Source organism: Streptomyces sp. T39 (assembly GCF_008042045.1).
Taxonomy (GTDB): Bacteria; Actinomycetota; Actinomycetes; order Streptomycetales; family Streptomycetaceae; genus Streptomyces.
In genome coordinates, this window is the sequence record NZ_RDBP01000037.1 from 881,063 (window position 1) to 932,596 (window position 51,534).

General features: G+C 73.6%; 43 protein-coding genes, 4 pseudogenes and 1 riboswitch (1 of these 48 running past the window's edge). Of the genes and pseudogenes, 30 read left to right on the top strand and 17 right to left on the bottom strand.

Features of this window, described 5'->3' with window-relative positions; all coding sequences use genetic code 11:
- From coaBC to EAO77_RS26560, 3 genes and pseudogenes are all read left to right on the top strand, one after another.
- Positions 1 to 956, top strand: partial view of a bifunctional phosphopantothenoylcysteine decarboxylase/phosphopantothenate--cysteine ligase CoaBC gene (gene coaBC, locus EAO77_RS26545; RefSeq protein ID WP_147990783.1) — the 3' portion only. It extends 295 nt beyond the left edge of the window; 956 of the gene's 1,251 nt are visible here — the last part of the coding sequence; its start codon lies beyond the left edge, outside the window; it ends in the stop codon at positions 954 to 956.
- 361 nt (positions 957 to 1,317) lie between these two features.
- Entirely contained in the window at positions 1,318 to 2,526 is a 1,209-nt protein-coding gene (gene metK / locus EAO77_RS26550; RefSeq protein WP_147990784.1) for a methionine adenosyltransferase, read from the top strand.
- Positions 2,527 to 2,646: 120 nt separating this feature from the next.
- Positions 2,647 to 4,927: pseudogene (locus EAO77_RS26560) on the top strand (primosomal protein N').
- Positions 4,928 to 5,063: 136 nt separating this feature from the next.
- On the opposite strand, the gene EAO77_RS26565 reads toward EAO77_RS26560, so the two are convergent.
- Complete coding sequence (locus EAO77_RS26565) at positions 5,064 to 5,576, bottom strand: hypothetical protein (RefSeq protein WP_147990785.1); 513 nt, start codon at positions 5,574 to 5,576, stop codon at positions 5,064 to 5,066.
- Between the two features lie 235 nt (positions 5,577 to 5,811).
- On the opposite strand from EAO77_RS26565, the gene fmt reads away from it, so the two are divergent.
- Positions 5,812 to 6,744 (top strand): methionyl-tRNA formyltransferase, encoded by a 933-nt coding sequence (gene fmt / locus EAO77_RS26570; protein ID WP_147990786.1) that lies wholly within the window; start codon positions 5,812 to 5,814, stop codon positions 6,742 to 6,744.
- Positions 6,745 to 6,886: 142 nt separating this feature from the next.
- Positions 6,887 to 8,320 (top strand): RsmB/NOP family class I SAM-dependent RNA methyltransferase, encoded by a 1,434-nt coding sequence (locus EAO77_RS26575; protein ID WP_147990787.1) that lies wholly within the window; start codon positions 6,887 to 6,889, stop codon positions 8,318 to 8,320.
- Between the two features lie 333 nt (positions 8,321 to 8,653).
- On the opposite strand, the gene EAO77_RS26580 is transcribed toward EAO77_RS26575, so the two are convergent.
- The 6 genes and pseudogenes from EAO77_RS26580 to EAO77_RS26605 all read right to left on the bottom strand — a co-directional run bounded on the left by EAO77_RS26580 (position 8,654) and on the right by EAO77_RS26605 (position 14,239).
- Positions 8,654 to 9,622 (bottom strand): SUKH-3 domain-containing protein, encoded by a 969-nt coding sequence (locus EAO77_RS26580; protein WP_147990788.1) that lies wholly within the window; start codon positions 9,620 to 9,622, stop codon positions 8,654 to 8,656.
- Entirely contained in the window at positions 9,619 to 10,008 is a 390-nt protein-coding gene (locus EAO77_RS26585) for a YwqJ-related putative deaminase (RefSeq protein ID WP_147990789.1), read from the bottom strand. The genes EAO77_RS26580 and EAO77_RS26585 overlap by 4 nt, the downstream gene beginning before the upstream one ends.
- Positions 10,001 to 10,489 (bottom strand): SUKH-3 domain-containing protein, encoded by a 489-nt coding sequence (locus EAO77_RS26590; RefSeq protein ID WP_147990790.1) that lies wholly within the window; start codon positions 10,487 to 10,489, stop codon positions 10,001 to 10,003. Before EAO77_RS26590 ends, EAO77_RS26585 begins: the two co-directional genes overlap by 8 nt.
- A 36-nt stretch (positions 10,490 to 10,525) precedes the next feature.
- Positions 10,526 to 11,269 (bottom strand): YwqJ-related putative deaminase, encoded by a 744-nt coding sequence (locus tag EAO77_RS26595; RefSeq protein ID WP_187283408.1) that lies wholly within the window; start codon positions 11,267 to 11,269, stop codon positions 10,526 to 10,528.
- A 17-nt stretch (positions 11,270 to 11,286) separates the two neighbouring features.
- Positions 11,287 to 11,814, bottom strand: a pseudogene (locus EAO77_RS40410) (type IV secretion protein Rhs); the annotation flags it as partial.
- A 220-nt stretch (positions 11,815 to 12,034) separates the two neighbouring features.
- Positions 12,035 to 14,239 carry an MMPL family transporter gene (locus tag EAO77_RS26605; protein ID WP_147990792.1) on the bottom strand — a complete coding sequence of 735 codons (2,205 nt, stop codon included), beginning with the start codon at positions 14,237 to 14,239 and terminating at the stop codon, positions 12,035 to 12,037.
- Between the two features lie 194 nt (positions 14,240 to 14,433).
- On the opposite strand from EAO77_RS26605, the gene rpe reads away from it, so the two are divergent.
- The 4 genes and pseudogenes from rpe to EAO77_RS26625 all read left to right on the top strand — a co-directional run.
- Positions 14,434 to 15,120, top strand: coding sequence for a ribulose-phosphate 3-epimerase (gene rpe / locus EAO77_RS26610; protein WP_147990793.1), 687 nt, complete (start codon positions 14,434 to 14,436; stop codon positions 15,118 to 15,120).
- A gap of 105 nt (positions 15,121 to 15,225) precedes the next feature.
- Positions 15,226 to 16,266, top strand: a complete 1,041-nt coding sequence (locus tag EAO77_RS26615; protein ID WP_147990794.1) for a sugar-binding transcriptional regulator — start codon at positions 15,226 to 15,228, stop codon at positions 16,264 to 16,266.
- Positions 16,267 to 16,525: 259 nt separating this feature from the next.
- Complete coding sequence (locus EAO77_RS26620) at positions 16,526 to 17,968, top strand: GuaB1 family IMP dehydrogenase-related protein (RefSeq protein ID WP_187283410.1); 1,443 nt, start codon at positions 16,526 to 16,528, stop codon at positions 17,966 to 17,968.
- 201 nt (positions 17,969 to 18,169) lie between these two features.
- Positions 18,170 to 19,036 (top strand): annotated as a pseudogene (locus EAO77_RS26625) (RNA polymerase sigma factor SigF); the annotation flags it as partial.
- A 30-nt stretch (positions 19,037 to 19,066) separates the two neighbouring features.
- Here EAO77_RS26625 and EAO77_RS26630 read toward each other — a convergent pair.
- Together EAO77_RS26630 and EAO77_RS26635 are read right to left on the bottom strand one after the other, a co-directional pair.
- Positions 19,067 to 19,219: pseudogene (locus EAO77_RS26630) on the bottom strand (RNA polymerase sigma factor SigF); the annotation flags it as partial.
- Positions 19,220 to 19,349: 130 nt separating this feature from the next.
- The gene (locus EAO77_RS26635) at positions 19,350 to 19,751 is read right to left on the bottom strand and encodes an ATP-binding protein (protein ID WP_147990795.1); all 402 of its coding nucleotides are present in this window, start codon (positions 19,749 to 19,751) and stop codon (positions 19,350 to 19,352) included.
- A gap of 334 nt (positions 19,752 to 20,085) precedes the next feature.
- Here EAO77_RS26635 and EAO77_RS26640 point away from each other — a divergent pair, with 334 nt between their 5' ends.
- On the top strand, positions 20,086 to 21,558 hold the full coding sequence (locus EAO77_RS26640) for an amino acid transporter (protein ID WP_147990796.1): 1,473 nt from the start codon (positions 20,086 to 20,088) through the stop codon (positions 21,556 to 21,558).
- A 10-nt stretch (positions 21,559 to 21,568) separates the two neighbouring features.
- Positions 21,569 to 22,024: an Lrp/AsnC family transcriptional regulator gene (locus EAO77_RS26645; RefSeq protein WP_147990797.1), complete on the top strand. Its 456-nt coding sequence runs from the start codon at positions 21,569 to 21,571 to the stop codon at positions 22,022 to 22,024.
- A 196-nt stretch (positions 22,025 to 22,220) separates the two neighbouring features.
- Here EAO77_RS26645 and EAO77_RS26650 read toward each other — a convergent pair whose 3' ends face one another.
- Positions 22,221 to 22,784, bottom strand: coding sequence for a Repetin (locus EAO77_RS26650; RefSeq protein ID WP_147990798.1), 564 nt, complete (start codon positions 22,782 to 22,784; stop codon positions 22,221 to 22,223).
- Positions 22,785 to 23,095: 311 nt separating this feature from the next.
- Here EAO77_RS26650 and EAO77_RS26655 point away from each other — a divergent pair, with 311 nt between their 5' ends.
- Both EAO77_RS26655 and EAO77_RS26660 read left to right on the top strand, forming a co-directional pair.
- Complete coding sequence (locus EAO77_RS26655; protein WP_147990799.1) at positions 23,096 to 23,893, top strand: carbon-nitrogen hydrolase family protein; 798 nt, start codon at positions 23,096 to 23,098, stop codon at positions 23,891 to 23,893.
- A gap of 50 nt (positions 23,894 to 23,943) precedes the next feature.
- The gene (locus EAO77_RS26660; RefSeq protein WP_147990800.1) at positions 23,944 to 25,635 is read left to right on the top strand and encodes a flavin monoamine oxidase family protein; all 1,692 of its coding nucleotides are present in this window, start codon (positions 23,944 to 23,946) and stop codon (positions 25,633 to 25,635) included.
- 34 nt (positions 25,636 to 25,669) lie between these two features.
- Here the strand turns inward: EAO77_RS26660 and EAO77_RS26665 are convergent, their stop codons facing one another.
- Together EAO77_RS26665 and EAO77_RS26670 are read right to left on the bottom strand one after the other, a co-directional pair.
- Complete coding sequence (locus tag EAO77_RS26665) at positions 25,670 to 26,437, bottom strand: DUF5995 family protein (RefSeq protein ID WP_222723693.1); 768 nt, start codon at positions 26,435 to 26,437, stop codon at positions 25,670 to 25,672.
- A 232-nt stretch (positions 26,438 to 26,669) separates the two neighbouring features.
- On the bottom strand, positions 26,670 to 28,064 hold the full coding sequence (locus EAO77_RS26670; RefSeq protein WP_147990801.1) for a uracil-xanthine permease family protein: 1,395 nt from the start codon (positions 28,062 to 28,064) through the stop codon (positions 26,670 to 26,672).
- Positions 28,065 to 28,236: 172 nt separating this feature from the next.
- On the opposite strand from EAO77_RS26670, the gene EAO77_RS26675 reads away from it, so the two are divergent.
- A complete protein-coding gene (locus tag EAO77_RS26675) occupies positions 28,237 to 28,698 on the top strand; it encodes an acyl-CoA thioesterase (protein WP_147990802.1) in 462 nt (153 codons plus the stop codon).
- Here EAO77_RS26675 and EAO77_RS26680 read toward each other — a convergent pair.
- Positions 28,658 to 29,878, bottom strand: a complete 1,221-nt coding sequence (locus EAO77_RS26680; RefSeq protein ID WP_147990803.1) for an MFS transporter — start codon at positions 29,876 to 29,878, stop codon at positions 28,658 to 28,660. The two genes, EAO77_RS26675 and EAO77_RS26680, sit on opposite strands and share 41 nt — an antisense overlap.
- Positions 29,879 to 29,999: 121 nt before the next feature.
- Here EAO77_RS26680 and EAO77_RS26685 point away from each other — a divergent pair, with 121 nt between their 5' ends.
- Complete coding sequence (locus EAO77_RS26685) at positions 30,000 to 31,199, top strand: ROK family transcriptional regulator (protein WP_147990804.1); 1,200 nt, start codon at positions 30,000 to 30,002, stop codon at positions 31,197 to 31,199.
- Positions 31,200 to 31,266: 67 nt separating this feature from the next.
- Here EAO77_RS26685 and EAO77_RS26690 read toward each other — a convergent pair whose 3' ends face one another.
- Positions 31,267 to 33,609, bottom strand: a complete 2,343-nt coding sequence (locus EAO77_RS26690) for a chitinase C-terminal domain-containing protein (protein WP_147990805.1) — start codon at positions 33,607 to 33,609, stop codon at positions 31,267 to 31,269.
- A 341-nt stretch (positions 33,610 to 33,950) separates the two neighbouring features.
- Positions 33,951 to 34,081, top strand: a riboswitch (FMN riboswitch).
- Positions 34,082 to 34,237: 156 nt separating this feature from the next.
- Here EAO77_RS26690 and ribD point away from each other — a divergent pair.
- From ribD to EAO77_RS26740, 10 genes are all read left to right on the top strand, one after another.
- The gene (ribD, locus tag EAO77_RS26695; RefSeq protein ID WP_147990806.1) at positions 34,238 to 35,320 is read left to right on the top strand and encodes a bifunctional diaminohydroxyphosphoribosylaminopyrimidine deaminase/5-amino-6-(5-phosphoribosylamino)uracil reductase RibD; all 1,083 of its coding nucleotides are present in this window, start codon (positions 34,238 to 34,240) and stop codon (positions 35,318 to 35,320) included.
- The gene (locus EAO77_RS26700; RefSeq protein WP_147990807.1) at positions 35,321 to 35,929 is read left to right on the top strand and encodes a riboflavin synthase; all 609 of its coding nucleotides are present in this window, start codon (positions 35,321 to 35,323) and stop codon (positions 35,927 to 35,929) included.
- Complete coding sequence (locus EAO77_RS26705) at positions 35,926 to 36,576, top strand: nicotinamide riboside transporter PnuC (protein ID WP_147990808.1); 651 nt, start codon at positions 35,926 to 35,928, stop codon at positions 36,574 to 36,576. The genes EAO77_RS26700 and EAO77_RS26705 overlap by 4 nt, the downstream gene beginning before the upstream one ends.
- Positions 36,573 to 37,862, top strand: a complete 1,290-nt coding sequence (locus tag EAO77_RS26710) for a bifunctional 3,4-dihydroxy-2-butanone-4-phosphate synthase/GTP cyclohydrolase II (RefSeq protein WP_147990809.1) — start codon at positions 36,573 to 36,575, stop codon at positions 37,860 to 37,862. Before EAO77_RS26705 ends, EAO77_RS26710 begins: the two co-directional genes overlap by 4 nt.
- Positions 37,863 to 37,958: 96 nt before the next feature.
- A complete protein-coding gene (gene ribH, locus EAO77_RS26715; RefSeq protein WP_147990810.1) occupies positions 37,959 to 38,444 on the top strand; it encodes a 6,7-dimethyl-8-ribityllumazine synthase in 486 nt (161 codons plus the stop codon).
- A 33-nt stretch (positions 38,445 to 38,477) separates the two neighbouring features.
- Positions 38,478 to 38,750 (top strand): phosphoribosyl-ATP diphosphatase, encoded by a 273-nt coding sequence (locus tag EAO77_RS26720; RefSeq protein ID WP_147990811.1) that lies wholly within the window; start codon positions 38,478 to 38,480, stop codon positions 38,748 to 38,750.
- 71 nt (positions 38,751 to 38,821) lie between these two features.
- A complete protein-coding gene (hisG, locus tag EAO77_RS26725) occupies positions 38,822 to 39,670 on the top strand; it encodes an ATP phosphoribosyltransferase (RefSeq protein WP_147990812.1) in 849 nt (282 codons plus the stop codon).
- Positions 39,671 to 39,690: 20 nt separating this feature from the next.
- A complete protein-coding gene (locus EAO77_RS26730; protein ID WP_147990813.1) occupies positions 39,691 to 40,149 on the top strand; it encodes a PH domain-containing protein in 459 nt (152 codons plus the stop codon).
- Between the two features lie 304 nt (positions 40,150 to 40,453).
- The gene (locus EAO77_RS26735) at positions 40,454 to 41,791 is read left to right on the top strand and encodes a hemolysin family protein (RefSeq protein ID WP_147990814.1); all 1,338 of its coding nucleotides are present in this window, start codon (positions 40,454 to 40,456) and stop codon (positions 41,789 to 41,791) included.
- The gene (locus EAO77_RS26740) at positions 41,788 to 42,882 is read left to right on the top strand and encodes a hemolysin family protein (protein WP_147990815.1); all 1,095 of its coding nucleotides are present in this window, start codon (positions 41,788 to 41,790) and stop codon (positions 42,880 to 42,882) included. Before EAO77_RS26735 ends, EAO77_RS26740 begins: the two co-directional genes overlap by 4 nt.
- A gap of 59 nt (positions 42,883 to 42,941) precedes the next feature.
- Here EAO77_RS26740 and EAO77_RS26745 read toward each other — a convergent pair whose 3' ends face one another.
- Positions 42,942 to 44,873 (bottom strand): AAA family ATPase, encoded by a 1,932-nt coding sequence (locus EAO77_RS26745; protein WP_187283411.1) that lies wholly within the window; start codon positions 44,871 to 44,873, stop codon positions 42,942 to 42,944.
- Between the two features lie 401 nt (positions 44,874 to 45,274).
- Positions 45,275 to 45,859 carry a uridine kinase gene (locus tag EAO77_RS26750; RefSeq protein ID WP_147990817.1) on the bottom strand — a complete coding sequence of 195 codons (585 nt, stop codon included), beginning with the start codon at positions 45,857 to 45,859 and terminating at the stop codon, positions 45,275 to 45,277.
- 181 nt (positions 45,860 to 46,040) lie between these two features.
- Here EAO77_RS26750 and EAO77_RS26755 point away from each other — a divergent pair, with 181 nt between their 5' ends.
- The 3 genes from EAO77_RS26755 (at position 46,041) to EAO77_RS26765 (ending at position 49,098) form a co-directional block, all read left to right on the top strand.
- Positions 46,041 to 47,405 carry a peptidase C39 family protein gene (locus tag EAO77_RS26755; RefSeq protein WP_147990818.1) on the top strand — a complete coding sequence of 455 codons (1,365 nt, stop codon included), beginning with the start codon at positions 46,041 to 46,043 and terminating at the stop codon, positions 47,403 to 47,405.
- Positions 47,406 to 47,522: 117 nt separating this feature from the next.
- A complete protein-coding gene (locus EAO77_RS26760; protein ID WP_147990819.1) occupies positions 47,523 to 47,675 on the top strand; it encodes an SCO1431 family membrane protein in 153 nt (50 codons plus the stop codon).
- 250 nt (positions 47,676 to 47,925) lie between these two features.
- Positions 47,926 to 49,098 carry an acyl-CoA dehydrogenase family protein gene (locus EAO77_RS26765; protein WP_147990820.1) on the top strand — a complete coding sequence of 391 codons (1,173 nt, stop codon included), beginning with the start codon at positions 47,926 to 47,928 and terminating at the stop codon, positions 49,096 to 49,098.
- Positions 49,099 to 49,560: 462 nt separating this feature from the next.
- Here the strand turns inward: EAO77_RS26765 and EAO77_RS26775 are convergent, their stop codons facing one another.
- Positions 49,561 to 49,965: a hypothetical protein gene (locus EAO77_RS26775; RefSeq protein WP_147990822.1), complete on the bottom strand. Its 405-nt coding sequence runs from the start codon at positions 49,963 to 49,965 to the stop codon at positions 49,561 to 49,563.
- 239 nt (positions 49,966 to 50,204) lie between these two features.
- Here EAO77_RS26775 and EAO77_RS26780 point away from each other — a divergent pair, with 239 nt between their 5' ends.
- Complete coding sequence (locus EAO77_RS26780) at positions 50,205 to 50,645, top strand: Lrp/AsnC family transcriptional regulator (RefSeq protein ID WP_147990823.1); 441 nt, start codon at positions 50,205 to 50,207, stop codon at positions 50,643 to 50,645.
- Positions 50,646 to 50,717: 72 nt separating this feature from the next.
- Positions 50,718 to 51,534 (top strand): amidohydrolase family protein (locus tag EAO77_RS26785; RefSeq protein ID WP_147991046.1); only part of this gene is annotated, 817 nt, incomplete at its 3' end.

Sequence of the window (51,534 nt, forward strand, 5' to 3'; positions counted from 1 at the left end):
CGGCCGACATGCTCGCCAAGGCGGCGCACGGGCTCGCCGACGACCTGCTGACCAACACGCTGCTCACCGCACGCTGTCCCGTCGTCTTCGCCCCCGCCATGCACACCGAGATGTGGGAGCACCCCGCCACCCAGGAGAACGTCGCCACCCTGCGCCGGCGGGGCGCCCTGGTGATCGAACCCGCCGTGGGCCGGCTCACCGGGGTCGACACCGGCAAGGGGCGGCTGCCCGAACCGGGCGAGATCTTCGAGGTCTGCCGCCGGGTCCTCGCCCGCGGCGCCGCCGCCCCCGACCTCGGCGGGCTCCATGTGGTGGTCAGCGCCGGCGGCACCCGCGAACCGCTGGACCCGGTGCGCTTCCTCGGCAACCGCTCCTCCGGCAAACAGGGCTACGCCCTGGCCCGCACGGCCGCCGCGCGCGGCGCCCGGGTCACGCTGATCGAGGCCAACACCGGGCTGCCGGACCCCGCCGGGGTGGACGTGGTGCACGTCGGGACCGCGGTGCAGCTGCGCGAGGCCGTGCTGAAGGCGGCCGCCGACGCCGACGCGGTGGTCATGGCGGCCGCGGTGGCCGACTTCCGGCCGGCCGAGTACGCCACCGGCAAGATCAAGAAGAAGGACGGCGTCGAGGCGCCCTCGGTCGTGCTCGTCCGCAACCCCGACATCCTGGCCGAGATCTCCGCCGACCGCGCCCGCCCCGGACAGGTGGTCGTCGGTTTCGCCGCCGAGACCGACGACGTTCTGGCCAACGGCCGCGACAAGCTCCGCCGCAAGGGCTGCGATCTGCTGGTCGTGAACGAGGTGGGGGAGCGCAGGACCTTCGGCTCGGAGGAGAACGAGGCCGTCGTCCTCGCCGCCGACGGCGCCGAGACACCGGTGCCGCACGGCCCGAAGGAAGCCCTCGCCGACACCGTCTGGGACCTCGTGGAATCCCGGGTGGACCGGGGCGGCCGCTGATCCCCCCGTCGCCCGCGGGCCCCGTCCGTGCCGTCCGCGGTCCCGCAGTGTGAGACAGCTCATGGCCGGGGGCGGCCGCCGGGCCGGGCGCCGCGCCGGCCGGGGCGAACACTCGGCGACCATGCGGTGAAGAGCAGCACCCCGGTAAAACCCGCCAAATGTGGCGAATCACTCCGCCCGCAGGCGCTATGGTCGTAGCGTCTCGGCCATGGACCACAGGTCAGGGAGCTCCCACGCTGCGAGACGGGTTGTCCGGCTGCGGAACGCGACCGATAAACTGGTCCGCGGAACGTCGCGGGGCGCAGCCCCCTGCCGGTCCGTCAATGATCAGCCAGCAGCCGCTGCAACCCCAGGGAGCGATGTGTCCCGCCGTCTCTTCACCTCGGAGTCCGTGACCGAGGGCCACCCCGACAAGATCGCCGACCAGATCAGCGACACGATCCTCGACGCCCTGCTCAAGGAGGACCCCACCTCGCGGGTCGCCGTCGAGACCCTGATCACGACGGGCCTCGTGCACGTCGCCGGTGAGGTGACCACCAAGGCCTGGGCGGACATCCCGACCCTCGTGCGCAACAAGATCCTCGAGATCGGCTACGACTCGTCGAAGAAGGGCTTCGACGGCGCCTCCTGCGGCGTCTCGGTGTCCATCGGCTCCCAGTCCCCGGACATCGCGCAGGGCGTCGACACGGCGTACGAGAAGCGCGTCGAGGGCGACGAGGACGAGCTCGACAAGCAGGGCGCCGGCGACCAGGGCCTGATGTTCGGGTACGCGTGCGACGAGACGCCCGAGCTGATGCCGCTGCCGATCCACCTCGCCCACCGGCTCTCCCGCCGGCTGTCCGAGGTCCGCAAGAACGGCACCATCCCCTACCTGCGCCCCGACGGCAAGACGCAGGTCACCATCGAGTACGACGGTGACAAGGCGGTCCGCCTGGACACGGTCGTGGTGTCCTCGCAGCACGCGTCCGACATCGACCTGGACTCGCTGCTCGCGCCGGACATCCGCGAATTCGTCGTCGAGCACGTGCTCAAGCAGCTGGTCGAGGACGGCATCAAGCTCGACACCGACGGCTACCGCCTGCTGGTCAACCCGACCGGACGCTTCGAGATCGGCGGCCCGATGGGCGACGCCGGTCTGACCGGCCGCAAGATCATCATCGACACCTACGGCGGCATGGCCCGGCACGGCGGCGGCGCCTTCTCCGGCAAGGACCCGTCGAAGGTCGACCGCTCGGCCGCGTACGCCATGCGCTGGGTCGCCAAGAACGTCGTGGCGGCCGGTCTCGCGGCCCGCTGCGAGGTCCAGGTCGCCTACGCCATCGGCAAGGCCGAGCCCGTCGGTCTCTTCGTCGAGACCTTCGGCACCGCCACCACGGACGTCGAGAAGATCGAGCAGGCCATCGCCGAGGTCTTCGACCTCCGCCCGGCCGCGATCATCCGCGACCTCGACCTGCTCCGCCCGATCTACGCCCGCACCGCGGCCTACGGACACTTCGGCCGTGAGCTCCCCGACTTCACCTGGGAGCGGACCGACCGCGTCGACGCCCTCCGGGCTGCGGCCGGCGTGTAGCCGCACCCGCATCCCGCACCGGGCCCCCGACCGCAGCAGCGGCCGGGGGCCCGCTGCCGTCACCGGGGCGGGGAACCGGCCGGGCCGGACTGTCGGCGGGCTCTGGTAGGAATGTTGGCTGTGAGCAGCGACGACGAGCAGCCGAAGGACCCCGCGGCCGGCGGGCCGGAGCAGCTTGCGCTCATCCGGGAGACCGTCCGCCGGGCACACGTGCCCAAGGCCAAGCCGCGCACCTGGCGCGGCGCCCCGCTGGCGAAGGACCTGCCCGTCGCCCGGGTCATGGTCGACAAGGGCGCGCTCCACCTCGACCGGCTCTGGGACTACGCCGTGCCCGAGGAGCTCGACGCCGCTGCCCAGCCGGGGGTACGGGTCCGCGTCCGCTTCGGCGCCGGCGCGCACCAGGTCCGCGGCGGACGCCGGGAGGGCGGCGGCCTGATCGACGGCTTCCTCGTCGAGCGGCTGGCCGAGTCGGACTACAGCGGACCGCTCGCCGCGCTCGCCCATGTCGTCTCGCCCGAACCGGTCCTCAGCCCCGGCATGCTCGACCTCGCCCGGGCGGTCGCCGACCGCTACGCGGGCAGCCTCGCCGACATCCTCCAGCTCGCCGTCCCGCCCCGGAACGGCAAGGCCGAGGCCCGGCCGGTTCCCCGCCCCGGTGACGGCAGCGGGCCCCCGGCCGCTGCTGCGGTCGGGGGCCCGGTGCGGGATGCGGGTGCGGCTACACGCCGGCCGCAGCCCGGAGGGCGTCGACGCGGTCCCCCCGCACCCGAACCGGGCCCCTGGGAGCGCTACGGGCCCCCCCGCACCCGAACCGGGCCCCTGGGAGCGCTACGGGCACGGCCCCGCGTTCCTGCGGTCCCTCGCGGCCGGCCGTACGCCCCGCGCGGTGTGGACCGCGCTCCCCGGCCCGCACTGGCCGGACGAACTGGCGCGCGCCGTCGCCGCCACCCTCGCCTCCGGGCGCGGCGCCCTGGTCGTCGTCCCCGACGGGCGCCGGGCCGCCCGGGTCGACGAGGCGCTCACCGCCGTGCTCGGCCCGGGGCGGCACGCCCTGCTCACCGCCGACTCGGGGCCGCAGAAGCGCTACGGCGAATGGCTCGCCGTGCGCAGGGGCTCGGTGCGCGCCGTGGTGGGCACCCGCGCCGCCATGTTCGCCCCCGTCCGGGATCTCGGCCTCGTCGCCGTCTGGGACGACGGCGACGCCAGCCACAGCGACGACCACGCGCCCTTCCCCCACGTACGCGAAGTGCTGGAACTGCGCTCCGCCCACGACGACTGCGCCTTCCTGCTGGGCAGCACCGGCTGCACCGTGGAGGCCGCGCAGCTCGTCGAGAGCGGCTGGGCCCGTCCGCTGGTCGCCGACCGGGCACGGGTGAGGGCGGCGGCGCCCCTGGTGAGGACCGTCGGCGACCACGACCTCGCACGGGACGAGGCGGCCCGTGCCGCGCGTCTGCCGAGCCTGGCCTGGCAGACGGTGCGCGAGGGTCTGCGCGACGGTCCCGTGCTCGTCCAGGTGCCCCGGCGCGGCTACGCCCCCCGGCTCGCCTGCGAGCGCTGCCGCGCCCCCGCCCGCTGCCGCCACTGCGCCGGCCCGCTGGCCGCGCAGGACGAGCGCGAGCTGCACTGCGTGTGGTGCGGCACGGCCGAGACCGACTGGCACTGCGCGGAATGCGGTGCGTTCCGGCTGCGCGCGCAGATCGTGGGGGCGCGGCGCACGGCGGAGGAGCTGGGGCGCGCCTTCCCGGCCGTGCCGGTGCGCACCTCCGGCCGCGACCATGTGCTCGACACCGTCCCGGGGCGGCCCGCGCTGGTGGTCTCCACCCCCGGGGCGGAGCCCGTCGCCGAGGGCGGGTACACGGCCGCGCTGCTGCTGGACGGCTGGGCGATGCTCACCCGGCCCGACCTGCGCGCGGGCGAGGAGGCCCTGCGCCGGTGGCTTGCCGCCGCGTCCCTCGTAAGGGGGCAGGAGGAGGGCGGCACGGTCGTGGTGGTGGCGGAGCCGACGCTGCGGCCGGTGCAGGCGCTGGTCCGCTGGGACCCGGTGGGCCATGCCCTGCGCGAGCTGGCGGAACGGGCGGAGCTGCGCTTCCCCCCGGTGTCGCGGATGGCCGAGGTGACCGGGCGGCCGGAGGCGGTCGCCGAGTTCCTCGTCGCGGCCGGGCTCCCGCCGGAGACGGAGGTGCTCGGGCCCGTGCCGCTGCCGGTCACCGAGGCCGGCCGGGGCCCGCGCCGCCCCGGCGACCCTCCGGCGGGGGAGCGCTGGGAGCGGGCGTTGCTGCGCGTGCCCCCGGGCAGCGGGTCGGCGCTCGCCGCCGCGCTGAAGACGGCCCAGGTGGCCCGGCTCGCCCGCGGCGGCACGGATCCGGTCCGCATCCGGGTGGACCCGCCGGACATCGGCTGACGGCGCGGCGGTGGGTGCGCCGGACACGGACGCCGGCCGACGGCGCCGCGGCGGCGGGCCGCCCGCCCGGCCGGGGCGGTCACCGCCCGCGCGGGACCGGGGACGCCCCCGGCGAGGGGGCGAGGGTGCCGGAGGGTCAGCCGCTGCGCGGGCCGGGGAACGCGCCGGGGCGCGGGTCCGTCGGCTGCGGGGGCATCGAGCGGGCGGCCGGCACGGCCGGCAGCGGGCCGGGGATCGTGCGCGTCGCCGTGGTCTCGGGCACCCGCTCCGCCTCGTCGGCCGGCCCCGGCTGCGGGGGCGTCGCGCGGCGCGAGCCGTAACGGCGGTGCACGGCCTGCTTGGTCACCCCGAGCGCCGAGCCGACGGCGTCCCAGGAGAAGCCGAGGGAACGGTCGAAGTCCACCGCCGCGGTCACCAGCGTCTCCACGCTGTCCCGCAGTTCCTGCGCGAGACGGACGGTGGGGGCGGGCGCTCTGCCGTAGACGACGAAGCCCGTGGACGGGCCGGAGCGGCGCGGGCGGTAGACATTGCCCAACTGGGCGGTGAGCGTGCGCAAGGCGTCCACCTGCCGGCGGACCCGCTCGATGTCCCGCACCAACAGGTGCAGGCTTGCCCGGGCTTGGGCGTCGTGGGTTGCGTGGTCGGCCATCGACAAGCCTCTCGAACCGGCGTTGAAAGGGTCGGGCCGCGTCCGGGCGGCCCGCTTGGGTCAATCTCTCTTGACCAACGCTCCTGCCGCCGATCTGGTCACGCTTCGGGGCGTATGCGCATATGCGCGGGGCGCGCGGGCTTCCGTACGCCCCCTGCGGCACCGCCCCATAGACTGGTGAGCTGCTCGTCACCGTACGCGTAACAGCTCAAGCCCGAGAGGCAGTCAGTCACCGATGAGGCTCGTCTTCGCAGGTACCCCCGAGGTCGCCGTCCCCGCCCTGGACGCCCTGATCGCCTCCGGGCGGCACGAGGTCGTCGCCGTCGTCACCCGGCCCGACGCACCGGCCGGGCGCGGCAGGCGCCTCGTGGCGAGCCCCGTGGCCCAGCGTGCGGAGGAGGCCGGGATCGAGGTGCTCAAGCCGGCCAGGCCGAAGGACGAGGCGTTCCTCGCGCGGCTGCGCGAGATCGCGCCGGACTGCTGCCCGGTCGTCGCCTACGGCGCCCTGCTGCCCCGCGTCGCCCTCGACATCCCGGCCCGCGGCTGGGTGAACCTCCACTTCTCCCTGCTGCCGGCCTGGCGCGGGGCCGCGCCCGTGCAGCACGCGATCCTCGCCGGTGACGAGATGACGGGCGCCGCGACCTTCCAGATCGAGGAGGGGCTGGACTCCGGTCCCGTCTACGGCGTGATCACCGAACCGGTCCGGCACACCGACACCAGCGGCGACCTGCTCACCCGCCTGGCGTTCGCCGGCGCCGGCCTGCTCGCCGCGACCATGGACGGCATCGAGGACGGCACTCTGCACGCCGTGGCGCAGCCCGCCGACGGCGTCTCGCTCGCCCCGAAGATCACGGTCGAGGACGCCCACGTCGACTTCACCACCCCCGCGCTGCGCGTCGACCGCGTGGTGCGCGGCTGCACCCCGGCCCCCGGCGCCTGGACGGTGTTCCGGGGGGAGCGCCTCAAGCTGCTCCATGTCGCGCCGCTGCCCGACCGCACCGACCTGGCCCCCGGCGAGCTGGACGCCGGGAAGAACCACGTCCACGCCGGCACCGGCTCGCACGCCGTCGAGCTGCTGTGGGTCCAGCCCCAGGGCAAGAAGCCGATGCGCGCGGCGGACTGGGCGCGCGGCGTGCGCATCGGTGCCGGGGAGAAGCTCGGCGCCTGAGCGGCGCGCGGCGTGCGCATCGGCGCCGCGGAGAAGCTCGCCGCCGGACGCCCGGCCCGTCCGGCGGCCGGTCCCGTCGCGGGCGGGCGGCGCGCCGGACGTAGGGTGGGAGTGATCAGCCCTCACGAACGCGGAGCACCTTTTGAGCGAGCAGTCCCGTCGCCGTTCCCCCAAGCCGTACCGCAAGCCCCGGAAGGACCCCGTGCGGATCCTCGCCTTCGAGGCGCTGCGGGCCGTCGACGAACGGGGCGCGTACGCGAACCTCGTCCTGCCGCCGCTGCTCAAGAAGGCCCGGGAGAACGGCGACTTCGACGGCCGGGACGCGGCGCTCGCCACCGAACTCGTCTACGGCACCCTGCGCCGCCAGGGCACCTACGACGCGATCATCGCCGCCTGCATCGACCGCCCGCTGCGCGAGGTGGACCCGCCGGTCCTCGACGTCCTCGCCCTCGGCGCGCACCAGCTGCTCGGCACCCGCATCCCCACCCACGCGGCGGTCTCCGCCAGCGTCGAGCTCGCCCGGGTGGTCCTCGGCGACGGCCGGGCCAAGTTCGTCAACGCCGTGCTGCGCAAGATCTCCCAGGACGAACTCGACACCTGGGTGCAGCGCGTCGCGCCCCCGTACGAGGACGACGCCGAGGACCACCTCGCCGTCGTCCACTCCCACCCGCGGTGGATCGTCTCGGCGCTCTGGGACGCGCTCGGCGGCGGCCGCGCGGGGATCGAGGACCTGCTGGAGGCGGACAACGAGCGCCCCGAGGTCACCCTCGTCGCCCGCCCGGGCCGTGCCACGCCCGGCGAGCTGGTGGACCTGCTCGGCGAGGAGTCCGTGCTGCCGGGCCGCTGGTCGCCGTACGCGGTGCGCCTCGCCGAGGGCGGTGAGCCCGGTGCGATCGAGGCCGTCCGGGAAGGCCGTGCGGGCGTGCAGGACGAGGGCAGCCAGCTGGTGGCGCTGGCCCTGGCGGCGGCGCCCCTCGAAGGTCCCGACCGGCGCTGGCTGGACGGCTGCGCCGGCCCCGGCGGCAAGGCGGCGCTGCTCGCCGCACTGGCCGCGGAGCGGGGCGCCGCACTGCTCGCCTCGGAGAAGCAGCCGCACCGCGCCCGGCTGGTGGGACGGGCACTGGCGGGCAACCCCGGCCCCTACCAGGTCGTCGCAGCCGACGGCACCCGCCCGCCGTGGCGGGAGGGCGTCTTCGACCGGGTGCTCGTCGACGTTCCCTGCTCCGGCCTGGGCGCGCTCCGCCGCCGCCCCGAGGCCCGCTGGCGGCGCCGGCCCGAGGACCTCGACGGCTTCGCCCCGCTCCAGCGCGGGCTGCTGCGCGAGGCGATGCGGGCGGTGCGCGTCGGCGGCGTCGTGGGGTACGCGACGTGCTCCCCGCATCTCGCGGAGACCCGGGTCGTCGTGGACGACGTGCTGCGCGGGCGCGGCGGACCGGCGGTGTCCGCCGAGTGGATCGACGCCCGGCCGCTGATGCCCGGGGTCCCGGCGCTCGGCGACGGCCCCGATGTGCAGCTGTGGCCGCATCTGCACGGCACCGACGCGATGTACCTCGCGCTGCTCCGCCGCACCGCCTGAGCGCGCGGGCCCGCCCGTCGGCGGCCTTCCGCGGGGATGCGCTGTGGGGCCGCGCCGGGGCGTCACGCGCCGGGGTCCTCGGGGCGCGCCGCCGAGGCGCGGGACCGCCCGCGGATGCTTCGCGGGGTGGAGTCCGGGCGTCACGCGCCGGGGTCCTCGGGGTGCGTGGCCGAGGACCGGGACCGCCTGCGGATGCTTCGCGGGGGCCGCGCCGGGGCGTCACGTGCCGGGGCGCGGCACGGTCGTGGGGGCGGGCTGCGGCGCCCGCGGCGGCCGGCTCCGGGCGGAGGAGGCGCTCCGCCCTGCCGGTGAGGCGTCCGGCGGCGGTGGCGTTCAGGCCGGGGCGTGGGCCGCGCCGGCGGCCGTCTGCGCGCCCGTGTAGCGGGTCAGGTCGCGGACGCAGGCGCGGACGAGGCCGTCGGCCCGTCCGTGGACCGTGCCGGGGCCCGCCAGCAGGGAGAGCTCCGCCGCCGCGGGCGCCACCGCCGAGTGGCCGACGCGCACGGAACAGCGCACCGAGGAGTACGGGGCCCCGGTACCCCGGGGCGCGCTCGCGGTCAGGGTCAGCGCGCAGCCCTGCACGGGCACGCCCCCGGCGTCGAGCAGCTCCCGCATCCCGGCCGTCAGCGGGGTGGCGATCTCCTGAAGGGAGCCGGCCGGCAGGGGCACCGAGCCGGACAGGACCTCGGCGCCGATCCCGCGCAGGGACGTGGCCGTCAGGCCCAGCTTCCGCGCGCCGTAGAGCTGCCGGTGGTGCAGGACGTAGACACCGGCCAGCGCCGTGCGCACCGCGTTCTCCAGCGCGTCCTCGTGGGTGGCGGGTGCCTCCCACACCCATCGGCGGGGCACGACACGGCGCGGCGCCCGTCCCGTGGTCAGCGCACGGAGCCCGTCCGCCACCGAGTCGCCGAGCACCCACCGGCCGCCGTGGTCGACGCAGAGCAGGCCGCCCGACTCCGAGACCCCGAGCGCCCCGTCCGCGTCCGTGCGGCCGAGCGGGAAGACGTCCTCCCCGAGTTCCTCGCCGAGCGCGGCGAGGGCGCGCACCGCGTGCAGCGCCTCCGAGGGGTCGACGACGCAGCCCGTCGCCGCGACCTCGGTGCCCGCCGTGCCGGGGACGAGCGTGAGCCCGTGGAACTCCCGCAGCGCCTGACGGGCGGCGGGGAAGAGCGTCCAGCCGCGTGCGCCGGTGACGGACGGGAGGACCGCCGCCGCCGTGAGCGCCGCGGACAGGGCGCTGGCACCGGCATCCCGTCCCTCGTACCAGCCGGCGGCCGTGAGCGCGTCGGTGTGCGTGGTCATGAGCCGATGACGTCCACGCCGAGTTCGTCGAGCAGCGCGGTGCAGGACCGGCAGACGGGCGCGGGGGCGCCGTGCTCCGGATCGCCGTGCTCGCGGATCTTCCTCGCCATGAGGGCCGAGCCCGCGAAGTGCTCGCGCGCCTCGTCGAGGGAGGTGGTGCCGCCGTCCGTGCGCTGCTCGTCCAGGCCCCACAACTGGTCGGAGACGAGGGCGGATTCGGCGCAGTAGCCGATGAACGGCTCCCGCAGCCCGGGGGGCAGCGCGTCGAGGAACCCCTGCACGGCGGGGTGGAGCCGGGGGGACTCGTCCCCGGTCAGATTGGTGTGGCTGACGATCGTCCCCTGGACGATCAGGGAGGCGGCCACGCCCGGCACGAGGTCAGACAAAGTGTCCCTCCGCGTCTTCCTGGTCCCCGGTCATCAGGCTGGACAGGGCCTGGGTCTCGTCGGCCCCGAGGAAGTAGGGCCCGGTGTGGTGCAGGTAGAAGAAGCGCCCGGTGTCGTCCAGCAGCACGATGCCGTTCTCGGTCGACTCCCAGCCGACCGGGAAGAGCCGCTGCCCCAGGTTCTCCGCCAGTTCGGTGATGTCCTCGGCGTCGCCCGTGTACCCGAAGGTGGGGTTCGCCCGGAAGACGCGCTCCGGTGCCCTGGGCATGGGGAACTCCAGGCCGACGAAGGACGCCACGAAGCGGCGCACCTCGTCCCACGGCTCCAGGGGGAAGCCCTGTTCCGCGGAGCCCCGGACACGCAGGCCGATCAGTTCGCCGGCCTTCGCCGCGTTCTCCGGTTCGTCCTCCCGGCCGGCGTGCCAGCCGTGGGCCGACAGCCAGGCGTCGATCTCGCTCCGGGGGGCGGTGGGTCGTCTCATGGTGCTCCTCGCTGGGGGAATCGGTTGGTCGGACGGTCAGCTGTGCAGACCGACTCCCAGGGCGTCCATCACCGGCCCGCAACTGCGGCAGGGCGGGAGGTAGCCGCCGTGCGCCACCTTGTTGCCGTCGTTGTCGAACTGTTCGCCGATGGCCACGGTGTGGATCTTGCTTCCGGCCAGTGCGTCGCGGGCGTCGTCGAGGCTCGATATGTCCCGGGTGCGCCCGAGTTCGTGCAACCGGTCGGAGACCAAGGATACTTCCGCGCACCTCCCGTGCCCTCGGCCGAGGGGGGTGCCGTCGCGGTCGGACCGCGCCTGCACGTCGTCGTACAGCTCCTTCAACGACGGATGGGTGTCCGGGTACGCCTGTCCGTGGCGCCCCTGCGAGCTGGTGTGGGAGGTGATGACGTCGCCGTGGGACAGCGACCCCGCGCAGCCCGACCGGATGCGGTCCTTGCCCTCGGGGGTCTGTCCGGTCGCCTTCTGGGCGTCGTCGGCGAGCTGGCGTGCCTCGGTCTCCAGCAGCCGCATGCGCTCCGGCTCGTCGAGCCCGGAGACGTCCAGGGCGTCGCGCCGGTGGTGGCGCATCCGCCCGGCGCTCCTGCCGTGCCAGTCCGGCTGCGGCTGCATCGGGCGCCCGCCGCCGTTGCCGCCCCTCCGCCACCGGAGCGCATGCGGCTGCTGGAGACCGAGGCACGCCGAGCCGGAGCGCATGCGGCTGCTGGAGACCGAGGCACGCCAGCTCGCCGACGACGCCCAGACGCTCTCCAGTGCCGCCACCGCGGGCTGGGTGAGCCGCTCTCCAGTGCCGCCACCGCGGGCTGGGTGAGCACGGCGACGATCTCGGAGACGGCGGCCTCCGCCATCTCCTTGAGGATCTTCTTGAACGCGATCCGCGTCGCGACGATCTTCCCGCCCGCCAGCAGCGCGGTGAGTCCGGCGGTGAAGGGAGCCGCCGCCAGCGCGATGCCCACCGTCGCGCACAGGTCGGCCAGTTCGCCGACCGCGGCGATCTTGCGCGCCACGATGATGTCCGCGACCCGGTCCAGCGCCCCGGCGATGATCCGCGCCGCGCCCGCCAGGTCCTTGTTCTTCTTCTGCACCTTCTGCCAGTGCTTGTCCAGCGCCGTCAGCGACTCGCTCTGCCCCGTCGACAGCAGCCGCTGGATGTGGCCGTGCGCCGAGCCCGCGTCGTCGTCCGCGTCGTCCGCGAACTCCCGCAGCGCGTCCGCCATGTCGCGGTACGCGTCCTCGTCGACGTTCGGCCACCCCACGCCCACGACGTCCAGCATCGTGTCGACGCCTTCAGGAATGGTGTACCCCATGGCCCGCCCCCGTTCTTGATCCCCCGTCAGCAGGGAACCCGGAGAGGATGCCACGCCTTCCCGGCGTCGGCCAACCGGTTCTCGCGCCGACACGGCGCGTGAACTCCCCTGCGTCTCGTGTCGATTGCCGCGAAATCCATGGCCCGCGCAGGGACTGGGCACCGATTCCACGGGGAGCACCCCGGTGCATGCGCCGCATCCGGACGCGGCGGCACCCTTGTCACAAGCCTGGTACGGACGAGCCGCGCGGGGGCGGGCCGGAGCCCGGCGAGCCGGGCGGGGTCGGGCCGGAGGCGGGGCCCGCCGGGCCGCGGGCCATCCGGTGCGGCCACCAGACCCGGTCGCCCACGTCCAGGAAGAGCGACGTCACCAGCACCGAGCGGACCACGAAGGTGTCCAGCAGCACCCCGAGCGCCACCGCGAAGCCGATCTCGGCGAACGCGACCATCGGCAGGGTCCCGAGGGCGGCGAAGGTCCCGGCGAGCACCAGGCCCGCCGAGGTGATCACCGCTCCGGTCGCGGCCAGCCCGGTGAGCACCCCCTGGCGGGTGCCGTGCACCCGCGCCTCCTCGCGGACCCGGGTCGTGAGGAAGATGTTGTAGTCGATGCCCAGGGCGACCAGGAAGACGAAGACGAACAGCGGGAAGTCGGTCGACTCCCCGGCGTAGTCGAAGACGAACCGGAACGCGAGCGCACTCATCCCGAGCGCGGCGGCGAACGACAGCACCACCGTGCCGATCAGCAGCAGCGGCGCGACCAGCGACCGCAGCAGGACCATCAGCACCAGCAGCACCACGAGCAGCACCAACGGGATGATCAGCAGATTGTCGTGCGTGGTCGCCTCGTCCATGTCCAGCAGGGCGGCGGACCCGCCGCCCACCCTGGCGTCGGCGTCCGGCACCGCGTGCACCGCGTCCCGGACCCGCTCGACGGTGTCCCGCGCCGCCTGGCTGTCCGCCGGATCCGTCAGCGTCGCCTCGAACAGCACCCGCCCCTCGTGCAGCGGCGCCGTCCCGGGCGGCACCGTGAGCGAGCCCGGCACGACCCCCTCCGTGCGCGCCACCGCCGCGCCGGCCTCCCGCGCCCGCCCGGCGTCGGCGACGACCACCAGCGGATCTCCGCTCCCCGCCGGGAAGTACCGGGCCTGGACCTCCTGCCCGGTGATCGAGTCGGGCTTCCCGGTGAACGCGTCGGCGTTGTCGATGCCCTCGGCCCGCAGCTGGGTCAGACCCAGCGCGAGGACGGCGAGGGCGAGAGCGGTCCCGGTCCACACCGCCCGGGGCCGGCGGGCGATCCGGGCGCCGGTGCGCGCCCACACACCTCGTTCGGTCGGCTCGGGCGATCCGGTGTGCGGGATCACCGGCCAGAAGACCCAGCGCCCGAAGAGCACCAGCAGGGCCGGGAACAGCGTCAGCATCGCGACCAGGGCCACCCCGACGCCGATCGCGGCGACGGGGCCCAGGCCGCGGGTCGAGTTCATCTCGGCCACCAGCAGCACCAGCATCCCGAGCACCACCGTGGCTCCGCTCGCGAGCACGGCGGGCCCGGCCCGGTGCAGGGCCTGGGCCATCGCCTCGTGCCGGTCCTCGTGCCGGCGCAGCTCCTCGCGGTAGCGGGCGACGAGAAGCAGGGCGTAGTCCGTGCCCGCGCCGAAGACGAGCACGGTCAGGATGCCGGCGCTCTGCCCGTTGACGGTCAGGCCGGTGTGGGTCGCCAGCGCATAGATCACCGCCTGCGCGGCGAACAGCGCGCCGATCACCGCGAACACCGGCACCAGCAGCAGGGTGGGGCTGCGGTAGGTGATCAGCAGCGCCACCACGACGACGCCGAGCGCGGCGAGCAGAAGTGTCGAGTCGATGCCCTCGAACGCCTCGGAGAAGTCCGCCGACGTGCCGCCGGGCCCGGTGATGTGCACCGCGAGGCCCGCCGCACCCGTGCCGGTGATCTCCCGGAGCGAGTCGACGGCCGGACCGATCCGCTCCCAGCCCTTCTCGTCCATGGTGATCGGCACGTAGAGCTGGGCCGCGCGCGGGTCGCCGGGCCGGTCGAGGACGGGACCGCGCGTCTCGTCGCCGCGCAGCCCGTGGTCGTCGAGCAGGCGGATCCGTGCGGCGTCCTCGGCGATCCGCGCCCGGTCGGCGGGGGTCAGGCCGCCGTCCCGCGCCCAGACCACGACCGCCGGGATCACCTCGGGGCGGAATCCCTCGGCCTCGTGGAGGACTTGCGTCGACTCCGCACTGCCGGGCAGCCAGGACGAGGCGTCGTTGTCCTGGGCGTCACCGAGCTTCTGGGCCAGCGGGAAGGCCAGCAGGATCACCGCGATCCAGACGATCAGCACGACCCATTTGCTGCGCGGCCCGCAGACGAGGTGCGCCACGCCCCTGCGCGACGGGGGCTGCGGGGTGCCGTGCGGTGCGTCCGTCATGCCGCTCCCAGGGCCCGCGGCCGGGCGCGTGCCCCGGCGCCGCACCCGGAGGGCGGCGGCACCGGCGGGGGACGTGCCGACGGCCGGTCGAATGGCCGGTATTGCGGTGAGCTGTCGGGAACCGAGCGGCCCTGGTCCGTACCGGATACCGTCCCGGGGAGGGGAAGTGGCCCGGAACGTGGCAGGCTTGGCACATGGCCGTTCAGATCAGTCCCAGTATCCTCTCCGCAGACTTCTCGCGCCTGGCGGAGGAGGCGAAGGCCGTCGAGGGTGCCGACTGGCTCCATGTCGACGTGATGGACAATCACTTCGTGCCCAACCTGACCCTGGGCGTGCCGGTCGTCGAGTCGCTGGCCCGGGCCACGGACACCCCGCTGGACTGCCATCTGATGATCGAGAACCCCGACCACTGGGCGCCGCGGTACGTCGAGGCGGGCGCCGGCTCCGTCACCTTCCACGCCGAGGCCGCCGCCGCCCCCGTGCGGCTCGCCCGCGAGATCCGGGCCAAGGGCGCGCGGGCGTCGATGGCGCTCAAGCCCGCCACCCCGATCGAGCCGTACGAGGACCTGCTGTCCGAGCTCGACATGCTGCTGATCATGACCGTGGAGCCCGGATTCGGCGGCCAGGCGTTCCTGGACATCATGCTGCCGAAGATCCGGCGCACCCGGGAGCTGATCTCCAAGCACGGACTGGAGCTCTGGCTGCAGGTCGACGGGGGAGTGTCGGCCTCCACCATCGAGCGGTGCGCGGAGGCGGGCGCCGATGTCTTCGTGGCCGGCTCGGCGGTCTACACCGCGGACGACCCGGCGGCCGCCGTGCGGATGCTGCGCGACCAGGCGGCCGCGGTGACCGCGTCGGCGCCCTGGGCCTGCGCCCACTGACGCCGGGGCCCCGGCGGCTGTGCTTGTTCAACCGATGTTGGCCCGGCAGGGCTGATCAAGGACCGGACCATCTGACAGGATGGCGGGTCCGGGGAGTGTGTGCATGTGTACAGCAGTGAGGAGATCGCGGTGACTGCTAGGCCGGCGGGACGGTCCGCCCTGCGGATGGGACCCGCTGAGCTGGTGCAGGCGGCGGCCATGGCCCGCCGCTTCTACCTGGAGGGCAAGTCCAAGATCCAGATCGCGGAGGAGTTCGGCGTCAGCCGCTTCAAGGTCGCGAGAGTCCTGGAGACCGCGCTGGAGCGCGATCTCGTGCGCATCGAGATCCGGGTGCCCGCCGAGCTGGACGCCGAGCGCTCCGACGCGCTGCGCGCCCACTTCGGCCTGCGGCACGCGGTCGTCGTCGAGTCCCCGGCGGACGCCGACGAGTCGCCCGACCCGGAGAACCTCGGCGAGGTGGCGGCCGACCTGCTGGGCGAGCTGGTGGCGGAAGGCGACGTCCTCGGCCTGGCCTGGGGGCGCTCGACCATCCACATGGCGGCCGCGCTGGACCGGCTGCCGCCCTGCACGGTCGTCCAGCTCACCGGTGTGTACGACGCCGGCACCGCGGAGCGCGGCTCGGTCGAGGCGGTCCGGCGGGCGGCGCAGGTCTCGGGCGGCGAGGCCCACCCCATCTACGCGCCGATGCTGCTGCCGGACCCGGCCACGGCCGCCGCGCTGCGGCACCAGACGGGGATCGCGCGGGCCTTCGAATACTTCGACAAGGTCACCGTCGCCTGCGTGTCCATCGGGTCCTGGGAGCCGGGCATCTCCACGGTGCACGACATGCTCTCCGACGAGGAGCGGGCCCACTACGCCTCGCTGGGCGTCGCGGCCGAGATGTCGGCGCACCTCTTCGACACCGACGGCCGCCGTGTCGGGCGCGATCTGGGCGAGCGCTGCATCACGGTCGAGGCCGACCGCCTGCGGCGCATCCCCGAGGTCGTGGCCATCGCCGGCGGCCAGCGCAAGGCCGAGGCCATCGGGGCGGTGCTCCGCTCCGGGCTGGTCACCAGCCTCGTGACGGACACCGCGGCTGCCGATCTGCTGCTCGCGGCCCAGCCGGGCCCGCGGCCCGCGCTGGAGCGCGCCGACCCGGACGACTGACCCGCGCGGCGACGGGCGCCGTGGGAGCGCGCCCGTGCGCCGCGGCAAGGGTCCCAGGGGCCCCTCGGTACCGGTGGTACCGAGGGGCCCCGGTGTTCACGGCGGCCGCCGTTTGGAGGATCCGCTCGGGCGCGGCCGCGGGGACTGGAGCTTTCGCCGGGGCATGACGGAGGCCCCCGCATGGGAGAATGAAGTACGTGCGTTTTCCTCCGGCTGCGTCGTCGGGGGGCCAACTCCGATCGACTGGGATGTTCAGCACGTGCGTTTTCTCAATGACCAGAAGCCGCTGTACGACCTGACGTACGACGATGTGTTCATGGTGCCGCGGCGTTCGGCCGTGGGCTCCCGACTGGGTGTGGACCTCTCGTCCCCCGACGGCACCGGCACGACCGTCCCGCTGGTGGTCGCCAACATGACGGCCATCGCCGGCCGCCGGATGGCCGAGACCGTCGCCCGCCGCGGCGGTCTCGTGGTGATCCCCCAGGACATTCCGATCGACGTGGTCACCGACGTCATCGCATGGGTCAAGTCGCGCCACCACGTGCTCGACACCCCGATCGTCCTCGCCCCCCACCAGACCGTCGCGGACGCCCTGTCCCTGCTGCCGAAGCGCGCGCACGGCGCCGGCGTCGTCGTCGACGCGGACCAGCGCCCCGTCGGCATCGTCACCGACCACGACCTCGCCGGCGTGGACCGCTTCACGCAGCTGTCCGAGGTGATGTCCCGTGACCTGCTGCTGCTCGACGCGGACATCGACCCGCGCGAGGCGTTCACCACCCTCGACAACGCCAACCGCCGCTACGCGCCCGCCGTCGACGCGGACGGCCGGCTGGCCGGTGTGCTGACCCGCAAGGGCGCGCTGCGCGCCACCCTCTACTCGCCCGCGGTCGACGCCCGGGGCAGGCTCCGCGTCGCCGCCGCGGTCGGGATCAACGGCGATGTCGCGGGCAAGGCCAAGCAGTTGCTCGACGCGGGTGTCGACACGCTCGTCGTCGACACCGCGCACGGCCACCAGGAGTCGATGATCGGCGCCGTCCGCGCCGTACGGGGTCTGGACCCCTCGGTGCCGATCGTGGCGGGCAACATCGTGGCCGCCGAAGGCGTCCGCGACCTCGTCGAGGCGGGCGCCGACATCATCAAGGTCGGTGTGGGACCGGGTGCCATGTGCACCACCCGCATGATGACCGGCGTCGGCCGCCCCCAGTTCTCCGCCGTGCTGGAGTGCGCCGCCGAGGCGAAGAAGTACGGCAAGCACGTCTGGGCCGACGGCGGCGTGCGCCACCCGCGCGACGTGGCCATGGCCCTGGCCGCCGGCGCGTCCAACGTGATGATCGGGTCCTGGTTCGCCGGCACCTACGAGTCCCCCGGCGACCTCCAGCAGGCCGCGGACGGCCGGCTCTACAAGGAGTCCTTCGGCATGGCGTCGGCCCGCGCGGTGCGCAACCGCACCAGCGAGGAGTCGTCCTACGACCGCGCCCGCAAGGCCCTGTTCGAGGAGGGCATCTCCCACTCCCGGATGTTCCTCGACCCTGCGCGGCCCGGTGTCGAGGACCTCATCGACTCGATCATCGCGGGCGTCCGTTCCTCCTGCACCTACGCGGGGGCCGGCTCGCTCGCGGAGTTCGCCGAGAACGCCGTCGTCGGCGTGCAGAGCGCCGCGGGCTACGCGGAGGGCAAGCCGCTCCACGCCAGCTGGAGCTGACGTCCCGTCCGCCACCGCCGCCCGGTCCCCCGCGGACTTCCCGCGCGGGCCGGGCGGCGGCCGTCGTGCCCCCCGCGCCGGGCGCAACGCGACGCCCCGGCGGCTGCCGGAAAAGAAATCCGAGATTCTTTGGACTTCGTCGGCATGGGAGGGTGCTTCGGGGGTAGGCGCGCCTTCGCAGTGACATCGGAGTAGGGGAGGATGAACGTGTCCACGGCGAGCGCGGTCCAGACCGAACGTACGTCTACAGTGGCGCAGCGCCCGCAGCTGGGGGAGCTCGACCTTCCGGACGTGCAGAACCCGGGGGAGGTCGCACCGAAGGACGCCCGGGAGATCTCCAAGGTCTTCTTCGCGAGGCTGAGCAGTCTCGAGGAGGGGACCCACGAGTACCAGTACGTCCGCAACACCCTCATCGAGCTCAACCTGGCGCTGGTGAAGTACGCGGCCGGCCGCTTCCGCAACCGCGCGGAACAGATGGAGGACATCGTCCAGGTCGGAACCATCGGCCTGATCAAGGCGATCGACCGCTTCGAACTCAGCCGCGAGGTCGAGTTCGCCACCTTCGCCGTCCCGTACATCGTGGGCGAGATCAAGCGCTTCTTCCGCGACACGAGCTGGGCGGTCCATGTGCCGCGCAGGCTCCAGGAGCTGCGGATCGACCTCGCCAAGGCGGTGGACGAACTCTCGCAGAAGCTCGACCACGCGCCGACCACCGCGGAGCTCGCCGAGCACCTCGGGATCGATGAGGACGAGGTCATCGAGGGCGTCGTCGCGAGCAACGGCTACACGGCCGGCTCCATCGACATGCCCATGGACGACTCGTCCGACCATGCCGCCGTGCCGCTCTCCGACCGCCTCGGCGCCCCCGACGCGGACCTGGAGATCGCGGAGAACGTGCAGGCGCTCAAGCCGATGATCGAGGGCCTCGACGAACGCGACCGCAGGATCCTCCAGATGCGGTTCGGCGACGAGATGACGCAGTCCGAGATCGGCGAGGCCCTCGGCGTCTCGCAGATGCACGTCTCCCGGCTGCTGTCCCGGATCACCGGTCGGCTGCGCGAGGGCCTCGCCGATCTCGGACTGCGTCATCTCGTCGCCGAACCGCATCTGGAGGATCCTGCGGTCGCGTTCGTCGAGGCCCTCGATCATCGGCTTGAGCGCCTGCACGTTCTCCGCGATCTCCAGGTCCGCGTCGGGGGCGCCGAGGCGGTCGGAGAGCGGCACGGCGGCATGGTCGGACGAGTCGTCCATGGGGGGCCGGGGGAGTGCTTCGGCAGGAGCCGGGCCCAGGGGGTCCGGCAGACGCCGGGTCCGGGGAGGGGTTCGGCAGAAGCCGGGGGAGAGGAAGCCGCCAGGCGCCACTAGGAAAGGTGAAGAAGGCTCAGCAGGCCGCGGGAGCCGGACGCATCCAGGCCGCCCGGACCCGCTTGCCGTGGGGCTGCGGGCTCACCTCGACGCGGCCCGCCAGCCGCTGCACCATGTGCCAGCCGAATCCGCCTCCGCCCGCGAGATCCGGCTGACGGGCGACCGGGAGCTCGGAGCTGGAGTCGTCCATCTCCACGACGAGCGTGTCCGATCCGGCGGTCAGCCGCAGACGCCACCAGCCCGCCGTGTGCCGGGCCGCGTTGGAGACGAGCTCGGAGACGACGAGCAGCACCGCATCCGGATCCGCCCACGGGCAGTGCTGGGTCAGGAAGGCGGCGGTCGCGCTGCGCGCGCCCGCGCCGCCCGTCCGCTCGGGCGGTGATTCCTGGAGCACCATGTGCTGCGGCTGAGCGTTCATCACGCGTCGTCTACCCAGCCGCCGACCGTTTATCACCGGGCCCGTCCTCCGGCGGTCCGGGGAGGGCGCCCGGGGTGCCCGGGTGGGCCCGGACGGCGTTCCCGTGCGGCCGGGCGCAATGTTTCCCCGCTTCCCGGGCCGACGCGCAATGATCGTCCGCCCATGAGCAATAATGGTGCATTACGGCCGTGACCTGCGTACTCGTAGGCTCGGGCCTCGTACCAGGAGTGGCGGTGACCGTCTGCTCGGCGGTCTGTCCCCCTGCGCGGCCCTCTCCGGCGTGCGCCGGCCGCCGTGGGTCTCCCTCACCGACCGCATCGATGAAGGAGTCCCCGTGCTGGATCACGGCGCAGCCCCGCCCGTGAGCGATCCGTCCTCAGCGCCCTCACCGGGCCAGGGGATCGGTGCGCGCCTCATGCGGCGCAAGCCCGTCGACCGGCTGGTGGCCGAGGGCGGCCAGGGCGAGGGCGGCGCGCTGCGCCGCTCGCTGTCGATGTGGCAGCTGACGATGATCAGCATCGGCGCCACTCTCGGCACCGGGATCTTCGTCGTCCTCGGCGAGGCCACCCCGCTCGCGGGCCCCGCCGTCGCCGTCTCGTTCGTGCTCGCGGGCCTCACCGCGCTGTTCTCGGCCCTGTCGTACGCGGAGCTCGCCGGGTCCATCCCGGTCTCCGGCTCGTCGTACTCGTACTCGTACGCGACCATGGGCGAGCTCGTGGCCTGGATCTGCGGCTGGTGTCTGGTCCTGGAGTACGGGGTCTCCGTCGCCGCGGTCGCGGTCGGCTGGGGCGAGTACCTGAACGAACTGCTCGACGGGACGCTCGGCGTCACCATCCCCGCCTCGGTCTCCGCCCCGCTGGGCGAGGGCGGCCTGATCAATCTGCCCGCGCTCGTGGTCGTGCTGCTCGCCATGGTGTTCCTCATGGGCGGCGCCAAGGAGAGCGCCCGCATCAACACCGTCATGGTCGCGGTGAAGATCGCGACGCTGCTGCTCTTCTGCGCCATCGGCTTCCTCGGCATCAAGGCCGGCAACTACACCCCCCTCGCCCCCCTGGGCATCACCGGCATCAGCGCCGCCGCCGCGACCCTGTTCTTCTCGTACATCGGCTTCGACGCCGCGTCGACCGCCGGTGAGGAGGCGAAGAACCCCAAGCGGGACCTGCCCCGCGCGATCATGCTGTCGCTGCTGATCGTCACCGTCCTGTACTGCCTCGTCGCGCTCGTCGCCGTGGGCGCCATGCCGTGGCAGGACTTCGAGGGCACCGAGGCCGCGCTGGCCCGGATCATGCAGGACGTCACCGGGCACAGCTTCTGGAGCGTGGTACTCGCCGCGGGCGCCGTCGTCGCCATCGCCAGCGTCGTCTTCGCGGTGCTGTACGGGCAGACCCGCATCCTCTTCGCGATGTCCCGCGACGGGCTCGTCCCGAAGGTGTTCGCCCGCGTGGACGCGCGGACGGGCGCGCCGCGGGCCAACACGGTGATCGTCTCCCTCTTCTGCGGCGCGCTGGCCGCCTTCATCCCGCTGGGGGAGCTGGCCAACGCCACCAGCATCGGCACCCTCTTCGCGTTCGCGCTGGTCAACGTGGCCGTCGTCATCCTGCGCCGCACCCGGCCGGACATGCCGCGCACCTTCCGGGTGGCGCTCTTCCCCGTGACGCCGGTGCTCGGATTCCTCTTCTGCGCCTGGATGATGGTCAGCCTGCCGGGCGTGACATGGGCGGTCTTCGGTGGCTGGATGGCCGCGGGCCTCGTGTTCTACTTCCTGTACGGCTACCGCCGCTCCCGACTGGTCTCAGCAGAGAAGTGACCCACCCGCAGTGCGACTGAACGATCTCGACGAACGCATCGTCCACGCCCTCGCCGAGGACGCCCGCCGCTCCTACGCCGACATCGGCCAGATCGTCGGGCTGTCGGCCCCGGCGGTCAAGCGCCGGGTGGACCGGCTCCGCGCGGAGGGGGCCATCACCGGATTCACCGTGCGGGTGGACCCGGCGGCGCTCGGCTGGGAGACCGAGGGGTTCGTCGAGATCTTCTGCCGGCACAACACCTCGCCCGACGACATCCGCCGCGGTCTGGAGCGCTACCCGGAGGTGGTGTCCGCGTCGACCGTCACCGGTGACGCGGACGCCCTCGTCCAAGTCTTCTCCTCCGACATGCGGCACTTCGAGCGGGTGCTGGAGCGGATCGCGGGCGAGCCGTTCGTCGAGCGCACCAAGTCGGTGCTGGTGCTCTCGCCGCTGCTGCGGCGCTTCTCCTCCGGCTCACCCGCCTGAACCGCGCGGCCTCACCGGCCGAACCGCGCGACCTCACCCGCCTGAACCGCGCGGCCTCACCGGCCGAACCGCGCGGCCTCCCCCGCCTGAACCGCGCACCCTTCCCCGCCTGCACCGCGCTGCCTCGCCCGCCCGAACAGGGCGCCGCGGCCCGCACCCGGCACACCTGCCGGGCGCGGGCCGCGCACCCTCCGAGTCAGAGCGCCGGCTTCCACGGCAGCACCCGGAAGTCGCCCGTGCCGTGCTTCACCATCTCGAACGGTGCGGAGCCCACGCACGGGGGGATGTCGCCCTGCTCGACCGGGCTGCCGGTGGACGCCCAGCTGTAGCCCAGGCGGTCCTTGCCGCCCAGGTCGTGCACGGTGATGCCCACCCGCCGGCCCTCGGCGCCCTCCAGGTCGCTCCTGGTGATCACGCCGGACACGACGGCCACCTTTCCGCCGGTGAGCAGGCAGTCCACCTCCGCCTCCGCCCAGGCGCCCTCGCCGTCGAGGTAGTGGCTGAAGCGGAAGGTGCCGGTCGCCCTGGTCGGGTCGTCGTTGTGCTCGGCCGCCAGCCGGGCGTCGAAGGTGAAGGTGATGTCGTCGCCGAGCGACCGGTACAGCTTGGCCGAGCCGGTGAGCGCCGCGGCGTCGCGCGGCGCCTTCCCGGTGGCGCCCGCCTCGCCGGAGGCGACGGCGGAGCCGGTGGCGCCGGCGGTGATCAGCAGGGCGGCGCCGATCGCGGCGATCCGGGCACGACGGGTGATGGTGCGGTTCATGAGCGGTCCTTTCCGCAGGTGAAGCGAACACGTCACACTCTTCCGGTGCGGTCGCGGCGGCACATCGCACCCCGGGCCGGTGCCCGCCTCCGCCGCGCGGCGGGCAGGGCTCCCCGCCCGGTCCGCCGGGGGTCGCAGCCGGGTACCTCTCCGGGAGGTCACGGGCCCGCGCAACGAATCGCCGGGGGCGGCTTCCACGACGCAACGGATCGGCCGCCGACGCGCAACGGACGCGCCTTGTCGTGGTGGGAGGGCGGACCGTACCGTTTTGGACGTCTCCCCTTCCCCCGTACCGTCGTCCGAGGTCACCCATGCCGCCGTTGCGCACCGCCCTGCTCCAGAGTTCCGGCGTCCCCGGTGACGTCTCCGCGAATCTGAAGGTGCTCGACGAGGCCGCGGGCCGTGCTGCCGGAGCCGGCGCCCGGCTGCTGGTGGCCCCCGAGATGTTCCTCACCGGCTACGCGATCGGCGACGATGTTCCGGTGCTCGCCGAGGCGGCCGACGGGCCCGGGGCACAGGCGGTCGCCGCCCTCGCCGTACGGCACGGCATCGCCGTCCACTACGGCTACCCGGAGCGGGCCGGCGAGCTGGTCCACAACTCCGCCCAGCTGATCGGCGCCGACGGCACCCGTCTGGCCAACTACCGCAAGACCCATCTCTTCGGCTGCTTCGAGCAGCAGTGGTTCACCCCGGGGGACCAGCCGGTCGTGCAGGCGGAGCTGGACGGCGTCCGCATCGGCCTGCTCATCTGCTACGACGTCGAGTTCCCGGAGAACGTCCGGGCCCACGCGCTCGCCGGCACGGACCTGCTGCTGGTGCCGACCGCGCAGATGCACCCGTTCCAGTTCGTCGCCGAGTCGCTCGTCCCGGTCCGCGCCTTCGAGAGCCAGATGTACATCGCGTACGTCAACCGGACCGGCAGCGAGGGCGAGTTCGAGTTCGTCGGGCTGAGCTCGCTGGCGAGCCCCGACGGCGCGGTGCGCACCCGGGCAGGCCGCGGCGAGGAACTCGTCGTGGGCGAGGTCGACCCCGCCCTGCTGGCCGCCTCGCGGGAGAACAACCCGTACCTGCGCGACCGCCGCCCCGGTCTGTACGGCTCGCTGAGCTGACCGTCCCGCTTCCCCCCGCTTCATCGTTCCGCGCAAGGAGTCCGTACCCCATGACGTCCACGGTGCCCACCACCGCCGTCCAGCACAGCGACGAGCAGCCGCCGATCACCATGTTCGGCCCGGACTTCCCGTACGCCTACGACGACTTCCTCGCCCACCCGGCGGGCATCGGGCAGATACCCGCGACCGAGCACGGCAGCGAGGTCGCGGTCATCGGCGGCGGCCTCTCCGGCATCGTCGCCGCCTACGAGCTGATGAAGATGGGCCTGAAGCCCGTCGTCTACGAGGCGGACCGGATCGGCGGCCGGCTGCGCACGGTCGGGTTCGAGGGCTGCGAGGGCGAGCTCACCGCGGAGATGGGCGCGATGCGCTTCCCGCCGTCGTCGACCGCGCTCCAGCACTACATCGACCTCGTGGGCCTGACCACCCGGCCCTTCCCCAACCCGCTGGCGCCGTCGACGCCCTCCACCGTCGTCGACCTCAAGGGCGAGTCGCACTACGCGGAGACCATCGACGACCTGCCGCAGGTCTACCGCGACGTGATGGACGCCTGGAACACCTGCCTGGAGGAGGGCGCGGACTTCTCCGACATGAACCGCGCCATGCGCGAGCGCGACGTCCCCCGCATCCGCGAGATCTGGGCGAAGCTCGTCGAGAAGCTGGACAACCAGACCTTCTACGGTTTCCTCTGCGACTCCGAGGCGTTCCGCTCCTTCCGGCACCGTGAGATCTTCGGCCAGGTCGGCTTCGGCACCGGAGGGTGGGACACCGACTTCCCGAACTCCATCCTGGAGATCCTGCGGGTCGTCTACTCCGAGGCCGACGACCACCACCGCGGCATCGTCGAGGGGAGCCAGCAGCTGCCGCTGCGCCTGTGGGAGCGGGAGCCGGCCAAGATCGTGCACTGGCCGCTCGGCACCTCGCTCTCCTCGCTCCACGGCGGCGACCCCCGTCCCGCCGTCACCCGCCTGAACCGCGCCGGCAACCGGATCACGGTGACGGACGCGGCGGGCGACATCCGCACCTACCGTGCGGCGGTCTTCACCGCGCAGTCCTGGCTGCTGCTCTCGAAGATCGCGTGCGACGACGCGCTGTTCCCCATCGACCACTGGACGGCGATGGAGCGCACCCACTACATGGAGTCCTCGAAGCTGTTCGTGCCCGTCGACCGGCCGTTCTGGCTGGACAAGGACGCGCGGACCGGCCGGGACACCATGTCGATGACGCTCACCGACCGGATGACCCGCGGCACCTATCTGCTGGACGACGGACCGGACCGCCCCGCGGTCATCTGCCTGTCGTACACCTGGTGCGACGACAGCCTGAAGTGGCTGCCGCTGTCCGCGAACGAGCGGATGGAGGTGATGCTGAAGTCCCTGGGCGAGATCTACCCGGACGTCGACATCCGCAGCCACATCATCGGCAACCCGGTCACGGTGTCGTGGGAGAACGAGCCGTACTTCATGGGTGCCTTCAAGGCCAACCTCCCGGGCCACTACCGCTACCAGCGGCGGCTGTTCACCCACTTCATGCAGGACCGGCTCCCCGAGGACAAGCGGGGCATCTTCCTGGCCGGTGACGACATCTCCTGGACGGCCGGCTGGGCCGAGGGCGCCGTGCAGACCGCCCTCAACGCCGTGTGGGGCGTGATGCACCAGTTCGGTGGCGCGACCGACCCGACCAACCCGGGCCCCGGCGACGTCTACGACGACATCGCGCCCGTCGAACTGCCGGAGGACTGACGCCCGGGGCCGGGTGGCCCCGGCCCCGCACGTCTCAGCGGCAGGGCGTGAGCAGACAGCGGCCCACCAGGCCGACTCCCGCGTCCAGCCGCTCGGCGAACTCGCCCGCCAGGCCGGGCAGTTCCCGCATGCCCCAGAGCAGCCGGGCGGCGGACCAGGCGCCCTCCCGGGCACGCTCCAGGGACCAGGCGCCCACCAGATGGGTCAGCGGATCGGCGACCTGGAGCAGGTCGGGGCCGGGCATCAGGTCCTCGCGGACGCGTTCCTCCAGCAGGACCAGCAGGTCCCCGACGCGCTCGAACCCGTCCTCCAGGGCGGGCGGCGCGCAGCCCAGCGCCCGGCAGGTGTCCACGACGGCGAGCGGCAGGTCGTAGCCGATGTGGGCGTTGATCCCGGCGAGCGCGAACTGGAGCGGCCGGACACCGGGGTGACCGCGGTACTGGAGCAGCGGCCGCCAGGAGGCGGGCGGCCGCGGGGCGTCCCCGCCGGACTCGGCCACCGCGAGGTACCGCTCGGCGAAGACCGCGCCGAGGGTGCCGGCGGCCAGGCGGTCGGGGAAGTGCCCGCCCGCCACCCGGCGGGCGAGCTCCTCGGTGACCGTGAGGTACACCCGGTTGAAGACCGCCATGCCGTCCGCGGCCGGCCAGCGCGCGTCGCAGGCCCGCATCCGCTCGGCCACGGAGCCGAGCACCGGGGCCGGCGCCGGCCCCGGCAGGCCGTCCGCCGCCGTGTCCGTGCCGCCGGTGCCGGGCGCGGCCGGGCCGCGCACCGTCCGTACCGCGAGCTGTTCCCTCTGCACCATGGAGGCAGGGTCCCAGGCGCCGGCCCGCGGACACGCTGACGGGCCGGGGCTTCCCCGAAAAGGAGGACGCCGGGGCCGCGTCGGCAGACCCGCGCCACCGGAGCGCGCCGCGCCGGGGCCCGTGGGGGCGTGCCAGGCGACGTCCGCGCCGCCGGAACACGGGTGCGCCGCGGGCGCGAACCGGCGGCCGTCCGGAGCGCGGCCCGGGGGCAGGCGCGCCGTACGGCGCGCGTCAGCGGGTGGCGTCGTCGTCGTAGGAGGAGGTGCCGGCGTCGAGCAGGGGCTCCTGCGCCGTCGCCGGCTCCTTGAGGTGGGCCGGCGCGAAGGCGCGCAGCACGTGGTAGCCGGTGATGACGACGAGCGTGCCGAGGGCGATCCCGCCCAGCTCGAAGTTGTCGGTGATCTTCAGGCTGACGCCGCCGACGCCGATGATGATGCCCGCCGCCGCGGGGACCAGGTTGAGCGGATTGCGCAGGTCCACCCCGGCGTTGATCCAGATCTGGGCGCCGAGCAGGCCGATCATGCCGTAGAGGATCACGGTGATGCCGCCCAGCACGCCGCCCGGGATCGCCGCCACGACGGCGCCGAACTTGGGGCACAGGCCGAAGAGGAGCGCGAAGCCGGCGGCGGCCCAGTAGGCGGCCGTGGAGTACACGCGGGTGGCCGCCATGACGCCGATGTTCTCGGAGTACGTCGTGTTCGGCGGCCCGCCGACGGCGGTGGACAGCATCGACGCCGCTCCGTCGGCCGCGATGGCGGTGCCCAGCTTGTCGTCGAGCGGTTCGCCGGTCATCTCGCCGACCGCCTTCACATGTCCGGCGTTCTCCGCGATCAGCGCGATGACCACGGGGAGGGCGACCAGGATCGCCGACCACTCGAAGCTCGGGGCGTGGAAGGAGGGCAGGCCGATCCAGTCGGCGTGCGCGACGCCGGAGAGGTCGAGGCGCCAGTGGTCCACGGCCTCCCCGCCCCCGGCGGGGGAGTGGATCTGCCCGAAGATCCGGTCCAGCGCCCAGGAGAGGACGTAGCCGAAGAGCAGACCGAGGAAGATCGCGACGCGTGAGAAGAAGCCGCGCAGGCACACCACGGCGAGCCCGGTGAAGAGCATGACCAGCAGAGCGGTCCACTGGTCCTGCGGCCAGTACGTGGCGGCGGTCACCGGGGCCAGGTTGAAGCCGATCAGCATGACCACCGCGCCGGTCACGACGGGCGGCATCGTCGCGTGGATGATCCGCGCGCCGAAGTGCCGCACCGCGAGTCCGGCGACGAACAGCACGGCGCCGACCACCAGGACCGCGCCGGTCACCGTGGCGCTGTCGCTGCCGGTCGCGCGGATGGTGGCGGCCACCCCGACGAAGGAGAGCGAGCAGCCGAGGTAGCTGGGGACCTTGCCGCGGGTGGCGAGCAGGAAGATCACCGTCGCCACGCCGGACATCATGATCGCGAGGTTGGGGTCGAGGCCCATCAGCACGGGCGCGACGAACGACGCACCGAACATGGCGACCACGTGCTGGGCCCCGAGACCGGCGGTTCTCGGCCACGACAGCCGCTCGTCCGGTCGTACGACGGCACCGGGGGCGGGGGTCCGCCCGTCGCCGTGCAGGGTCCAGCGCACGCCGAGATTCACGGGCCGCTCCACTTCGTGCAGTAGTCAAGGATCGGCGTCATCGTAGTGGCCCCCGGTGGAGGGACCGCCGGAGGACCTGCGTCCGGGACTTCTGAGCGACTGCTTAGGATGAATCGATTTCGGCCGACACCGGCCGGCACCACCGCTCGGCACCGCCTCTGGAGTACCACCCGTGACCACCCACGCCCCGTCCCCGTCCGCCGCCACCGCCCCCGGCGTCCTGGTCCCCGTCGAGGTCCACTTCGACGACCTCGACGCCCTGGGCCTGCTGCACAACGCCCGCTACCCGCTGCTCGTCGAGCGCGCCTGGGCGGCGTACTGGGCGGACCGCGGCTTCGGCTACGAGGGCGACTGGGCGGCGGCCGAGGACGCCTGCAACGCCGTGCGGGAACTGCGCATCGGCTACGAGCAGCCGGTCACCCGGGCCGGCGGGTACGGCGTGCACCTGTGGCTCGACCGCCTGGGCACGACCGGTCTCACCTACGGCTTCCGCTTCTGCTCCGCCGACGGCGCCACGACGTACGCCCGCGGCAGCCGCGTCCTCGTGCGTCTGGACGCGGCCACCCTGCGGCCCGCGCCGTGGAGTGCGCGCTTCAGGGACGCCGGTCGGGAACTGCTGCGTCCGCAGGGCTGACCCGCATGCTCTCCCGGCCCGCCGAACGCAGCACCCCCGCGCCGACGACCAGCCCGAGCGCCAGGACCGTGACCAGGCCGAACGACACCACCAGGCTCGTCACGTCGGCCACGGCGCCGATCGCCGACGGGGCGATCAGTCCGGAGGTGTAGGTGATGGTGGCGACACCGGCGATGGCCTGACTGGGATTCGGGCCGCTGCGCCCGGCGGCGGCGAACGCGAGCGGCACCACCACGGCCACGCCGAGCCCGATCAGCCCGAAACCGCCCATGGCGAGCGCCGGGTGGGGCGCGGCGACCACCAGCAGGCCGCCGGCCGTCGCCAGCACCCCGCCCGTGCGGACCGTGCGCACCGGTCCGAACCGGTCGACGATCCGGTCGCCCGCCAGCCGGGCGATCGCCATCATCAGGGCGAACGCGGTGGTCGACGCGGCCGCCAGGCCGGCCGACGTGTCCATCACGTCCCGCAGGTAGACGGCCGACCAGTCGAGACTGGCGCCCTCCGCGAAGACCGCGCAGAAGCCGACCGCGCCGATGACCACGGCCGAGCGCGGCGGCAGCGCGAAGCGCGGCGGCGCCTCCTCGTCCGGCGCGCTGCGCAGGTCCAGGACGCCCTGGCAGGCGATCAGCCCGAGCGCCGTCAGGGCGGCCGCGGCGAGCGCGTGGTGCAGGCGCGCGTCGGTGCCGAGGTGGGCGGCGAGCGTGCCCACGGCCGAACCGATCAGGGCGCCGGCGCTCCACATTCCGTGCAGCGAGGACATGATCGACCGGTCGAGACGGTTCTCGATCTCGACGCCCAGCGCGTTCATCGCCACGTCGGACATGCCGGCCGTCGCGCCGAAGACGAAGAGCCCCAGGCACAGGCCCGGCAGGTTCGGCGCGAGCGACGGCAGCATCAGGCTCAGCGTCCACAGGGCCAGCAGGCCGCGCAGCGCGTTGCGGGCGCCGAGGCGGTGACTGACCGCGGCGGCCAGCGGCATCGCCACGGAGGCGCCGAGCGCCGGGAACGCGAGTGCCAGCCCCAACTGGCCTGCGCCGACCCCGGCGTGGTCCTGGATCCAGGGGATCCGGGTGGCGAAGCTGCCGGTGACCGCGCCGTGGACGCAGAAGACGACGGCGACGGCGATGCGGGCCCGCTTGAGCTCGGTGAGCTTCGGCGTGGCTGCCGGTTCGCTCAGCATATGGATGTACCCCTCCCCGAGAATGTGGGACGTAAACTATCAGGAAGCCTGCCTGATAAATAGAGTCCGGGAAGAGCCGACCGCACACGGCGCACGCCGGGACGTCTGGAAGGATTCCCGCATGCCCGCATCCCCGAGCACCGCCCGGGCCATCAACGACCGCCTCGCCCTGGAGCTGCTCCAGCGGGAGGGCCCGTTGACGGCCGGACAGCTGAAGTCCATGACCGGACTCTCGCGGCCCACGGTCGCCGATCTCGTGGAGCGCCTCCAGGGGTCCGGGCTGGTGCGGGTCGTCGGCGAGGCGGGCGCCGAACGGCGCGGACCCAACGCCCGGCTCTACGGGCTCGTCGCCGACCGGGCGCATCTCGCCGCGCTCGACGTGCGCACCCGCAGCGTCACCGTCGTCGTCGCGGACCTGCTCGGCACCACGCTCGCCCGGGCCTCCCTGCCCATCGGCGGCGACACCGGCACCGAGCCCGCCGTCGAACAGGCCGCCGCGCTGCTGGAGCGCACCGTCGCCCGGGCCGGCGCCGCACGGCTGCACAGCGTCGGCATCGGCGCCCCCGGGCTGATCGACCCCGCCAGCGGCGAGCTCCGGGAGACCACCGGACTGCCCGCCTGGCACCGCAGGCTGGTGACCGCCCTCCAGGACCGGCTGCCGGCCCGGGTCCTCGTCGAGAACGAGACCAATCTGGCGGCCCTCGCCGAGCAGCGCGTCGGCGCGGCCAGCGACCGCGAGTCGTTCGCCTTCCTGTGGCTCGGGCACGGCGTCGGCGCCGGTCTCGTCCTCGACGGCCGGCTGCGCCGCGGGTCGTCAGGGGGAGCCGGCGAGATCGGCTTCCTCCCGGTGCCGGGGACCGGCGGCACGCCGTCCGCCGTCGACTGCGACGGCGGCTTCCACTCCCTGGCGGGGTCGGCCGCGGTCTGCGCGCTCGCCGAGCGGCACGGCCTGCGGCCCGGCGGGCAGGACGGCCCGGCCGCGGCCTCGGCCGCGGCCGGGGCGGTCGCGGCCGCCGTCGCCGGCGGCCACACCGCCTTCGTCGACGAACTCGCCGGCCGCCTGGCCCTCGGTGCCGCGGCGGTCGTCGCGGTGCTGGACCCCGGCTGTGTGGTCCTGGGCGGCGAGGTGGGGCACGCGGGCGGGCCGGAGCTCGCGGCGCGGGTGGAGACGAGCCTCGCCGCGATGTCCCCGCTGCGCACCGAGGTCCGGCCGGGCGGCCTCGGCGGCGACGCCGTGCTGAGGGGTGCCCTGCTGGTGGCGCAGGAGGCGGCCCAGGACGACCTCTTCGCGGACACGGCACAGCCCGGGCCCGGTGGGTGACGCAGGTGCGTCACCCACCGGGCCCGGGCTGTGGCGGGCGGCGCCGACGGCGCCGCCCGCGGGTGGGTCAGCAGGCTCCCAGGTCCTGCCACACCCCCCACTCACCGGTCTTCCCGGGCTCCTCGCCCGTCGTCCACCACTTGGACTTCCAGCTGTGCCCGGCGTGGGAGACGGTCGTGCCGCCGCCGTACTGGCTCGACGCCGACCAGGCCGGAGCGGTGCAGGTGCCCCCGCCGCCGGTGCCCCCGGTCTCGCCCGGCGAGGGTGACGGCGACGGCGTGCCGCCGCCCGTGCCCGGCTCGACGAGGGTCGTGCCGCGCGCCAGGTCGCCCTCGATCGCGTACGTCTTCCCGCCGATTGCCACCGTCCAGTTGGAGGGGGTCGACACCGGCAGGTAGTAGTTGAACGACAGGTCGACACTCGCGCCGGGCGCCAGGGACTGCCACGCCGGCAGTTTCAGGGAGACCCGGTGGAAGTCGCCCTTGAGGCCGCCCACGTTGCCGCCGGTGTGGTCGCTGCTGATGACCTTGGTGCCGAAGCCGGACTGGTCCGAGGCGTTGGCCGGCGCGGCCGTGGCGTAGTCGAACCGGAACTCGGTGCCGCCCGGCAGCGCCGTCCGGGTGTTGTTGGTGATCCGCAGCTTGGGCGTGATCGGGTAGTTGGAGTCGCCGAGCTTGAAGTCGGTGAACTCCACGTCCACGTCGACCGCTTCGGTCGGCAGGGCCGTGTTCGACTTCTTGGCGCCGTAGGGGGCGGCGGAGCGGAACCGGTCGTACATCAGCGAGGTGAGCGTGTCACCGGTCTCGTACTGGCCCTTGGCCGCGTTCCACGCGTAGTCGCCGGCGAGTTCCCAGATCATGGTGCCGCCGATGCCGCGGTCCACCACGTAGTCCGCCTTGGTGCCCACGGACTGCTCGTCCTCGGTGGAGAGGAAGACCTTCTTCTCGGCGTTCCACAGCCACGGCGCCACCAGAGTGGAGTCGTACTTGCGGGCGTAGGTGCCCGTCAGACGGGTGCCGGCCGGGAACCCGTACTGCGTGACGTAGTCGCCGACGATCCCCTTCTCCAGGTTCTTGGCGTGCCACATCGGGTTCGAGCCCGCGGGGGACTCGACGCCGTTGTCGTCCTTGTCGTGCCAGAGGTTGTCGATGCCGACCGCGCCGTCACCGCACTTGGTCAGGCCGGACCCGGCCGGGCAGGAGGTGGCGGCCGCCTTGCCCCACAGGCCGTCGGTGCCGCCCTGGACGTTCTTGTGACCGCGGGTGTAGTACGGCAGGCCGATGTTGATGCGGCCGGCCGGCATGGAGCCCCGGAAGTAGTGGTACGCCCAGTCGGTGTTGAGGTAGCCGATGCCCCCGTACTGCGCGCTGCCGTAGACGTTGGCCGCCGCCAGCTCGGCGTCCCTGCCGTCGTCGAAGAGGCTGGCGTTCGGGCCGGCGTACTCGTTCCAGGCGCCGTGCAGGTCGTAGGACATGATGTTGACGTAGTCCAGGTACTTCTGGACCTGGAACGTCTCCATGCCGCGCAGCAGGTAGCCGGAGGAGGGGGCGGCGACGGTGAGCATGTAGTGCCTGCCGTCCGCGGCGCCCGCGCGGTCGAGCTTCTCCCGCAGGGTCTTCATCAGGGCCGCGTAGCCCTTGTTGAGCCCGGCGCGGCGGGCGTTGGAGACGGGGAAGTCGGACGGGTGGCCGGCGTCCCTCATCGACGTCGGGTACTCGTAGTCGATGTCGACGCCGTTGAAGCCGTACTTCTTGACGAACGCCACCGCCGAGTCGGCGAAGGTGTCGATGCCGGCCTGGTTCACCGATCCGTCGGCGTTGGTGGCCATCGTGTAGAAGCCGCCGGAGGCGACCCGGCTGCCGTTCTCGTCGAAGTAGCCGCCGGTCTCCGCCCAGCCGCCGACCGAGATCAGCGTCTTCACGTCCGGGTGCTGCTTCTTGAACTTGTTGAGCAGGTTGAAATGCCCCTTGTAGGGGAGCGACGGGTCCATCTCGGCGCCCGCGACGCCCGGCCAGGTCATGCCCGTGGCGGCGTTGTCCGGGCCGTCGGCGCCTACCGAGAGCTTGTTGGCCGCGTCGATGTGGCCGAAGGCGTAGTTGATGTGGGTGATCTTGTCCCACGGGATGTCGGACGCGAGATACGCGGGCTGCCCGTTCTTCCCGGTCCGCCAGCTCGTGAAGTAGCCGATGATGCGGCGCTGGTGGTCGGCGCCCATCTTCTCGCGGCCGTTCTCGTCGTAGACGGAGCAGTAGGGGACGTCGACGCCGGGGGTGGCGTACAGGCCGTCGGGGCGACAGGAGCTGTTGTCGGCGGCGTGGGAGACGCCTGCCGAGAGCGATCCCGCGAGCAGCGCGGCGACGGCGGCGCCGGCCGCGAGCAGCGAGGCTCTCAGAGGGGTGGGGGACTGCACGGTCAGTTCCTCCTGATGGGGATCCCCGGCGGCCCCGCCGGGGACGGCGGGTCGCCGAGGGGTCTTCGGCCTTGCACAACGGGCTTGCTGACTGCAGGGGTTGGCCCGGCGGCGTGCGCGCACCGACGGGCCCGATCCGCGGAGGTGAGACGGACCCTAAGAGGACTAGACCACCCCGTCAATAGGTCTGGACCAATAGAGGAGGCCGGGGCGGGGGCGGTGCGCGCGACGGTGTCCGCCCAGTGGGACGAAAGCGTCCGGAGGGCAAGATGTGAGCCAGGACATAGCCATCACCCGCATGGCCCAGCCCGGGACGTGGCACACTGGCCCTGTATCAGCAGCAGCGCACTCCGGGGTCGGTGCAATTCCGAACCGGCGGTTACAGTCCGCGACCCGTCCGCAGCCAGCGGCCGGTTGACCAGGTGAAATTCCTGGACCGACGGTTAAAGTCCGGATGGGAGGCAGTGCGCGGCGGGCGACCCTCACGGGGTGCGCCGGCCGTCTGCGCGGGTCGTCGTCCTCGACGGCCCTGCGTGCGGCCCGGCGACCGCGCGTTCGAGGTGTTACCCCGCTCTCTGTCGTCATCGACAGGCCCCGGAGTCCGTGCCCGAAGAGGCAGGAGGACCCGGTGGCCACCGCAGCCGACACCACCGCCATGCGCCGAGCCGTCGCGCTCGCCGCCCGCGGACTCGGCTCCACCAGCCCCAACCCCGTGGTCGGGTGCGTCGTCACCGACGCCTCGGGACACCTCGTGGGCGAGGGCTTCCACGAGCGCGCGGGCGGCCCGCACGCCGAGGTCGGCGCCCTGCGCGCCGCCGGCGACCGCGCCCGCGGGGGCACCGCCTACGTCACCCTCGAACCCTGCAACCACACGGGCCGCACCGGCCCCTGTGCCCAGGCCCTGATCGAGGCGGGTGTGGCCCGCGTGGTGTACGCGGTCGCCGACCCGAACCCGCAGGCCCGCGGCGGTGCCGACACCCTGCGCGCCGCCGGTGTGCGGGTCGAGCAGGGGCTGCTGGAGGACGAGGCGGCGGCCGGCAACACGGCCTGGCTCACCGCCGTACGGCTCGGCCGCCCCCACGTCACCTGGAAGTACGCCGCGACCCTCGACGGCCGCGTCGCCGCCGAGGACGGCACCAGCCGCTGGATCACCTCCGCCGCCGCCCGCGCCGACGTCCACCGGCTGCGCGCCGAGTCCGACGCCGTCGTCGTCGGCGCGGGCACCCTGCGCGCCGACGACCCCCACCTGGCCGTCCGCGGCGTCGAGGGGGCCACCCAGCCGCTGCGCGTGGTCCTCGACAGCCGGGCGTCGATCCTGCCGACCGCCCGCGTCCTCGACGACGCCGCGCCCACGCTCGTCGCCGTCGCCGAGGACGCCGACACCCGGCACCTGCCCGGCGTCGACATCGCCCGGCTCCCCGCAGGCGCGCACGGCATCGGCGTCCACGGCCTCCTCGCCGAACTCCACGGACGCGGCGTCCGCTCGGTGCTCCTCGAAGGCGGCCCGGCCCTCGCCGGCTCCTTCGTCGCCGCCGGGGCCGTCGACCGGGTCGTCGGCTATCTCGCACCCGTACTCCTCGGCGCCGGCCCCGCGGCCCTCGCCGACGCCGGAATCACCACCATCACCGAAGCGTTGCGGCTCGACGTCACCGCCACCGACCGCATCGGACCCGACCTGCGCGTCACCGCGACCGTCCCCAAGGGAGCCTGAGTGTTCACCGGAATCGTCGAAGAACTGGGTGAGGTCACCGCCGTCGAGAACCTCGGCGACGCCTCACGTTTCCGTCTGCGCGGCCCCGTCGTCACCGCCGACGCCAAGCACGGCGACTCCATCGCCGTCAACGGCGTCTGCCTGACCGTCGTCGAGACCGGGGACGGGGAGTTCACCGCCGACGTGATGGCCGAGACCCTGAAGCGCTCCAGCCTCGGCGCGCTCGCCGCCGGCTCCCGCGTCAACCTGGAGCGGCCCACGGCCGTCGGCGCCCGCCTCGGCGGCCACATCGTCCAGGGCCATGTCGACGGCACGGGAACGGTCCTGGAGCGCATCCCCTCCGAGCACTGGGAGATCGTCAAGGTCTCGCTGCCCGCGCAGCTCGCCCGGTACGTCGTGGAGAAGGGCTCCATCACCGTCGACGGCGTCAGCCTGACCGTCGTGGACGCGGCGGCCGACCACTTCACCATCAGCCTCATCCCCACCACGCTGGCGCTGACCACGCTCGGCATCAAGCAGCCCGGCGACCCGGTCAACCTCGAGGTCGACGTCATCGCCAAGTACGTCGAGCGGCTGCTCGGCGCGGACCACGGGGAGCGTGCGAAGTGAGCGCACTGAGCTGGCTGAACGCCGAGGCGTTCACGGCCTTCGGGCAGCACATCCTCTGGTCCGACATGCTCGGCAACACCATCGGCCTGATCGCCCTCGCCCTCGGCTGGCGGCGCTCGGTGCTCACCTGGCCGGTGCAGCTGCTCTCCGGGGTGATCCTGGTGGGCGCCTACGCCTCCGCCCACCTCAGCGGCGGCGTCGGCAAGCAGCTGCTCGTCATCGGCGTGGCCGTCTGGGGCTGGCGCCAGTGGACCCGCGGCCGCCGGCAGGCGCAGGACGGCTCCATCGCGGTCCGCTTCGCCACCTGGAAGGAACGCGGATGGCTGCTGGGCGGCGCCGTGCTCGGCACGCTCGCCGTCGGCGGGCTCTTCACCGCCTTCCCCTCGCTCTCCTGGAGCCCCTGGGCCGACGCGTACATCTTCGTCGGCACCCTCGTCGCGATGGTCGCCCAGGCCCGCGGCCTCGTGGAGTTCTGGTTCGCCTGGCTCCTCGTCGACCTGGTCGGCGTACCGCTCGCCTTCAGCAGCGGCCTCGCCTTCTCCGGTCTGGTCTACGTGATCTACTTCGCCCTCGTCGTCTGGGGTGCCTACGACTGGTGGCAGCGCTCCCGTGAGCCGCGGCCCGCCCTGGAAGGAGTCGCAGCATGAGCGCACTGCCCAGCTGGTACGCGTCCGACGGTGCCGAGGACCTCTCCCTCGACCCGGTCGAACAGGCCGTCCGCGACATCGCCGCCGGCCGCCCCGTCGTGGTCGTCGACGACGAGGACCGCGAGAACGAGGGCGACCTCGTGATCGCCGCCGAGAAGGCGACACCGGAGATCGTCGCCTTCATGATGAGCGAGTGCCGCGGCCTGATCTGCGCGCCGATGGAGAACGACGAACTGGAGCGGCTCGAACTGCCCCAGATGGTCGGCGACAACACCGAGTCGATGCAGACGGCCTTCACCGTCTCCGTCGACGCCGGTCCCGCCTACGGCGTCACCACCGGCATCTCCGCCGCCGACCGCGCCACCACCCTCCAGCTGCTCGCCGGCGGGCGCGCCGGGCCGGCCGACTTCGTCCGCCCCGGTCATGTCTTCCCGCTGCGCGCCAAGCCCGGCGGTGTCCTCACCCGTCCCGGCCACACCGAGGCCGCCGTCGACCTCGCACGCCTCGCCGGCCTGCGTCCCGCGGGGGCCATCGTCGAGATCGCCGGCGAGGACGGGGTGATGCTGCGGCTGCCCGAACTGGTGCCCTTCGCCCGCAAGCACGGCCTGACGATCATCTCCATCGAGGACCTGATCGCCTACCGCCGCTCCAGCGAGCCGACCGTGCGCCGCGAGGCCGAGGTGAGGCTGCCCACCGCGTACGGCGACTTCACCGCGTACGGCTACCGCTCGACCGTCGACGGCGTCGAACACGTCGCCCTGGTCCACGGCGAACTGGGCACCGGCGAGGACCTCCTGGTGCGGGTCCACTCCGAGTGCCTCACCGGCGACATCTTCCGCTCGCTGCGCTGCGACTGCGGCCCCCAGCTCGACGCCGCCATGCGGCGCGTCACCGAGGCCGGCCGCGGGATCGTCGTCTACCTGCGCGGACACGAGGGCCGCGGCATCGGCCTGATGTCCAAGCTGCGCGCCTACGAACTCCAGGAACGCGGCCGCGACACCCTCGACGCCAACCTCGAACTCGGCCTTCCCGCCGACGCCCGCGACTACGCCGCGGGCGCGCGGATCCTCGCCGACCTCGGGGTGCGCAGCGTGCGCCTGATGACCAACAACCCCGACAAGGTCTCCGCGCTCACCCGCCTCGGCATCGGCGTCCTCGGGCGTGAACCGATGCCCGTCCAGGCCGGCGAGCACAACCTCCGCTACCTGCGCACCAAGCGGGACCGGATGGGGCACGACCTGCCGTGGCTCGAAGCCCCCGGGGCGTCGGCCTGCGGCAATCAGTGAGCCCGCGGCGCACGGCGTGCGCCGGGGTGACCAGTGGGCCTGCGCACACGGCAGGCCAGTACCTCTGAGCTCGATCAGCAACGTTCAAGGAGAGACATGAGCGGCAAGGGCGCGCCCGAACTGAGCGTGAAGAACTGCGGCGACCTGCGGGTGGCGGTCATCGCGGCGCAGTGGCACGAGAAGATCATGGACGGCCTCGTCGACGGCGCCCTGCGCGCCCTGCACGAGCTGGGCATCGACGAGCCCACCCTGCTGCGCGTCCCCGGCAGCTTCGAACTGCCGGTCGTGGCCAAGGTCCTGGCGGGCCGCGGCTACGACGCGATCGTCGCCCTCGGCGTCGTCGTCCGCGGCGGCACACCCCACTTCGAGTACGTGTGCCAGGGCGTCACCCAGGGCCTGACCCAGGTGTCGGTCGACACGGGTGTCCCCGTCGGCTTCGGCGTACTGACCTGCGACACCGAGGAGCAGGCGCTCGACCGGGCCGGCCTGGAAGGGTCGAACGAGGACAAGGGGCACGAAGCGGTCACGGCCGCCGTGGCGACCGCGACCATCCTCCGTTCAGTATCTGAACCCTGGCGCTGAGGGGAGCTCACTTCCGCGTAGGGTGGGAGCACCATGTCCAAGAAGACGTTCGAGGAGCTCTTCGCCGAGCTCCAGCACAAGGCCGCGACCGGCGACCCCGCCACCTCCCGTACCGCCGAACTGGTGGACAAGGGTGTGCATGCCATCGGCAAGAAGGTCGTCGAGGAAGCCGCCGAGGTCTGGATGGCCGCCGAGTACGAGGGCAAGGAAGCCGCCGCCGAGGAGATCTCCCAGCTGCTCTACCACGTCCAGGTGATGATGGTCGCGCGCGGGATCTCCCTCGACGACGTCTACGCCCATCTCTGAGCCGTCCGCCCGTCCGTCACGCGATCACCCCGCGCGAAACAACCGTCACGCGAACGAAGGAAGCCCGTCTCATGCTGCGCATCGCCGTCCCCAACAAGGGTTCACTGTCCGGACCTGCGTCGGCGATGCTCCATGAGGCCGGCTACCAGCAGCGCAAGGAGTCGAAGGAGCTCGTCCTCGTCGACCCCGAGAACGAGGTCGAGTTCTTCTACCTGCGCCCGCGGGACATCGCGATCTACGTCAGCTCCGGCCGCCTCGACATCGGCATCACCGGCCGCGACCTGCTGCTCGACTCCGGGGCCAGCGCGGAGGAGATCCTCCAGCTGGGCTTCGCCCGTTCCACCTTCCGCTACGCCACCAGGCCCGGCACCGCGCAGGGCGTGGAGGACTTCGGCGGCATGACGATCGCCACCTCCTACGAGGGCATCGTCGCCAAGCACCTCGCCGACAGCGGGATCGACGCCTCCGTCGTGCACCTCGACGGAGCCGTCGAGACGGCGATCGAACTGGGCGTCGCCCAGGTGATCGCCGACGTCGTCGAGACCGGCACCAGCCTGCGCAACGCCGGTCTGGAGGTCATCGGCGAGCCGATCATGACCTCCGAGGCGGTCGTCATCCGCCGCACCGGCGCCGACCCCGAGCACGCCCGGGTCCAGCAGTTCCTGCGCCGTCTCCAGGGCGTCCTGGTGGCCCGCAGCTACGTGATGATGGACTACGACTGCCGGGTCGAGAACCTGGAGCAGGCCGTCGCCCTGACCCCGGGCCTGGAGTCGCCCACCATCTCCCCGCTGCACCACGAGGGATGGGTGGCCGTCCGCTCCATGGTCGCCGCCAAGGAGGCCCAGCGGATCATGGACGACCTCTACGCCCTCGGCGCGCGGGCCATCCTGACCACGGCCATCCACGCCTGCCGGCTCTGAGGGACGGACGCACCGACACCATGTCCACCCCCGCGACGCCGGCCCCCGCGCTGCCGGTGACCTTCCGTCCCACCCGTACCAGGATCGTCCTGCTCGGCGTCGGGTCGGTGATGTGCGCCGTCATCATCGCCGTCACCCTGCTCCTCGACCGGCTCAGCCCGCCGGAACAGCTCAGTTTCGTCTTCGTCGCCCTGCTCTTCTTCGGTGTGCTGGCGCTGCTCAGCCGGCCGAAGGTGGTCGCCGACGAGGAGGGGGTGACGGTCGTCAACCTCACCCGTACGCGCCGTCTCGCCTGGGCCGAGATCCTCCGCGTCAACCTGCGTCCCGGGGACCCCTGGGTCTTCCTGGACCTGAGCGACGGCACCAGCATGCCCGCGCTCGGCATCCAGCCCGGCATCGCCCGGGCGCAGGCGGTCGAGCACGCCCGCGCCCTGCGCGCCCTCGTCGACACACGGAGCACGGGCGCCGACACGCGGTAGGACCCGCCGGAGGCGCGCGGCCCCCGCTGCCGACACGCGGAGCCCCGGGGCGCCGAGGCGCACGGCCCGCGTCCGCCGCCCCGCGCGCCTCCGTCACCACGCCCGGAGCCTTCGGGCGCGACGCCGGGAGCCGTCCGGCCCGGGCTTGACTACTCTGGTGCGCGGCGGCGCCCGGTGCGCCCCGCCCCGCCCACGCGGCCCCCGGGCCGGCGGGGTTCTTCCTGCGACCCGAGGAGTGACTCCCTCCGGCAATGGACGGAACGTCCGGTAGTACCCGCGCCGCCCCCTCCGCGGAGGCGGCGGCATGATCATCCCCCTTCTGCTGCTCCTGGCGGCACTCCTTCTCATCCTGGCCAACGGCTTCTTCGTGGCCGCCGAGTTCGGTCTCGTCACCGTCGAGCGCCCCGAGGCCGAGGCCGCCGCCGGTGACGGCGACCGCCGCGCCCGCCGGGTCGTGGCCGCCCTGCGCGAGCTGTCCTTCCAGCTGTCCGGGACCCAGCTCGGCATCACCATCACCTCCCTGGTCGTGGGCATGCTCGCGCAGCCGGCGCTCGCCCGGCTGCTCGACGGGCCGCTCACCGCGGCGGGGCTGCCCGAGGGCGCCGTGGCGACGGTCGCCGTGATCGTCGGCATGCTCCTCGCCTCCGCCGTCCAGATGGTGATCGGCGAGCTGGTCCCCAAGAACTGGGCGGTCTCGCGCCCGCTGCAGGTCGCCCGGTTCGTGGCCGGTCCGCAGACCGTGTTCTCGGCCGCGCTGCGTCCCGTCATCACCCTGCTCAACGCGGCGGCCAACCGTCTCGTGCGCCTCCTCGGCGTCGAGCCGGCCGACGAGCTGGCGTCCGCCCGGACCCCGGGCGAGCTGGTGTCGCTGGCCCGGCACTCGGCCCGCGCCGGCGCGCTGCGGCAGGACACCGCCGACCTCTTCGTCCGGAGCCTCTCCCTCGGCGGCCTCACGGCCCAGCACGTGATGACCCCGCGGGTGAAGGTCGCCGCCCTGCACGAGGACGCCACCGCAGCCGACGTCCTCAACCTCACGCGGGCGACGGGCCTCTCCCGGTTCCCGGTCTACCGCTCGGGGATCGACGACATCGTCGGTGTGGTGCACCTCAAGGACGCCCTCGCCGTGCGGGCGGGGGAGCGGCAGCGGGTGTCCGCCGCCCGGATAGCCGTGCCCCCGCTGCGGGTGCCGGGCACGCTGCCCGTGCAGCGCCTGCTCGAACAGCTGCGCACCCAGCAGCCGATGGCCGTCGTCGTCGACGAGTACGGCGGCACGGCGGGTGTGGTCACCCTGGAGGACATCGTCGAGGAGCTCGTCGGCGACGTCCGCGACGAGCACGACCGCGACGCCGACGAGCGCCCCGAACTCGTGCCCGCCCCGCCCGAGGCCGGCCGGCCGGCGTGGGACGTCGACGGCAGCTGCCGGGTGCTCACACTGCGCCGGACGGGGCTCGACGTGCCCGACGGCCCGTACGAGACCGTCGCCGGGCTCGTCGCCGACCTCCTCGGCCGGATCCCCGTCCCCGGCGACCGGGCCGAACTCCCCGGCTGGCGGCTGTCGGTGCGCCAGGTCGGACGCAATCGAGCCGAGCGGGTGCGGCTGGTCCGCACGGCCGACGCGCCGGCGGAGGCGGTGGTCCGATGAGCGCCCTGATGCTGCTGTTCGCGGTGCTGCTGGTGCTGGCGAACGGCTTCTTCGTGGGGGCCGAGTTCGCGCTGGTGTCGGTGCGGCGCAGCCAGATCGAACCGCTGGCGGCCGCCGGTTCCGGGCGGGCGCGCCAGGTGCTGCACGGCCTGGAGAACCTGCCCCAGATGATGGCGGCGGCCCAGTTCGGCATCACCGTCTGCTCCCTGACCCTGGGCGCGGTCGCCGAACCGACCGTCGCACGGCTGCTGGAGCCCGCCTTCCACTGGGCGCGGCTGCCCGACGGGCTGGTCCACCCCCTCGGGTACGTCATCGCGCTCGCGATCGTCGTCTGCCTCCACCTGGTCATCGGCGAGATGCTGCCGAAGAACCTCGCGATGGCGGCCCCCGAGCGGACGGCGCTGTGGCTCAGCCCCGGTCTCGTCGGCTTCGCCCGGCTCTGCCGTCCGGTCACGGCGGCCCTCGACGCGTGCGCCAAACGGGTCCTGCGGAGCTTCGGGGTCGAGCCGAAGGACGAGGTCGACGCCGTGTTCACCAGCGACCAGCTGGGGCGCCTCGTGGAGGACGCCGGTCAGGCGGGACTCCTGGAGCCCGCCGAGCAGGAACGTCTGGAGGACGCGCTGGAACTGGGCAGCAGACCGGTGGGCGACGTGCTGATCACCCGGGGGGAGCTGGTCACCGTGGATCCCTCGGTGACGCCGCGCCAGGTGGAGGAGCTGACCGTCCGCACCGGGTACTCCCGTTTCCCCGTCTGCGCCGGCGGCTCCGGGCCGTTCATGGGGTACCTGCACGTCAAGGACGTGCTCGACGCCGAGGACACCGGGGGCGCCGACCGCGCCGTGCCCCAGCACGTGTGGCGGCCGATGGCCACCCTGCGGGCCGAGCTGCCGCTCGGCGAGGCGCTGACCGTGATGCGGCGGGCCGCCACCCACCTCGCCCAGGTCGCCGACGCCGACGGCCGGGTGCTCGGGCTGGTCGCGCTGGAGGACGTGCTGGAGACGCTGGTGGGGGAGGTCCGCGACCCCGCCCACCGGGTCACCCTCACCCGGGTCCCGCGCTCGGCGCCGAGCGGCACCGCGCTGGCGAGCTGACCGTGCGGCGGGGTGCCCGGCGCCCCGCCGCACGCACCTCTGGGGCGCGGGCCGTCACCTCAGGGGTCCAGCGGGTCCCGGGCGGCCGGGCCGCGGCCCGACAGGACCTCGCCGTACGCCTGCATGAGGTCCGGCAGCCGCAGTGTCGACAGATCCTCGCGGCCCGGCGTGCCCGGGTACTGGGACAGGCGCAGATCCCGGTAGGCGCAGCTCTTCTCGTACAGCGTCCGAAGGAAGCGGCCGTTGCCCAGTTCGTCGATCCAGCCCTGGTCGACGACATGGCCGCTGATCGAGCGCAGTTCGTCCCGCGCCTCCTCGTCCCACACGTCGCCGTTCTCGGCCGCGAGGACGCCACCGATCGCGGTCAGCTCCAGCGGCCGGTACGACGGGAAGTCGACCCGGGTGGTGAAACGGGACGAGAGCCCGGGGTTGGCCGCGAGCAGCCGGTCCATGCCCTCGGGGTAGCCCGCGAGGATCACCACGAGATGGTCGCGGTTGTCCTCCGCCCGCTTGAGCAGGACCTGGAGTGCCTCGTCGCCGTAGGCGTCGCCCTTGCTGTAGCCCGAGTTGGACAGGCTGTACGCCTCGTCGACGAACAGGACGCCGCCCAGCGCCGAGTCGATCAGCTCATTGGCCTTCACGGCCGTCTGCCCGAGGAACTCTCCCACCAGATCCGCCCGCTGGGCCTCCACGAGGTGGTCGCCGCCCAGCAGCCCGAGGGCGTAGAACACCCGGCCGAGGATGCGCGCCACGGTCGTCTTTCCGGTGCCGGAGGGGCCCGAGAAGACGAAGTGGCGCTTGGGAGGCTGTACGGGAAGCCCCTGGCCGGCCCGCAGCCGGGCCATCTCCAGCTGCGCGGACAACGCCTTCACCTGGCGCTTCACCGGCTCCAGGCCGACCATCCGCTCCAGCTCGGACAGCGCCCGGGCCAGCAGCACCGGATCGGTGGGGCCGGAGGGGAAGGGCGGGGGAGCGACGGGCCGTGCCGTGCCCGTCGCGCGCCGGGACGGGTCCCCGGCGGGCGGCGTCCCCGTCCCGGGCTGCCGGCCCGGGAGGTCGTCGGCGATCTCCCCGAAGTCGACGAAGTCGCCGGCGGCCTCGCCGCCGAGCCGGTCGGAGACGGCCGGGGCCTCGGACTCGGAGCGCAGGTCGGCACCGAACCCGGCCAGCGACACCGCGGCCAGCCCCGAGGGGTCGTCGTAGCCGTCGTACCCGTCGTACTCCGCGATCGCGGCCAGCCGTGCCGAGGTGTCCATGAACGCCGGGTCGACGCGGTGCACCGCGCGGTAGAGGGGGAGCGCCGCCGCGCTGCGCCCGGTGCCCTCGTGGGCCCGGGCCAGCCAGTAGCGCAGCTCCTTGCGCTGCGGCTGCTCGCTGCGGCAGCGCATCAGGGCCGCCGCGAGCATGGGCTCCGCCTGGCCGTACATCTCCAGCCGGACCCGGGCCATGCCGCCGAACAGCCCGGCCTCGACCCCCAGCAGGGGATCGTCGACCAGCGGCTCGGTGTGGCGCACCAGCTGTTCCCAGTCCTTGACCAGATACGCGCGGCAGGCGTGCAGGAACCGCACCTGCGGGTCGGTGTCGACGGGCGGCAGGCCCGCCAGTGCCCGGTCGAGCTCCGCCACGTGCCGGCCGTCCAGCCAGTGGGAGGCGTGGGCGAGCAGCAGGTCCCGGGCGCTCTCCAGCACCGGCTGGACCCACCAGCCCAGCCAGTACCAGGAGTTGAGGGTGCGGCGGTGCCGCGCGCGCTGCTCGCCGAAGCGGTCGCGGTGGCGGTACATGTGCAGCAGCGCCGTGGTCGTCTCGGCGCGCAGCGCGTGCAGTCCGAGCCAGGCGTCCGCCATGCCGGGATCGAGCTTCACCGCACCGCGGAACTCCTCCTCCGCCTGCGGATAGGCGCCCATCGTGCAGGCGTCCACCCCTCGCAGCCAGGCGAGTTCGGCAGGTGTCCGTGCGCCGTGCGTGCCGCTGTCCACAGGGTCCCCCACCATCCCCCCACAAACCGTGCACCAGTGTCGTCGCGTGGGGAGCGCCCACCCGGCGGCGAACGGAACGAGCGTGCCGCGGAAGGGAATTGAGCCCACCGGGGTGCATGGTACCTGCGCAGGGAGGTGCGCTTAAGGGCGCGATGGAGCGCCCGGCGTGATTACCCAGGGTGAGGATCTCGCGGCGCGGCGTGCGCGCGGCGGCGGAGTGGGCAGAACGAAGCCCCCGATCACGGGGGAACAACCGGGGGCTTCGCGTCTGCGGCGGCTTCGAAAAGCCGCACATTGAGAACGTAAGACCTGTAAGCCCCCTTGGTCAAGCGGAGTTGAAGCCGCTTTGGGGTCTCGTTCGAGGCCCGGAATGTGTCCGGAATCAATCGGTCACGCTGGGTGATGCCCGGGGGTGCTCAGGTGGTCCCGTGCGTCGGCGGCAGCCACTCGTACCCCTCACGGCACTCGCGTACCAGCAGATCGGCGTAGGGCCGGGAGGGGTCCGCCGAGAAATGGCGTGACTCCGCCGCCGTCCATCCGTCCCAGAAGCCCGCGAGACCCGCGCCGTCGCGGGCCCTGCCCCGCTCCCAGGAGTCGTCGGCCGCCCTCTCCATCCACAGCAGGGCCGCCAGATGCGGCCGCAGGGCCCGCCGCCCGGCACCCACCCCCTCGACGAGGACGAGCGGCGCGGCGGGCAGCGGCCGGGGATCGAGGAAGCGCCGCAGATTCCAGTCGTACGGGTGAAAGTGCGCCGTACGGCCCGCGGAGAGCGGCTCGATCACCTCGCGCCGCATGCGGGCGGTCCACGCGAACAGTTCCGCGTGGGTCGCCAGGTCGTCGAGGTGGAGCACCGGCACCCCCTCCCCGCACGCCCCGGCCAGACGCGCCGCGAAGGTGGTCTTGCCGGAGCCGGCGTGACCGTCGACCGCGATCAGCCGCACCGGCCCGCACGACGGCGCGAGCGTGCCCAGTGCGGTGGCGAGCCGTCCGAGATCGTTCATGGGCACCAGCGTAGGGACCCTGAACACCGCAGGTCATCCGTGGTGCCGGTGAAGGGCTGCCTTCAGTGGACCAGACCAATATTGCTCGGCCGACGCGGCTCCGAAGTGCTGGCCGAGCACCGCCGCAGCGGGGATAGTGGCCCCCACTGTCGTGCTGTCGTGCACCCGACTTGGGGGTCCCATGGCCAGACCCGCTTCGCGCAGAACCGTCATCGGCGCCGCGGTCGCCGCCGCGAGTGCCGGAGCCCTGGGCTCCGCCGCGCCGGCCGGCGCCGCCGCCCCGGCCCGGGCGGTCCCCGCCCCGACCGCCGCGCCCCGCACCGTCGACAACCGCTTCTGGTCCACGTACACCGACTGGCGCTGCGGCGACGCCGCGGGCGTCCGGGCGGAGGCGGGGCAGCGGCCGGGCATCGTCATCGACGCGCCGGCCGGCAGCGTCGAGCGCACGGACCCGCACACCGGGCGGACGGAGAGCTGGGAGTACGCGACCTGGACCTCGCCGTGGCACCGCTCCACGGTGCCGGCCACCGAGGTCATCGCCTCCTGGAACGCCGACACCCCGGCCGGCACCTGGATCCGGACCGAGCTGCGCGGCCGCTACTCGGACGGCGGTGACACGCCCTGGTTCGTGATGGGGTGCTGGGCCTCCGGCGACGGCGACATCCGGCGCACCTCGGTCGACGACCAGGGGGACGGGAAGGCGTCGGTGTGGACGGACACGTTCGCCGTCGACGACGCGGCGAGCGGGCTGCGCCTGACCTCGTACCGGCTCCGGGTCACCCTGTACCGCAGGCCGGGCACGCGGCTCACGCCCACCGTCCGGCGGGTCGGCGCCATGGCGTCCGACGTCCCCGACCGCTTCGGGGTGCCCGCCTCGGTGCCCGGCGCGGCCCGCGAACTCGCCGTGCCGCGCTACTCGCAGAACACCCACGTCGGCCAGTACCCCGAGTACGACAACGGCGGCGAGGCGTGGTGCAGCCCCACCTCGTCCCAGATGGTCATCGAGTACTGGGGCCGCAGGCCCACGGCGGCGGACCTGGCCTGGGTGAACCCCGAATTCGCCGACCCCCAGGTCTGCCACGCCGCCCGCTTCACCTACGACTACCAGTACGCGGGCTGCGGCAACTGGCCCTTCAACGCCGCCTACGCCGCGACCTACCGGGACATGAACGCCGTCGTCACCCGGCTCTCCTCGCTGACGGACCTGGAGACGCTGGTCCGGGCGGGCATCCCGGCCATAACGTCCCAGTCCTTCCTCGAGGAGGAACTGACCGGCGCGGGATACGGCACCTCCGGGCACCTGATGACCGTCGTCGGATTCACCCCGGACGGGGACGTGGTCGCCAACGACCCCGCCTCACCGAGCAACGAGGCCGTCCGCCGCGTCTACCGCCGCGCCGAATGGGAGACCATCTGGCTCCGCACGAAGCGCCACAACGCGAGCGGCAAGGTGGTGTCCGGCACGGGCGGCGTCTGCTACCTGTACTGGCCCTCCCGGCCGACGGCGGCCCAGCGCACGGCCCTTGCGGCCGTCGGCGTCCACTGACGGCACGGGCCGGGCCGCGGGGCGTGACGAACGTCTCTACCCCGCGGCCCGGTCGGGCTGGCACTGTGGTGGGGCCCAGGGGGGACGCCCGCACGACGCCGACCGATCGAGAGCACCATGACTTCGACCGCCGCAACCGCAGCCGCCGCCCGCACCGGACGCCGCACCCGCACCGGGGGTCCCGACGGGCCCGCCGTCCTGGAGCACGTCCTCGGCTGGACCCTGGTGGTCCTGCTGGCCGTGCTGATCACCCGCCTCGGCCTCCTCTGACGCCCGCGGGCCCCGGCCCGCACCCCTCGCGGCCCCTGCCCGGCGCCCTCGGCACCCCCATGATCGGCAAGGTGTCCGGTACCTGGTGACGGCAGCCCGCCGATCGGGCATACTCGACGCGCCACAGCCGCCAACCAGCCTCTTTCGTGATCCGGAAGGGCAGCATCGGCCTGGCAGGACAACCGGCGGCGCGCCCCGACACCCTGCGTGCGCGACCGCCGCAGCGCCCGAAAGGGAGGAGTGCGCCGCAATGCCAGACCGTGCCCCGCAACCGGTGGACCGTCAGCTGCCCACCGATGAGGCCAGGGATCTGATCGCCCTGGTCCGTGACATCGTCCAGCGGGAGATCGCCCCCCGCGCGGCCGAGGAGGAGGAGGCCGGTCTCTTCCCGCGCGAGGTCTTCCGGCTCCTGTCCGGATCGGGCCTGCTGGCCCTGCCCTACGCCTCCGAGTACGGCGGCGGCGACCAGCCCTACGAGGTCTACCTCCAGGTGCTCGAGGAACTGGCGGCCGCCCGGCTCACCGTCGGTCTCGGCGTCAGCGTCCACTCCCTCTCCTGCCACGCGCTCGCCGGCTACGGCAGCAAGGAGCAGCGCGCCGAGCACCTCCCGGCCATGCTCGGCGGCGGCCTGCTCGGCGCGTACTGCCTCTCCGAGCCCGCCTCGGGCTCGGACGCCGCGTCGCTGCGGACCAAGGCCGTGCGCGACGGCGACGACTGGGTCCTGACCGGCACCAAGGCATGGATCACCCACGGCCCGGTGGCCGACTTCCTCACCGTGCTCGCCCGCACCGGCGGGGAGGGGGCGCGGGGGATCTCCGCCTTCCTGGTCCCGGGCGACGCCCCCGGGCTCAGCGCCGCCCTGCCGGAGAAGAAGATGGGCATGAAGGGGTCCCCGACCGCCCAGCTCCACTTCGACGGGGTGCGCGTCCCCGACGCCCGCCGGATCGGGGACGAGGGGCAGGGCTTCGCCATCGCGCTCTCCGCGCTCGACTCGGGACGCCTCGGGATCGCCGCGTGCGCCATCGGCGTCGCGCAGGCCGCGCTGGACCAGGCCGTCGCCTACGCCACCGACCGCACGCAGTTCGGCCGGCCCATCGCCGACTTCCAGGGCCTGCGCTTCATGCTCGCCGACATGGCCACGCGCATCGAGGCGGGCCGCTCGCTGTACCTGACGGCCGCGCGGCTGCGCGACGAGGGCAAGCCGTTCTCCCGGCAGGCGGCGATGGCCAAGCTGTTCTGCACCGACGCCGCCATGGGCGTCACCACGGACGCCGTGCAGGTGCTCGGCGGCTACGGCTACACCCAGGACTTCCCGGTCGAGCGCTACATGCGCGAGGCGAAGGTCCTTCAGATCGTCGAGGGCACCAACCAGATCCAGCGCATGGTCATCGCGCGTCACCTCGCCGGCCCCGAGACGCGCTGACGCGCCCGTCCCACGCCATGGGCGCCGCGAGCCTGCTCCACTCGGGGTCGCGGCGCCCCGGCAGGGTCTGTCCGCGGCTCGCCCACAGCCGCAGGAGGTCACGGTAGATCGGCGGGTCGGCCGGGTGCGGAACCGATTCTTCGGATGCCGGGGCGACAAGCCGCCGACCGCCGCGCCCCGTCGAGGAGTACACCAGTCTCATGCCCGGCCAACGCGTGCGCCGGGGTGCGGGTCACCGCCCGGGTGAATCGAGCGCCAGTCCGGTCCGTACGCGCCCCTGACCGGTGGCAGCACTCCGGGCGCGGCCCTGACCGGCGGCGGGGTTCCGTACGCGCCCCTGACCGGTGGCAGCACTCCGCGCGCTCCACCGCGGACCGCGACCCCTCGCGGTCCGCGAGCATGGGGCGAGGGCGTCCCGTCCGGACCTCGACGGGCCGCGGTCCGGACGAAAGGCCCTGGGCGTCAGGCGGCCTGCTTCAGCGGCGCCATCTTGATCGGCCGCGAACCGGGACCGCCGACGTGCGAGAACGGCTGGGTGCGCCAGTCGAGCCCCTGAGGGAGCGTCAGCAGCACCACCGTGTCGTGCTCCTGCTGCGTCAGGTGCTCGTCGGCCGGACGCGCGTCCGACGAGGGGCGGCCGGTGCCCGCGCACTCGGCCAGCCCGAACGGGTTCCACCGGGTGGGGACCCGGGCGTGCTCCGGGAGCACCTCCTCGTCGGCGAGAAGGGCGATCGGCTGGGCGCAGTCCGGGCAGATGACCCGGTACATGCCGAAGGTGTCGTACGCGTCGAACTCGTCGGACCCGGCTTCGTCGTCCGAATCGACGGGCTCCAGTTCGGTGCGGCCGTCGTGCTTGGTCTTCTGCATGGAGAATCTCCCCCTCGGATGGGCCGATCAGGCGCTGGTGGCCTCGACCACAGCAAGCACTTCCCCTCCCGCGGGGCAGGTAACCGTGAGGTCACGGCGGACCGTTGCGGCAAACCTGTGGTGTTCGTCACACGGCGGGCCGTCGCGGCAGTGCTGCCACGGCCGCCGCCCCGGCCGGCGGCGTTCTCCGCCCGCCCCGGACTGTGCCCCGGGGGTCCCGGGGCAATAGGTTGATCCGCATGGAGGAGCTGGATCGACAGATCGTGGACTTGCTCGTCAAGGACGGGCGGATGAGCTACACCGACCTGGGCAAGGCCACGGGCCTGTCCACGTCGGCCGTGCATCAGCGCGTCCGCCGCCTGGAGCAGAGGGGTGTCATCCGCGGCTACGCCGCCGTCGTCGACCCCGAGGCGGTGGGCCTGCCGCTGACCGCTTTCATCTCGGTGAAGCCGTTCGACCCCAGCGCTCCCGACGACATCGCCGACCGCCTCGCCGGCGTCCCCGAGATCGAGGCGTGCCACAGCGTCGCGGGCGACGAGAACTACATCCTCAAGGTCCGGGTGGCCACGCCCCACGAGCTGGAGCACCTGCTCACCCGGATCCGCTCGCTCTCCGGCGTCTCCACCCGCACCACGGTCGTCCTGTCCACCCCGTACGAGGCACGCCCGCCGCGCATCTGAGGGCTGTCCCGACCGGATCGGGCCGGCACACGCCGGCCCGGCCCGCTCCGGACGAGACCCTAGGCTTGGTCCATGACCGAGAGCACCGCCCCGAAGAGCGAACACCGCACCGTGCTGCTGCGCGGTGGAGAAGTCCACAGCCCCGCCGACCCCTTCGCCACCGCGATGGTCGTCGAGAAGGGGCATGTCGCCTGGGTGGGCTCCGAAGGGGCGGCCGACGCCTTCGCCGCCGGCGTCGACGAGGTGGTCGACCTCGAAGGCGCCCTGGTGACGCCCGCGTTCACCGACGCGCATGTGCACACCACCGCGACCGGCCTCGCGCTGACCGGCCTCGACCTGTCGTCGGCCGCCACACTCGCCGAGGCGGCCGCCCTGATCCGCCGCCACGCCCAGGAGCGCCCCGCCGACCGCGTCCTGACCGGACACGGCTGGGACGCCTCACGGTGGCCCGAGTCCCGCCCCCCGCGGCGCGAGGAACTCGACGAACTGACCGGCGGCCGCGCCCTCTACCTCACCCGGATCGACGTCCACTCCGCGGCCGTCACCACCGCCATGCTCGACCTCGTGCCCGGTGTGCGTGCCATGGACGGCTTCCGCGACGGCGAACCGCTGACCGGCGACGCCCACCACGCCGTACGCGAGGCCGCGTACGGCGCCGTCTCGCCCGCGCAGCGCGCCGACGCGCAGCGCGCCGCGCTGCGCCGTGCCGCCTCCCTGGGCATCGGCACGGTCCACGAGTGCGGCGGTCCCCGCATCTCCTCGGAGGACGACTTCACCGGCCTGCTGGAGCTCGCCGGGAGCGAGCCCGGCCCCCGCGTCGTCGGCTACTGGGCCGACCTCGACGTCGAGCGCGCGCGTGCCCTCGGTGCCGCCGGTGCGGCCGGGGACC

Coding starts and splice junctions, on each gene's coding strand:
- EAO77_RS26660 (WP_147990800.1), top strand. CDS start 23,944: ATGACGTCCACGGTGCCCACCACCGCCGTCCAGCACAGCGACGAGCAG.
- rpe (WP_147990793.1), top strand. CDS start 14,434: ATGGCCGTTCAGATCAGTCCCAGTATCCTCTCCGCAGACTTCTCGCGC.
- EAO77_RS26685 (WP_147990804.1), top strand. CDS start 30,000: ATGCCCGCATCCCCGAGCACCGCCCGGGCCATCAACGACCGCCTCGCC.
- EAO77_RS26655 (WP_147990799.1), top strand. CDS start 23,096: ATGCCGCCGTTGCGCACCGCCCTGCTCCAGAGTTCCGGCGTCCCCGGT.
- EAO77_RS26765 (WP_147990820.1), top strand. CDS start 47,926: ATGCCAGACCGTGCCCCGCAACCGGTGGACCGTCAGCTGCCCACCGAT.
- fmt (WP_147990786.1), top strand. CDS start 5,812: ATGAGGCTCGTCTTCGCAGGTACCCCCGAGGTCGCCGTCCCCGCCCTG.
- EAO77_RS26780 (WP_147990823.1), top strand. CDS start 50,205: ATGGAGGAGCTGGATCGACAGATCGTGGACTTGCTCGTCAAGGACGGG.
- EAO77_RS26680 (WP_147990803.1), bottom strand. CDS start 29,878: ATGCTGAGCGAACCGGCAGCCACGCCGAAGCTCACCGAGCTCAAGCGG.
- EAO77_RS26710 (WP_147990809.1), top strand. CDS start 36,573: ATGAGCGCACTGCCCAGCTGGTACGCGTCCGACGGTGCCGAGGACCTC.
- EAO77_RS26755 (WP_147990818.1), top strand. CDS start 46,041: ATGGCCAGACCCGCTTCGCGCAGAACCGTCATCGGCGCCGCGGTCGCC.
- EAO77_RS26650 (WP_147990798.1), bottom strand. CDS start 22,784: ATGAACCGCACCATCACCCGTCGTGCCCGGATCGCCGCGATCGGCGCC.
- EAO77_RS26665 (WP_222723693.1), bottom strand. CDS start 26,437: ATGGTGCAGAGGGAACAGCTCGCGGTACGGACGGTGCGCGGCCCGGCC.
- EAO77_RS26605 (WP_147990792.1), bottom strand. CDS start 14,239: ATGACGGACGCACCGCACGGCACCCCGCAGCCCCCGTCGCGCAGGGGC.
- EAO77_RS26775 (WP_147990822.1), bottom strand. CDS start 49,965: ATGCAGAAGACCAAGCACGACGGCCGCACCGAACTGGAGCCCGTCGAT.
- EAO77_RS26740 (WP_147990815.1), top strand. CDS start 41,788: ATGAGCGCCCTGATGCTGCTGTTCGCGGTGCTGCTGGTGCTGGCGAAC.
- ribH (WP_147990810.1), top strand. CDS start 37,959: ATGAGCGGCAAGGGCGCGCCCGAACTGAGCGTGAAGAACTGCGGCGAC.
- hisG (WP_147990812.1), top strand. CDS start 38,822: ATGCTGCGCATCGCCGTCCCCAACAAGGGTTCACTGTCCGGACCTGCG.
- EAO77_RS26745 (WP_187283411.1), bottom strand. CDS start 44,873: ATGGTGGGGGACCCTGTGGACAGCGGCACGCACGGCGCACGGACACCT.
- EAO77_RS26760 (WP_147990819.1), top strand. CDS start 47,523: ATGACTTCGACCGCCGCAACCGCAGCCGCCGCCCGCACCGGACGCCGC.
- EAO77_RS26635 (WP_147990795.1), bottom strand. CDS start 19,751: ATGAACGCTCAGCCGCAGCACATGGTGCTCCAGGAATCACCGCCCGAG.
- EAO77_RS26730 (WP_147990813.1), top strand. CDS start 39,691: ATGTCCACCCCCGCGACGCCGGCCCCCGCGCTGCCGGTGACCTTCCGT.
- EAO77_RS26720 (WP_147990811.1), top strand. CDS start 38,478: ATGTCCAAGAAGACGTTCGAGGAGCTCTTCGCCGAGCTCCAGCACAAG.
- EAO77_RS26565 (WP_147990785.1), bottom strand. CDS start 5,576: ATGGCCGACCACGCAACCCACGACGCCCAAGCCCGGGCAAGCCTGCAC.
- EAO77_RS26590 (WP_147990790.1), bottom strand. CDS start 10,489: ATGAGACGACCCACCGCCCCCCGGAGCGAGATCGACGCCTGGCTGTCG.
- EAO77_RS26580 (WP_147990788.1), bottom strand. CDS start 9,622: ATGACCACGCACACCGACGCGCTCACGGCCGCCGGCTGGTACGAGGGA.
- EAO77_RS26750 (WP_147990817.1), bottom strand. CDS start 45,859: ATGAACGATCTCGGACGGCTCGCCACCGCACTGGGCACGCTCGCGCCG.
- EAO77_RS26735 (WP_147990814.1), top strand. CDS start 40,454: ATGATCATCCCCCTTCTGCTGCTCCTGGCGGCACTCCTTCTCATCCTG.